This window comes from Algoriella xinjiangensis, assembly GCF_900115015.1.
Taxonomy (GTDB): Bacteria; Bacteroidota; Bacteroidia; order Flavobacteriales; family Weeksellaceae; genus Empedobacter; species Empedobacter xinjiangensis.
In genome coordinates this window covers 173,014-221,633 of record NZ_FOUZ01000006.1, presented here as the reverse complement: position 1 = coordinate 221,633, position 48,620 = coordinate 173,014, and the positions used below count along the sequence as shown (strand labels likewise).

42 protein-coding genes and 1 pseudogene (1 of these 43 running past the window's edge) are annotated in these 48,620 nt (G+C 30.1%); 27 read left to right on the top strand and 16 right to left on the bottom strand.

Translation table 11 applies throughout. From position 1 onward, the window contains the following. The first annotated feature begins 144 nt into the window (after window positions 1-144). Window positions 145-1,014, top strand: coding sequence for a DUF808 domain-containing protein (locus BM072_RS07600; RefSeq protein ID WP_092908062.1), 870 nt, complete (start codon window positions 145-147; stop codon window positions 1,012-1,014). A 61-nt stretch (window positions 1,015-1,075) separates the two neighbouring features. Here the strand turns inward: BM072_RS07600 and porW are convergent, their stop codons facing one another. Further along, window positions 1,076-3,442 (bottom strand): type IX secretion system periplasmic lipoprotein PorW/SprE, encoded by a 2,367-nt coding sequence (gene porW / locus BM072_RS07595; protein WP_092908061.1) that lies wholly within the window; start codon window positions 3,440-3,442, stop codon window positions 1,076-1,078. A 254-nt stretch (window positions 3,443-3,696) separates the two neighbouring features. Between porW and BM072_RS07590 the strand changes: the two genes are divergently transcribed. The 6 genes from BM072_RS07590 (at window position 3,697) to BM072_RS07565 (ending at window position 12,068) form a co-directional block, all read left to right on the top strand. Further along, window positions 3,697-5,202, top strand: coding sequence for a GH3 family acyl-acid amido synthetase (locus BM072_RS07590; protein WP_092908060.1), 1,506 nt, complete (start codon window positions 3,697-3,699; stop codon window positions 5,200-5,202). Then, a complete protein-coding gene (locus tag BM072_RS07585) occupies window positions 5,199-5,747 on the top strand; it encodes an acyl-CoA thioesterase (protein WP_092908059.1) in 549 nt (182 codons plus the stop codon). The genes BM072_RS07590 and BM072_RS07585 overlap by 4 nt, the downstream gene beginning before the upstream one ends. Window positions 5,748-5,971: 224 nt before the next feature. After that, on the top strand, window positions 5,972-8,113 hold the full coding sequence (locus tag BM072_RS07580) for a TonB-dependent receptor plug domain-containing protein (RefSeq protein ID WP_092908058.1): 2,142 nt from the start codon (window positions 5,972-5,974) through the stop codon (window positions 8,111-8,113). Between the two features lie 11 nt (window positions 8,114-8,124). After that, window positions 8,125-9,525 carry an HmuY family protein gene (locus tag BM072_RS07575; RefSeq protein ID WP_092908057.1) on the top strand — a complete coding sequence of 467 codons (1,401 nt, stop codon included), beginning with the start codon at window positions 8,125-8,127 and terminating at the stop codon, window positions 9,523-9,525. Window positions 9,526-9,546: 21 nt separating this feature from the next. Further along, window positions 9,547-10,800: a T9SS type A sorting domain-containing protein gene (locus tag BM072_RS07570; protein ID WP_092908056.1), complete on the top strand. Its 1,254-nt coding sequence runs from the start codon at window positions 9,547-9,549 to the stop codon at window positions 10,798-10,800. A 125-nt stretch (window positions 10,801-10,925) separates the two neighbouring features. Then, entirely contained in the window at window positions 10,926-12,068 is a 1,143-nt protein-coding gene (locus BM072_RS07565) for an amidohydrolase (protein WP_092908055.1), read from the top strand. Window positions 12,069-12,479: 411 nt separating this feature from the next. Here the strand turns inward: BM072_RS07565 and BM072_RS07560 are convergent, their stop codons facing one another. The 3 genes from BM072_RS07560 to BM072_RS07550 form a co-directional block, all read right to left on the bottom strand. Further along, complete coding sequence (locus BM072_RS07560; protein WP_092908054.1) at window positions 12,480-13,079, bottom strand: hypothetical protein; 600 nt, start codon at window positions 13,077-13,079, stop codon at window positions 12,480-12,482. Between the two features lie 184 nt (window positions 13,080-13,263). Beyond that, complete coding sequence (locus BM072_RS07555) at window positions 13,264-14,034, bottom strand: DUF2695 domain-containing protein (protein WP_092908053.1); 771 nt, start codon at window positions 14,032-14,034, stop codon at window positions 13,264-13,266. A gap of 131 nt (window positions 14,035-14,165) precedes the next feature. Further along, the gene (locus BM072_RS07550) at window positions 14,166-14,960 is read right to left on the bottom strand and encodes a hypothetical protein (protein WP_092908052.1); all 795 of its coding nucleotides are present in this window, start codon (window positions 14,958-14,960) and stop codon (window positions 14,166-14,168) included. A gap of 222 nt (window positions 14,961-15,182) precedes the next feature. Between BM072_RS07550 and BM072_RS07545 the strand changes: the two genes are divergently transcribed. The 8 genes from BM072_RS07545 to BM072_RS07510 all read left to right on the top strand — a co-directional run bounded on the left by BM072_RS07545 (window position 15,183) and on the right by BM072_RS07510 (window position 23,026). Then, window positions 15,183-15,455, top strand: coding sequence for a hypothetical protein (locus BM072_RS07545; protein WP_092908051.1), 273 nt, complete (start codon window positions 15,183-15,185; stop codon window positions 15,453-15,455). Between the two features lie 297 nt (window positions 15,456-15,752). Then, window positions 15,753-17,150 carry a tRNA uridine-5-carboxymethylaminomethyl(34) synthesis GTPase MnmE gene (gene mnmE, locus BM072_RS07540; RefSeq protein WP_092908050.1) on the top strand — a complete coding sequence of 466 codons (1,398 nt, stop codon included), beginning with the start codon at window positions 15,753-15,755 and terminating at the stop codon, window positions 17,148-17,150. 268 nt (window positions 17,151-17,418) lie between these two features. After that, window positions 17,419-17,799, top strand: coding sequence for a helix-turn-helix domain-containing protein (locus tag BM072_RS07535; protein ID WP_092908049.1), 381 nt, complete (start codon window positions 17,419-17,421; stop codon window positions 17,797-17,799). Between the two features lie 44 nt (window positions 17,800-17,843). Beyond that, window positions 17,844-18,977: a site-specific integrase gene (locus BM072_RS07530; RefSeq protein ID WP_092908048.1), complete on the top strand. Its 1,134-nt coding sequence runs from the start codon at window positions 17,844-17,846 to the stop codon at window positions 18,975-18,977. 29 nt (window positions 18,978-19,006) lie between these two features. Next, complete coding sequence (locus tag BM072_RS07525; protein ID WP_143080478.1) at window positions 19,007-19,954, top strand: hypothetical protein; 948 nt, start codon at window positions 19,007-19,009, stop codon at window positions 19,952-19,954. Window positions 19,955-20,061: 107 nt separating this feature from the next. Continuing rightward, window positions 20,062-20,412 (top strand): helix-turn-helix domain-containing protein, encoded by a 351-nt coding sequence (locus tag BM072_RS07520; RefSeq protein WP_092908046.1) that lies wholly within the window; start codon window positions 20,062-20,064, stop codon window positions 20,410-20,412. Beyond that, window positions 20,412-22,007 (top strand): DNA primase family protein, encoded by a 1,596-nt coding sequence (locus tag BM072_RS07515; protein ID WP_092908045.1) that lies wholly within the window; start codon window positions 20,412-20,414, stop codon window positions 22,005-22,007. The genes BM072_RS07520 and BM072_RS07515 overlap by 1 nt, the downstream gene beginning before the upstream one ends. Next, window positions 22,007-23,026 (top strand): DUF6371 domain-containing protein, encoded by a 1,020-nt coding sequence (locus BM072_RS07510; RefSeq protein ID WP_092908044.1) that lies wholly within the window; start codon window positions 22,007-22,009, stop codon window positions 23,024-23,026. Before BM072_RS07515 ends, BM072_RS07510 begins: the two co-directional genes overlap by 1 nt. A gap of 75 nt (window positions 23,027-23,101) precedes the next feature. Here the strand turns inward: BM072_RS07510 and BM072_RS07505 are convergent, their stop codons facing one another. From BM072_RS07505 to BM072_RS07475, 6 genes are all read right to left on the bottom strand, one after another. Continuing rightward, complete coding sequence (locus BM072_RS07505) at window positions 23,102-25,936, bottom strand: type I restriction endonuclease subunit R (protein WP_092908043.1); 2,835 nt, start codon at window positions 25,934-25,936, stop codon at window positions 23,102-23,104. A 12-nt stretch (window positions 25,937-25,948) separates the two neighbouring features. Next, window positions 25,949-27,121 (bottom strand): restriction endonuclease subunit S, encoded by a 1,173-nt coding sequence (locus BM072_RS07500; protein ID WP_092908042.1) that lies wholly within the window; start codon window positions 27,119-27,121, stop codon window positions 25,949-25,951. A 3-nt stretch (window positions 27,122-27,124) separates the two neighbouring features. Further along, window positions 27,125-28,711: a type I restriction-modification system subunit M gene (locus tag BM072_RS07495; protein ID WP_092908041.1), complete on the bottom strand. Its 1,587-nt coding sequence runs from the start codon at window positions 28,709-28,711 to the stop codon at window positions 27,125-27,127. A gap of 285 nt (window positions 28,712-28,996) precedes the next feature. Beyond that, window positions 28,997-29,644 (bottom strand): hypothetical protein, encoded by a 648-nt coding sequence (locus BM072_RS07490; protein WP_092908040.1) that lies wholly within the window; start codon window positions 29,642-29,644, stop codon window positions 28,997-28,999. Between the two features lie 72 nt (window positions 29,645-29,716). Further along, complete coding sequence (locus tag BM072_RS07485; protein WP_092908039.1) at window positions 29,717-30,049, bottom strand: hypothetical protein; 333 nt, start codon at window positions 30,047-30,049, stop codon at window positions 29,717-29,719. 838 nt (window positions 30,050-30,887) lie between these two features. After that, complete coding sequence (locus tag BM072_RS07475; protein ID WP_092908037.1) at window positions 30,888-31,715, bottom strand: helix-turn-helix domain-containing protein; 828 nt, start codon at window positions 31,713-31,715, stop codon at window positions 30,888-30,890. 106 nt (window positions 31,716-31,821) lie between these two features. Here BM072_RS07475 and BM072_RS07470 point away from each other — a divergent pair, with 106 nt between their 5' ends. The 3 genes from BM072_RS07470 to BM072_RS07460 all read left to right on the top strand — a co-directional run bounded on the left by BM072_RS07470 (window position 31,822) and on the right by BM072_RS07460 (window position 33,974). Then, window positions 31,822-32,388: a sugar O-acetyltransferase gene (locus BM072_RS07470; protein ID WP_092908036.1), complete on the top strand. Its 567-nt coding sequence runs from the start codon at window positions 31,822-31,824 to the stop codon at window positions 32,386-32,388. 14 nt (window positions 32,389-32,402) lie between these two features. Continuing rightward, window positions 32,403-32,912 (top strand): cupin domain-containing protein, encoded by a 510-nt coding sequence (locus BM072_RS07465; protein ID WP_092908035.1) that lies wholly within the window; start codon window positions 32,403-32,405, stop codon window positions 32,910-32,912. 72 nt (window positions 32,913-32,984) lie between these two features. Further along, the gene (locus BM072_RS07460; RefSeq protein WP_177190276.1) at window positions 32,985-33,974 is read left to right on the top strand and encodes a carboxymuconolactone decarboxylase family protein; all 990 of its coding nucleotides are present in this window, start codon (window positions 32,985-32,987) and stop codon (window positions 33,972-33,974) included. 261 nt (window positions 33,975-34,235) lie between these two features. Here BM072_RS07460 and BM072_RS07455 read toward each other — a convergent pair whose 3' ends face one another. After that, window positions 34,236-35,216 (bottom strand): zinc-dependent alcohol dehydrogenase family protein, encoded by a 981-nt coding sequence (locus BM072_RS07455; RefSeq protein ID WP_092908069.1) that lies wholly within the window; start codon window positions 35,214-35,216, stop codon window positions 34,236-34,238. A 184-nt stretch (window positions 35,217-35,400) separates the two neighbouring features. Then, the gene (locus BM072_RS07450; protein ID WP_092908033.1) at window positions 35,401-36,270 is read right to left on the bottom strand and encodes a helix-turn-helix domain-containing protein; all 870 of its coding nucleotides are present in this window, start codon (window positions 36,268-36,270) and stop codon (window positions 35,401-35,403) included. A gap of 565 nt (window positions 36,271-36,835) precedes the next feature. Between BM072_RS07450 and BM072_RS07445 the strand changes: the two genes are divergently transcribed. From BM072_RS07445 to BM072_RS15585, 7 genes and pseudogenes are all read left to right on the top strand, one after another. Next, complete coding sequence (locus BM072_RS07445) at window positions 36,836-37,930, top strand: hypothetical protein (RefSeq protein WP_092908032.1); 1,095 nt, start codon at window positions 36,836-36,838, stop codon at window positions 37,928-37,930. Window positions 37,931-38,086: 156 nt separating this feature from the next. After that, window positions 38,087-38,674 carry a hypothetical protein gene (locus BM072_RS07440; protein ID WP_092908031.1) on the top strand — a complete coding sequence of 196 codons (588 nt, stop codon included), beginning with the start codon at window positions 38,087-38,089 and terminating at the stop codon, window positions 38,672-38,674. A gap of 259 nt (window positions 38,675-38,933) precedes the next feature. Then, window positions 38,934-39,494, top strand: a pseudogene (locus tag BM072_RS07435) (TraM recognition domain-containing protein); the annotation flags it as partial. Between the two features lie 130 nt (window positions 39,495-39,624). Continuing rightward, the gene (locus BM072_RS07430) at window positions 39,625-40,761 is read left to right on the top strand and encodes a helix-turn-helix domain-containing protein (protein WP_092908029.1); all 1,137 of its coding nucleotides are present in this window, start codon (window positions 39,625-39,627) and stop codon (window positions 40,759-40,761) included. A 203-nt stretch (window positions 40,762-40,964) separates the two neighbouring features. Then, entirely contained in the window at window positions 40,965-42,410 is a 1,446-nt protein-coding gene (locus tag BM072_RS07425) for a serine hydrolase domain-containing protein (RefSeq protein WP_092908028.1), read from the top strand. Window positions 42,411-42,716: 306 nt separating this feature from the next. Beyond that, window positions 42,717-43,559: an alpha/beta hydrolase family protein gene (locus BM072_RS07415; RefSeq protein ID WP_092908026.1), complete on the top strand. Its 843-nt coding sequence runs from the start codon at window positions 42,717-42,719 to the stop codon at window positions 43,557-43,559. An 83-nt stretch (window positions 43,560-43,642) separates the two neighbouring features. Further along, window positions 43,643-43,768 (top strand): hypothetical protein, encoded by a 126-nt coding sequence (locus BM072_RS15585; RefSeq protein ID WP_260562323.1) that lies wholly within the window; start codon window positions 43,643-43,645, stop codon window positions 43,766-43,768. A gap of 163 nt (window positions 43,769-43,931) precedes the next feature. Here the strand turns inward: BM072_RS15585 and BM072_RS07410 are convergent, their stop codons facing one another. The 4 genes from BM072_RS07410 to BM072_RS07395 all read right to left on the bottom strand — a co-directional run bounded on the left by BM072_RS07410 (window position 43,932) and on the right by BM072_RS07395 (window position 47,183). Further along, on the bottom strand, window positions 43,932-44,666 hold the full coding sequence (locus tag BM072_RS07410) for an SIMPL domain-containing protein (protein WP_092908025.1): 735 nt from the start codon (window positions 44,664-44,666) through the stop codon (window positions 43,932-43,934). Between the two features lie 65 nt (window positions 44,667-44,731). Further along, complete coding sequence (locus BM072_RS07405) at window positions 44,732-45,361, bottom strand: thiamine diphosphokinase (RefSeq protein WP_338061009.1); 630 nt, start codon at window positions 45,359-45,361, stop codon at window positions 44,732-44,734. Next, on the bottom strand, window positions 45,354-45,920 hold the full coding sequence (locus BM072_RS07400) for a cob(I)yrinic acid a,c-diamide adenosyltransferase (protein ID WP_092908023.1): 567 nt from the start codon (window positions 45,918-45,920) through the stop codon (window positions 45,354-45,356). The genes BM072_RS07405 and BM072_RS07400 overlap by 8 nt, the downstream gene beginning before the upstream one ends. Before the next feature lie 39 nt (window positions 45,921-45,959). After that, the gene (locus tag BM072_RS07395; protein ID WP_092908022.1) at window positions 45,960-47,183 is read right to left on the bottom strand and encodes an MDR family MFS transporter; all 1,224 of its coding nucleotides are present in this window, start codon (window positions 47,181-47,183) and stop codon (window positions 45,960-45,962) included. A 132-nt stretch (window positions 47,184-47,315) separates the two neighbouring features. On the opposite strand from BM072_RS07395, the gene BM072_RS07390 reads away from it, so the two are divergent. Both BM072_RS07390 and secD read left to right on the top strand, forming a co-directional pair. Then, window positions 47,316-48,164 (top strand): DUF6929 family protein, encoded by an 849-nt coding sequence (locus tag BM072_RS07390; protein WP_092908021.1) that lies wholly within the window; start codon window positions 47,316-47,318, stop codon window positions 48,162-48,164. A gap of 108 nt (window positions 48,165-48,272) precedes the next feature. Then, a protein-coding gene (secD, locus tag BM072_RS07385; protein WP_245752075.1) for a protein translocase subunit SecD crosses the window boundary here: on the top strand, window positions 48,273-48,620 show its start. 2,625 nt of this gene lie beyond the right edge of the window; 348 of the gene's 2,973 nt are visible here — the first part of the coding sequence; it begins with the start codon at window positions 48,273-48,275; its stop codon lies off the right edge, out of view.

The following is a 48,620-nucleotide window of genomic DNA, read 5'->3' as shown; positions in this document are numbered from 1 at the left end:
AGGGTGAGTTTTTGTTTTGCAACTCAAAGATAATTTGAGATACAAAATTCAACCCTCTTTTTTTGAACTTTTTTTAAACGTTTAGGACGCTATTGTTATTCTACCATAAATTTATACTTTTGTGGCATAAACTTAAAATATTATATGGCTTCAGGAATATTTGCAATATTAGACGATATCGCAGCTTTAATGGACGATGTTGCGGTAACAAGTAAGGTCGCAGCGAGTAAAACAGCGGGAATTTTAGGCGATGATTTAGCTGTAAATGCAGAAAAAGCAACTGGATTTTTAGCTTCGCGAGAAATACCAGTTTTATGGGCAATAACAAAAGGTTCTTTTATTAACAAACTAATTATTGTTCCGATTATATTAACACTAAATGCTTATTTCCCAGAAGTAATTAAGTATATCTTGATTTTAGGAGGATTTTATTTAGCTTACGAAGGTGTAGAAAAAATTGTTGAATTTTTATTTCATCGTGCGAAAAAAGGTCATGAAGTAATAGTTGAAGAAAAAGCTGAAGTTGGAAATGTAGAGGAAAAAAGTAAAGTAAAATCTGCAATTATTACGGATTTTATTCTTTCCATAGAAATTGTAATTATTGCTTTAAGTACAGTTTTAGAAGAAGGTTTACCAATGCAAATTATGACAGTTTCTATTATAGCATTAGTTGCAACCATTGGCGTTTACGGTATTGTAGCGTTAATTGTTCGTATGGATGATGCAGGTTATAAATTAATTCGTCAATCAAATGATAAAGGTGTAGTTTCTAAACTTGGACATTTCTTAGTAAATGCTTTGCCTTGGGTTATAAAAGCTTTAGGCGTTATTGGTACAATTGCTTTGTTGTTGGTTTCGGGAGAAATTTTTGCACATTATATTGATTATTTACATGATGTATTAACAAGTTTACCAAATCTTTTGAAGAATGCAATTTTTGGTTTAGTAGGAGGAATATTGGTATTGATTGTAATTACATCTATCAAGAAAATTATCTCGTTAGCTAAAGGATAATTTTTTATAAACGATATAAAAAAAGCGAAACATTTATGTTTCGCTTTTTTTGTTTTTATTATTAACGAGTTGAACTACCAATTCCTCGCACAGGAGTTTTAGTCGGTGCAATTGGCTCTTCATTTACCGCTTGTTGTTCATCAACTATAGCCGTATTGTTTTTTACTTCAGTTTTAGGAGTTTCTACAACAGCTGGCTTCGGTTTTCTTAATTTATCCAACAAACGTTTTGCTTGTTTTGCTTCATCAGTTCCGTCATAAGCTGTCATCACAATTTCTAAAGCTTGCTCAAAATCCGCTTGTGTACTCGTTTGTTTTATTGCATAGGCATTAAGCAAAGCAAATTTAGCAACAATTATTTCGGTCGGAAATTTTACAATTGCTTCTTGTACTTTTTTCTTAACATCTTCGTATTTTTCTTCTTTATACAAATCATACGCAACTTTATAAGCCGTTAACGCATCTTTTGTTTCAGCAGTAATATATTCAACATCTGGATTAAGAATATAACCCGCATAAATTGTATTTGGATACGTTGTTAAGATCTCATTTTTGTATTGATCTTCAAGCTTTTTATCACGATTTTTATAAATTCGATACAATTGATATGTTGCTTGTAACTTAACATCATCAGATTTTGGAGGAGAAGCAACTAAAGCTTTTAACTCTTTTCCAGCCAATTCCGAATTATTAAACGTATCAAAATAACCAACTCCCAATGCTAATTGCGTTGTATCGCGCTCAACTTTAAGATCATTTAGCGCTTTCATTGATGTTGGAATTTGCTCTAAATAAAAATCTAATTCGAAACGACGAGGATTACCAGCATCAACTTTTCCAGATAATTCGGCTTGTTTATCTTCTATAACCGTACTTATTGCGTTAGAATTTCGCCAATTGTCTTTTAAAGCAACTCCACCCCAAATACGTTGAAATTCTGCTTGACCAGAAGATTTTAAACTTTGATTATAGAAATAGAATTTTCCTTTATCAGGATTATCAAAGCTAGATGTAAAACTTGCAGTTTTAGTTTCTAACTGAAAATTTTCCATTTCTTTGCGCTCTTCTTCAATGCGTTTTTCTTCACTTTTCTTTACCTTTTCGATGTAATTTGTGAAAAATTTGCTTTGATCATCTTTAGAAAGTGCTGCGATTTTTAAGATAGAATCATTTTTCTGAACCAAATAATGTTTTTCCATCAGCTTTTTTAAAGCTTCATTACGTGTCAAAATTCTTTTTTGATCTTCCTTTAAATTATAAGTTGTATACGCAGAATCGTAATACGCAGATGCGTAAACATAATCGTTTTGCTTAAATTTTATATCACCATAATTTTCAAACGAACGGGCACGAATGTAAGGATCAGAAACTGGTCCTTTTACACTTAATTTTGCATATTCTACAGCGTCGTCCATGTTGTCTGCACGCAGCGCCATTTCAGAAATACCGTAATATAATTCGTTTTGCTTTGAGGTATAAATACCTTTTTTCGCTATATCAAGTAAGTTTTGTTTGTAGTTACCATAATTATTCACTTTTGGGTCAAAATTAGCTGCAATTGCAAGCTGAGATTTAACTTCGAGATCAAAACCAGGACTCATTTTATACACTTTTGTAAATGCTTCGCCAGCTTCTTGTTGTTTACCAAGTTTAGAAAAAACTTGTCCCATTACATAAAATAAACGAACGCGTTCGTCTTTATTGCTCGAATAATATTCGGCTTTTTGTAAAGGATCTAAAGCTTCTTCGTACTTTTTTTGATCAATTAAAAACTGTGCATACGTACGTGCAACTAAAGTTTTTAACTCTTTGCTTTTGTAAGGATCACTTTCGTATAATTCTTTCAAATGCTCAGCTCCATCAAAATAATTACCACCTTTTATTTCGGCAACAGTTTTATAAACGTCGGCTTCTTGTGCATATGCAGAACCTTTAAAGTTTTTTACAACATAGTTTAATGCATCTAAAGCTTCAAAGTATTTTTTCTGATAAAACAACGATTTACCAATCAAAAGATAAGCACGACCAATCATTTTGTTGTTCTCTTGTCCTTTAATTAACATCGAATGTTTCTCAATAACAGTCGCAGCTTTTGATTCTACGGCAGCAAAACCAACAGGTTTTTCTACTTTATCTGTATTGTTTCGGTTTCCACCACCAATACCAAAGTTAGGCGTATTTGTCCCATTAAGGTTTGTAGAATCAGAGATTGAAAAATACTCTATTCCAACGGGTAAAATTTTAGAATAATTTTCTTCATAACTTTCCTGAAGCTCAGTATTCCTTTTTTCTAACTCTTCTTCAGCATTAAATACTCCATTAAACCACGATGTCATTTTATGAAATTGTCGGTTTTTGAAACTATTTTTTTGTGTGGAACAGCCGATTAATAAACTTGCGGCAAAAAAGCTAAGTACAATCTTTTTCATGTTAGCGAATAAAAACAAATCTACAATAAAACGCTCGATTACAAAAAATCTTGTATGGCTTAAAGATTTTAGATACATTTATAGGAAGGACGAAAGATTTATTTAGAATTTGAATAGATAGATTGTAAAATGATTGCTAACAATTTAGCATTAACGGAATTAAATTTTGACTAAGAAAAATCATTGTAAAACTTTCTATAAAATTGGGATTATTCGTTTAAATTAGACCATTAATAATGTTATAAACATACAATATGAAAGCTTTTTTAGCTAAAATTTTTGCAAAACGTATTGTCAATAAAGAGCAAAAATGGATAGAAAATCCATTGGAAGCGCAAGACAAAATTTTAAAAGAATTGGTTGCTTTTGCAAAAAACACAAAGTTTGGAAAAGATCATCATTTTGATGAAATTAACACTTATCAAGAGTTTAAAAACTTGGTTCCCGTTAACGATTATGAAGGTTTAAAACATTATTTTGATGAAGTTGTAACTGGAAAATCTGATATTCTTTGGCCAGGAAAACCAATTTATTTGGCTAAAACTTCGGGAACAACTTCGGGCGCAAAATATATTCCACTTACCAAAGAGTCAATTCCATATCATATTAATTCTGCCAGAAATGCATTGTTGTATTACATTCACGAAAAGCAAAATGCAGATTTTGTAAATGGTAAAATGATTTTTTTACAAGGAAGCCCAATTTTAGAAGAACAAAATGGGTTAAAAGTTGGTCGCCTTTCTGGTATTAGCGCACATTTTGTGCCTAATTATTTGCAAAAAAATCGCTTACCTTCTCATGAAACAAATATTATTGAAGATTGGGAAACTAAAGTAGATCGTGTTGTTGCAGAAACTGTAAATGCTGATATGACGCTAATTTCGGGTATTCCACCATGGTTGATTATGTATTTTGAACGATTGATAAAAATTTCTGGAAAAGAAAATGTGCAATCAATTTTTAAAAATTTACAACTAATGGTAACGGGAGGTGTAAATTATGAACCTTATCGCGAAAAAGTTAATCAATTAATTGGTCGAAAAATAGATTGTATACAAACTTATCCCGCTTCGGAAGGGTTTATTGCGTATCAAAATTCACAACAATCAGAAGATTTATTGTTGTTATTGAATAATGGTATGTTTTACGAATTTATTCCCGTTGACGAATTTTTTGATGAAAAACCGACGCGTATTTCGATAAAAGATGTTGAATTAGGAAAGGATTATGTGCTGATTCTGAATACAAATGCAGGTTTGTGGGGATATAATATTGGTGATACTGTTCGTTTTACATCCTTAAAACCATTTAAAATTGTTGTTTCGGGTCGAATAAAACATTATACATCTGCTTTTGGAGAACATGTAATTGGTCACGAAGTGGAGCAGGCGTTGCAAAAAACGATAGAAAAATTTCCGGCAAGTGTAAATGAATTTTCTGTTGCGCCACAAGTCAATCCAGCAGAAGGTTTACCTTATCATGAATGGTTGATAGAATTTGATCAAAAACCACAAAATATAGCAGAGTTTAATAAAGAATTAGACGTGCAAATGCGAAAACAAAATACATATTATGACGATTTAATTACGGGAAATATTCTAACTCAATTGCAAATTTCTATTGTAGAGAAAGATGGTTTTCAGTGTTATATGAAATCAATAGGTAAACTTGGAGGACAAAATAAAGTTCCGCGATTATCAAACAACCGCGATATAGCCGACGAATTTTATACCCTAAATTTAATAAACAAACAACAATGATTTATAAAACAGTAAAAAGTTCTTTAGTCACTTTTTCGCAATTAATGTTACCATCGCATTCAAACTTTAGCGGCAAAATACACGGTGGTTTTATCTTATCACTTTTAGATCAAATTGCATTTGCTTGTGCCTCAAAATATTCAGGTAAATACTGTGTAACCGCATCAGTAGATCAAGTGGATTTTTTGACTCCAGTAGAAGTTGGTGAATTGTTAACGTTAAAAGCATCAGTTAATTACGTTGGTAGAACATCTATAGTTGTTGGTATTCGTGTAGAAAGTCAGAACATACAAACGGGCGAAATAAAACATTGTAATTCGTCTTATTTTACAATGATTTGTAAAGAAGAAAATGGCGAAAAATCGGAAGCTCCAAAATTGATTTTAAAGAATTTAGATGAGGTTCGACGTTTCTATAAATCATTGCACCGAATAGAAGAACATCGTAAAGCAAAAGAACAAATAAAAGATCCTGTAGATTATAAATCGCAAGAGTTTTTAGACTTTTTGTTGGTAAATCACCAAGTAAAAATAGAAATTGATTAAATATTTTAATCCAAATCAAAAGCCCAATTCAGTAATGAGTTGGGCTTTTTTTGTGATTTGTATCAGCTTCGTTCGCTTTTTTCTCTACCTATAAAAAAGCGTTGATAATTATCTAATTTAATTTAGAATAAATAAAAATAGATTAAAAAAACGTTTATATTTGTCATTATTAATTATTAGACTAATTCTAAATAATTATTCTACTAAAAGAATATAAACACAAAATGAAGAGATATTTTTTTCTATTAAGTTGTTTTTCGGGCTTACAACTTTTTGCACAAACCAATGATTCTATCAAAGAGAATCAAACCATTGATTTGGAGCAAACGGTTATTTCTGGACAATATAATAGACAATCCGTAAAAAAATCAATCTACGAAGTTCGCGTTATTGATCGCGAAATGATAGAAAGACAAGCAGGAAATACGTTAGCAGATATTTTAAATCAAACGTTGAACATGAATATTATTCCAAATTCGTCGTCGGGAAAATCGTCGGTGCAAATGTTTGGTTTAGATGGTCAATATTTTAAAATTTTGGTTGATAATATTCCGCTAGTAAATGACGAAGGTTTAGGAAATAATACGGATTTAACACAAATAAATCTTGATGATATACAACAAATAGAAATTGTAGAAGGCGCTATGGGAGTAGAGTACGGCGCAAATTCTATTGCTGGAGTTATAAATATTATTACTAAAAAAGGAGGAAAATCAAAATTTGATATTTCTGCATCGTTACAAGAAGAAACGATTGGTGACGAATACAATTGGAAAAATAAAGGAAGACACATACAATCCCTGAAGATCGGACATAATTTTACGGATAATATCTATGCTAATTTAAGTTTTTCACGAAATGATTTTCAGGGATTTTTTAATGATAAAAAAGGAGAAAATTACCCAATTAATGATGGATTAAGAGGATACGAATGGTTGCCAAAAATTCAGAATTCTACCAAAGCATTGGTGCAATATAAAAAAGAGAATTATAGGTTGTTTTATAAGTTTGAATATTTTACGGAAGAAACAAAACGTTACGATTCTAACTTAATTATGAACGCACAGCCAGAAACGGATACAAATAATCCGACGGCAAATGATAATATTTTTACAACAAATCGTATTTACAATCATTTAAATGCTTCTGGTCGTTTTAAAAATACAATTAATTATGATGTTTCTTTTTCGTATCAAGAGCAAAAAAGAAAGGTAAAAGATTACAATTACGAGATTTTAACTGGAAATGAGTTAGACGTTGTAAAACAAGATTACGAAAGTAGAAAAGTATATTATTCGAAAGGTTTGTTTAGCAATTTTATCAATAAAAATGATTTTTTTGATTTTCAATTTGGGTATGAAATCGATCAAACCAAAGGTTTTGCTTCTCCATTATCAGGCGAGTTTTTGCAAAAACCAATTGCGCGTCAATTAGGAACGTATGATGTTTTTGCTTCTTCGGAAATTAATTTGAATGATAAAATTTCGTTTCGTCCAGGTGCGCGCGTTATGTTTTCAGAACAATTTGATACGCAATATGTGCTTAGTTTAAGTGCGAAATATTTGTTTGGGAAAGATTGGGAACTTCGCGGAATTGTAGGTACATCGCCACGTTTGCCAAATTACGACGAAATGTATTCTTACTTTGTAGATGTAAATCACAATGTGCAAGGAAATGATCAACTAAATCCTGAAAAAGGTATTTCTGCATTTTTACACCTTAAACGAAAGTGGAAAATTAACGCGAATTCGTCTATCGAACAAAAACTTTCTGCTTGGAAAATTAATCTGAAAGACAAAATTTCTTTAATCGTTGTAGAGGATATTCCACTAAAATATATGTACAAAAACATTGATACTTACGATGTACAAGGTTTAACTTATCTCAATCTATTTAAAATTGGGCGATTTACGGGAGGTTTTGGCGCTACATTGACGGGGAAAAAGCAAGCAATTAATCAAGAAGATTTTGCTAATGATGTAGAAAATAAATATTTCTATACAGTACAAGCCAATGGGAATGTATCGTATCAGTTGCCAAAAACCGAAACCATTTTTACACTTCTTTATAAATACAATGGAAGTGAGGAGCAATATGTGCAAAAAAACAATCCAGATAATGCGCAAGAACAGATTTTAGTAAAAGGAAAACAACAAGCTTTTAGTTGGTTTGATGCTTCGATAAAACAATCATTTTTTAAAAATAAGTTTGACTTTACAATAGGCGCGCGCAATTTATTTGATGTAAAAAACTTACGAAATACTGCACTTAGCGATAATGCGCATGCTTCGGGTGCTAATAGTATGTTGTATGGTTATGGACGATCATATTTTGTGAAACTAACCTATAATTTATCAATCAATTAAAATTCATTTTTATGAAAATCTATACATTCATTCTTTTTCTATTTTCGACATTATTATTTTGGTCATGCAATGATGAAGATTCTCCGTTAGGACAAACTTTTGTTGCAGCTTTTGATAAACAAAGTATTGATTTTAGTAAGATAGAAGGGGAGGAAACAATCAAATTAATCTTTTCTAAAGTTGCAGAACAAGACGGGCAAATTCATATTAATGTTTTGGCAGATTCGGCAACTTATAACCAAGATTTTTCGACTTTACCAATTGCAACAAACAATGAAATTATTGTTCCGATAAAAAAAGGACAAACGAGTGCAAGTTTTATCTTCAAAAATCTTATTTATCCTTTTGACAGTTCCAATAAAATTGTACAATTCGAGATTTCTAAAATTGATTATCCAGCCGCAGTTATACAAGGTTATAGCAAGGTAAAAATTTCGTTTGAAAGATCTGTAGGTGGAACAATTTTAGCTGAAATTGGAGGTCCAAATGAACCGTTTCAGGTTTTTGTGGATTTAAGTAAAGATGCGCAAACTAAAGCAAAAAGAGATTCTTGGGATTTAGGTTTTTACAACGGAAGTTACTTTCGTGTAGAGTTAAACGGTTCTATTTATATGGCAACAAAAGCGTTGACAGAAACTGATATTACAAAAGTAACAAAAGCTTCGGTTAATAGTTTATTGAATGAGGTTGCTGTCGGAACATTTACAGATTCAAACAAAGATTTTATAGATCATCCAAGTGGTGATATTCTAAAAACTGCAATCGCAGAAATTAAAGAAAATGATGCCGAAAATCCTGTTTATTTAGTAAATCTTGGTTATGAAGTTGGTACAGAAACGCCTGCTGTAGGAAGTGCTGCAATTGCGGGAAACCAAAGAGGTTGGAAAAAAGTAAGATTCCTAAAAAGAGGAGAAGATTACGTTATTCAACATGCTAATTTGGATGATAAAACATATCAAGAAAAAACAATCCAGAAAAATTCTACACACAATTTTACACATTTCAGTTTAGCAAAAAACGAAGTTGTTACGGTTGAACCTCCAAAATTAGATTGGGATTTAAACTTTACAGTTTTTACTAATCTGATTGAAGGAAATGGCTCATATGGTTTCTCTGATTTTGTAGTCAATAATTTAAAAGCTGGTGTAAAAGCATATCGCGTAAACGCAGATAAAGACGTAACATTTGAAAACTTTGATGCAGCTAATATTGATGAAACAAAATTTGAAAATGATCAACGTTCAATAGGCGATTCTTGGCGCCAAGTTACTGCGCCGCAAACACTTTATAATGATCGATTTTATATCATTAGAGATGCGGATAACAATTATTACAAAATAAGAATGTTAGCCTTCAAAAATGCATCAGGATTAAGAGGTTATCCAAAATTCGAATATAAATTAATTAAATAATACTTTTAAAAATCAGTAAATATGAATACTAAATTTACACTTTTAGCAGCTGCATTGTTTATGAATGTTGCCGCGCATGCACAACAAATAAACGGTCAGGTGACGATGGGACCAAACTATGCAAATGATGTTTATTATGGTTTAGATGGACAAACTGCAACAGAAACAAATAGAGCAGATTGGGATATTTCGTTTTACCGCAAATCTAACTTTTCGACAGGTGTTAGAGTAAATGATACAAAAGGAATTCAGGTTTTTGAAGCATCTAATGATTTATCAACTTGGAGTACCATTAATGTTGCAAATGCTTCGTCTTGGACAGAATTGTATAACGATGATACAAATTGGCAAGAAGGTGCATTTAATCAAGGTTCTGCGGCTTATGGTTGGGGAGCTTATGATATTGCGACGCACAATGTAAACGGAACAGTTATTTTTGTTTTAAAATATACATCGGGTGAATATGTAAAATTTAAGATTGATAAATTAGTTGCAACGCAAGGGCAATATAATTTTACGTACTCTAAATATACAAACGGTGCATGGAGTGCAGATAAATCTGTAGCAATTTCGCATTCATCTTCAGAAAATAGATTGTTTAATTACTACAATTTATTAACTGATAAAGTTGCAACGCCAGAACCAGAACAAAGTAAATGGGATCTTAAATTTACAAAATATATTACACCTTTAGATGCGGGTGGAAGCACAGTGATGTATTCTGTAACTGGAGTTTTACAAAGTGATGTGATAAAAGTTGCCAAAACAGAATCTGGAAATCCTACAGATGATGCCGCTTATCTTGCCGCTATAAATACTGCTGGATATGATTGGAAAACATTTAATATGAGTTCGGGCGGATATACAATAAAACCAACTAATTTCTTCATTAAGAATAGCACAACAAGTAAAATTTATAAATTAAACTTTACGTCTTTCGAAGGTTCTGCAACTGGAATTGTAAAATTTAATTACGAAGATGTGACAAAAACATTAGGAACAACGGACTTAAACAAAACAAGTTTCGGAATTTATACGAATACAAACCAACCTAAAACTATAAGTATAGTTTATAATTCGAAAGAAAGTCTATCATCAGATATCTCAGTTCAAATTTTTGCGATGAATGGACAATTGGTTCATCAAGAGAATTATAAACCAACGTCATCATTTACGAATAAAACAATACAGTTATCAAAACTTCCAGCCGGGGTTTATATTGTAAAATTGCAATCAGCTAGTAAAGTTGAGTCGAAAAAAGTCGTTTTACAATAAAGTTTTGAGTTAACTTTATTTTGTCTCTTTGTGAAGGTTGCCTTATTTGGGCAACCTTTTTTATTTAGATTTACATACATATTTTATGTATTATTGATAAGTATTATATTGTATAAAATTTTGGAATGAGAGATATAAATTTTGAAAAATTAGTAGGTTTAAGAAAAGAATTACATCAATATCCAGAACTTTCTGGTTACGAAATTGAAACTTCAAAAAGAATTATTCAGTTTTTAAAACTAAATAATCCGACAAAAATAATCGATTCTATCGGAGGTTCTGGCTTAGCAGCAATTTATGATTTTGGAGAATCAGGTAAAACTATAACTATTCGATGCGAGTTGGATGCCTTACCAATTCAAGAAATTAATCAATTCAGTCATCGTTCTACAACAAATGGTGTTTCGCATAAATGCGGTCACGATGGTCATATGGCTATTTTATCAGGAGTTTCAAGTTGGTTAAAAAATCAAAAATTTCAGAAAGGAAAAGTTGTTTTACTCTTTCAACCAGCAGAAGAAAATGGTGAAGGAGCTTATAAAGTGTTAAATAATCAGCGTTTTATAGAATTAAAAATAGATTATTTTTTCTCATTGCATAATTTGCCAAAAGAGCCAATGCATAGTATTGTAATGAATGATGCAGGATTTTCAGCAGAAGTACAAAGCTTCAGTATTTTATTGAATGGAAAAGAATCGCATGCTGCAGAACCCGAAAATGGAATTAATCCAGCAATGGCAATGGCTAAAATTATCAATGAATTATCCGCAACAGAAATTGCTGATACTTCTCGAAATGATTTTACAATCATGACGCCTGTACATTTTTTGATGGGACAAAAATCGTACGGAATTTCGCCTGCTCTTGCAGAACTACATTATACTTTAAGAACTTGGACAAATGCAAAAATGATTGAACTTCAACAAAAAATTGAAGATGTTGTTGCTGCTGTTTCCAAAGATTATGATTTAGAATATAAAATTAACTGGTTTGAATATTTTCCGGCAACTGTTAATTATCCCGAAACAAATGAATATGTTTATGAGGCAATAAAACAAAATGATTTTCAGTTGGTTAATAAGTCAAATCCAATGAAATTTGGTGAAGATTTTGGTTGGTATTCTAAAACTTATAAAACCACTATGTTTGGTTTAGGTGCTGGTCTAGATACGTCTGCATTGCATAATGCGGATTATGATTTTCCAGATGAAATTATTGAAACTGGAGTAAAAATGTTTACATCAATAATCAGTGGTATTTTAAAATAATAGCACTTATTATTGATAATAAAATAGAGTGAAATTATTTAGATTTAATTTGATCTACAATTGTTTCTATCGGAAATAGTTTATGGAAATAAAACCAACCAAATGGTCCAGTGACAAGAACTTGTAAAGGATAAGCTACAATAAAAAAATGGTAACTGATTTTTTTTAACGGAAATCCATCTTCTTTTTACTTTTTATATTTTCCAAATCATTCATTTCATTTGGTTTTAAAAACTGAACTTTTTAGCCATAATCTAAGCTTATTACAACTTAACTAAGTTTAGATTTTATTATATAAGTCAAAAATAAACCTCGCTTAAAAGGCTTAAGCGAGGTCGTATAGTTTATTGTTTTAATCTATCTTCCGGTTGTGCAACAGTTACCCATGTTAGTGGCTGCCCTTTTTTACTTTTATAATTCATCTTTATGCCAAGTACTCTCATCGGGAAAACCATATTTTTTACTGTCAATTTTCCAATTTTCTCCTTCCTTTTTCAATATAAATTGGTCTTTACTTTTTATTCCGTATTCATAAATTATTTCGATAACAGCACGATTTGCAGATTTCATTATAAAAGAAATTTGAGTGTTAGGATAATTTAGATATTCGTACTTTGTTGGTTTTCCAAATGAACGACTACCTTCCTCTGATTGGTTCAAACTTATCGGATTTGTTATTTCTTTTCTACGCTTTGCATATTCTGCCCAAAGTTCCTTTTCTCCAGGTTGAAGTTGGTTGGGTTCTTTTGGGTTTTTCAAACTCTTACTTCGTTCAAAGATTTCTTGTTCAAGTGAGTTGATTTCTTGTAATTTATTAATTAAAAATTTAAGAATTTCATCTGTCATATGTAGAAATTTTTCCAGTGTTTGACTGGTGTCGATGTTTAGTTTTTCAACGGAATTATTTTTAATTTCATTGCTTTCATTGTTTTCGATTTGAGAAGTTTCATTCGCTACTTCATTTTTTGGTGCGTTTTGTTTCTTTCCAAAAAGTTTGTCTAACATTCCCATCTTTTATCTTTTAATTTAGAATTGTATTTTTCGGTTTCGTAGGGTTGCCACTAACGTTTTGAGTATTGCTGAAGGGCGGGCTTTCGAAGCACTTCAGTTCAGCTAAAGTACAAAAGTTAATAGAAGTACACAAGTTCAAATTATAACTTCTAGTCCACTATTGCAAAACCCTTGTTAGCCGTAGTTATTGTCCATTAACCTGTATGCTGTTTAAAAGTTTTGTAAACTCTTTAAAGTCGCCTTTGTGTCTACTTGAACCTGTCTTCATTCTAAGAAACCATTTGTCTGTTGAGTTGCTTTTGAACCAATAGAAAACGGGTGTCCAATTTTTTGATTTCACAACAACACAAGAATAATTGTCAATTTCAGGTCGTTCAACTATTAGACCTTCAGGATTGTAGCTTAGTTCAGTTTCCTTAATCCACAAGTCTAACCAATATTGGTCATTGTTAAATTGGTCTGTTTGGAATGAAGTTTCTAAACTTACAATACAGTCAGTACCTTTGCCAATTTGAAAAGAGTAAACAGGTTTATCATTATCATCTAAAATTGTTTCCGTCAAATTCCAAGGTGGGGGGACTTTGTCGACAAAAAAATCAAATTCCGTTTTTAGGCTATTAATTTTTTGTTTTTTAATATGTGTCTTACTTGCAGGTTTAGAAATTGGCGGATTTAGATATTCAAAAGCGTCTTCTAAATTCAAAATCTCACAATCACAAGCTTGACCTTGTTCGTTTAGCCAATTAAATAAAACTTGTTTGGCAATATGATGTTTGTCACAAAACTTACTCGCAATTGTAAAATCATTTTGACAATCATTTTCCGATAATTTTTCGTCAAGAAAGTCGAATAGTTTCGGGAAAATATTTTCGTCAACTGGCAAGGTCTTTCTAAACTCGGCTAAATTTCTTGTGGCAAGTTGATTTAATATTTCTTTTCGTTTTACTTTGTCCATAGTAGGGTGTCAAATATAATTACAGCTAACGTTTTGGGGCTTTGCGATGGTGGGGAAATCGGAGAACTGCCGTTGAACTTTGCAGTTTCGCCCCACTATCGCAAAACCCTTGTTATATGCTGTGCTTGTTCTCATTCGGTTGTTGGTAATAATTTGTCTATTAAATATCGTTTCCATTTTTCGCCTGTAAATTCACAGTTTCCGCTATTGATTTTAGCATTTGGAAAGTCCGCAAGAACTGTTGTTAAGTCGTCCCAAACACATTTCAACTCTTCGTCCTTGTTTTCAAAACTCAAACTCAGTTTTCCGTTTTCTATTTTTAAATGCTTAAGAAAAATGCCTTCTTGTGTTGAGTTAATTCTGTCGGCAAGTTGTATGTAATAACCTTGATAGTCTGGATACGGAACTTGTTCTGGTAGTCTTTCGTCACCTGCGTAATAACGAAACAAAATTTCGTGTCCGTATTCACTTAATTTCTCTTTCCAAAATTCAGGTCTTGGAATTTTTGAAAGGTCAGTTGTCAAATACATTTCTGTCTCGCTTGCCCAAGGCTTAAAAGTCATTTTTATTAATTCTTGTTCTTCAATTTCAAAACTGTCCGCTACAAGTCGAAAAGTCGCAGGAGTAGAGAAATCTAAGCAAATACCATTTTCAACTTCACTTGCTTCAATACATTCGATGTAATTGTCGTCACCGACATTTACCACTTCTTTGTCAAAAGTCCATTCATAAATTTTATTTGGAATGACTTTGAAAGGTAAAATGTGTCTTTCAGAATTTGCCTTATAGTTCGCTTTCACATTATAACCAACAATAATTTCAAGTGGATTTTCCTTAATTGCCAATACGTGTCCGTCTTCAAAATAGAAGTTGTCGAACAACCATTTGTCAAGGTCGTTGAATGTTTGTATGGTCGTTTTTAGCATAAAATATAAAGTTATTATATGTGCAATATAATCAATTTCATCAAATTAACGGAAAATACTAAAAAGCTCATTTTTAAACGGTTTTAAAGCTTATTGAGTTACGTATTTTGTATTATTATAAAATATTTATAGTTACATATTATACAAAATACGCATATGTTTAAATAATTTTTAATCCTTATTTTTGCACAGAATAAAATTCCGAACGGTTTTCTCAAAAATATGAACAATACATTTTCTAAGCATCAGCAAATAGGTGAGGTTTCTACTTTTATGGAGTTTGTAAATACAAATTTTAATAGAGCAATGAATGCGATTTGTTGGCATAGAAATTTGGATGGAGATTTTAGCGAAATTGTATCTCAACTTCAGTTAAAAGATAGTGTTACCGAAGTTTCTGTTGATGATGTTTTGGCACTTCATTTATCAGAAAAAGGAGATGTTGCAAGAAAAATAATTTTAAATGATTCATTTTATAATTGTCATGATTTTTAATGTTTTAGTTATCTAATAAACGTCGATGATAATTAATTTGACCCAAATGATAATTTAAATGCAATATCAAATTTCTTGTGGAATTTGTAATATTATTTTCTACAATCCAAATATTTTCTTCATTTTATAAAGTATGAATGCAAGGGTTATTAGTATAAATTATGAGTTTTAATTAAAAACTTTCTTAAGTTATAAATTTAGATGTTCACTTTTTGAATCTTTATTTTAAAGATACAAATTCACAATGAAAACGAATAATAGAACCAAACTTTTCAAATTAATCGATAACTTTGCAATATGCTAAACAACGATACAATTTGTGCATTGGCTACGGCTAATGGAATGGGTGCTATTGCGGTAATTCGTATTTCTGGACCAGAAGCAATTTCTAAAGTAGCCACGATTTATCAATCGAAATTTAATGCTTCAAAATCATTAAATGACGCGGCTTCGCATACTATCCATTTAGGTTATGTGATGGATGGCGAAACGATAATTGATGAAGCTTTGTTTTCTATTTTCAAAAATCCACATTCGTATACTGGAGAAGATGTAATCGAAATTTCGACGCATGGCTCTATTTATATTCAACAAAAAGTACTCGAATTATTAAATAAAGTTGGTATTCGTAATGCAAATCCAGGTGAATATACTTTTCGCGCATTTTGGAATGGTAAAATGGATCTTACACAAGCTGAAGCTGTTGCAGATTTAATTTCATCGGATTCTAAAGCTTCACACGAAATTGCAATCAAGCAAATGCGTGGTGGTTTTTCTAATCAAATCAAAGATTTACGCGAGCAAATGATCAATTTTGCAGCTTTAACAGAATTAGAATTAGATTTTTCTGAAGAAGATGTAGAATTTGCAGATCGTACACAATTTTATGCATTATTGAATGAATTACAATCTATTTTAAAACGTTTAGCTGATTCGTTTGCTTTTGGTAATGTAATTAAAAACGGAGTTCCAGTTGCAATAATTGGTGCACCAAATGCAGGAAAATCAACTTTATTAAATGCATTATTAAATGAAGAACGTGCAATTGTTTCGGATATTGAAGGAACAACACGTGATACGATTGAAGAAACTTTGTATATAGATGGTGTTGGATTCCGTTTTATAGATACGGCTGGAATTCGAGAAGCTGGAGATACAATAGAGCGTATTGGTATTGAAAAAACATACGAAAAAATTGATTTAGCCTCAATTATTATACATTTATATGATGCAAATATTACGGCTGATAATCAAATTTCGCAACAACTAGACGACTTAAACCAACGTGGTAAAATAGTTTTTAATGTTGCCAATAAAATTGATATAAACAACGAAAATAATGTTATTTCGGATGCAATTCGACAAGAATTTAAAGACGTTGTTCATATCGAAATTTCTGCAAAAGATTCTTATAATATTGAAGCTTTAAAAGAGCAATTGATTTATCAAATTAAGCTAAAAGGAACAAATCAAGATGATACAATTGTAACTAATTCTCGTCACGTAGAAGCTTTACAAAATACATTAATCCAAATTGGTAAAATAAAACAAGGAATGGATAATGGTTTGCCTGGCGATTTATTAGCCATGGATATCAGAGAAGCTTTAACATATCTTGGACATATTACAGGTGAAATTGATGTTGATCAAGATATTCTAGGAACAATCTTCGGGAAGTTTTGTATCGGAAAGTAACCTCATCAATACAAACATAGTATAAACATATACAAAACCTCTTAAAACATTGATTTTAGGAGGTTTTTTAATACTCCAAAGATACAAAAGAATAAATATGTTATAGGTTTATTATCGTTATTTGTATCAGAAATTTGTACCTTATTTGTACCTTTGATAAAATCAGCAGAAAAATTTGAGTAAAAATTGACATTTTGGGCGAAATAAAGTCCCTTAAATACTCTTATTTCTACTTAATGGATTTTATATACTTTTAAAAATAGGCTAAATGAGTTCAACAAATATTAAGATTTTAAAACAATGCTTGAATTGTGGAAATATGTTTGAAGCACAAAAAACCACAACTAAATATTGTTCTCATAAATGCAATTCTCAACATTATAAATTAAGAAAGAGGTTAGAGCTAAAAAAAGAGATTGAAGTTGATACAAAAGAGAAAATCAATAAAAATTTCAAGGCTAAAACTACTCAAATTGATTTACTGAATATTAAGGATAAAGACTACCTTTCTGTAAAAGAAGTTGCTTATCTTATGAATTGCAATACAAAGACTGTTTATAGACTAATCAAATGCAAAAAAATTAAATCAACCAATCTAAATGAAAGGTTAACAAGAATTAAAAAATCAGAAGTAGAAAAACTTTTTTAAAAGTTTTATAAAATCGTACATAATCAACATTATCTACATAAACTATGGCTATAAAAGTAACTTTAAGAAAAAGACCATTAAAAAACGGAAAACTTTCTTTGTATTTAGACTTCTATCCTTCTATTATTAGAAATGGAAAGTCAACAAGAAGAGAATTTTTAGGTTTATCTATTTATGAGAATCCAAAAGGACAAATAGAAAAACAATATAATAAAAATATAGAAGCAATTGCAGAAAGTATTGCTTCTAAAAAAGGCATTGAACTCAACCGACCTGAAATTTATAACGATATGGAAAAGGCTCAACTTGAAAAGAAAAATAAAGAGAGCCAAAACTTTATAGATTATATAAAAAAGATAGCTGATAGAAGGCATGGCTCAAACTATCAAAATTGGATTTCTGCTATAATGTATTTAGAGCATTATACAAATAGTAAATTATTATTTAAGGATATAAATTTGACTTTTGCAGAAGATTACAAGCATTTCTTATTGAACACGAATAGTTTAAAGAGAAAAGAAACCAAGCTTTCTCAAAATACTGCTTTATCATATTTCACAAAATTCAAAACAGCTTTAAAACAAGCTTTTGTAGATGAAATATTGAGTACTGATATAAATTCAAGAATTAAGAATATTAAAGAACAAGAAACGAATCGAACATACTTAACGATTGAAGAATTAAATAAATTAGCAAACACAGAATGTAAAAATGATTTGCTAAAAAGAGCTTCTATATTTTCTGCATTAACTGGATTAAGATTTTCAGATGTAAAAAATTTAAGTTGGAAAAATGTCTATAAAACAAATGATGAATACTATATCAACTTTATTCAAAAAAAGACAGAAGGAGTTGAATATTCTCCAATTTCCGAACAAGCTTTTAATCTTTTAGGAGAAAGACAAAAAGATTCAGAGAAAGTATTCAATGGATTAAAATATTCTGCTTACCTCAACAAACAATTAACTGATTGGTTAAAAGATGCTGAAATAACAAAGGATATAACCTTTCATAGTTTTAGGCATACATACGCAACTTTACAATTGGCAAATGGCACTGATTTATTCACCATTTCTAAAATGTTAGGACATAAAAACCTTAAAACAACTCAGATTTATGCTAAAATTGTAAGCGAATCAAAAAAACAAACTACTAATAAAATTATACTGGATTTATGATTATTAATAACATAAAACAAAAAAACTATTTGAAATATAAAATAAGTGTTTATCAAAATTATATGAACTCAATAAGGGAAATATTAATCAATCCTAAATATGAAAATTTTATAATACAAGAGTATGAAAAAGTTAACGATTTAAAACCTGAATTTTATTACTATAAATTAAAATATTTTGACCCTGAAAGTGAAAATGAAGATGAAAATGATATTGAAAATTGCTTTTACAAATATAAAAAAGAAGTTTATAGTAATATTAATAATGATGAAAAAGAATTTTATTTTGTTAAAGACTTTGAATCTATGGATTTTTTGATTGTTATGAATGATATTTTCAAACAATTTTACCAACTACAAAACACAATAATAAATAAAAAATATACTGAAGATAAAGAGATTAAGAAGTTTACTAAATTTCTTAAAGATAAATTACCTAAAATAAACAATAATGAAATTTGTAATGATATATTAAATTTTATTATCAAAGATGATAAAAATTCACATTCACTTATTTGTGTTGGAAATGATAAATATAAGTTCGTAAAAACTGATGAATGGAAATCATTTAAGGAAAACCTAAACATAAAATTGAAAACTCTAATAAATGATGAGGTAATTGAAAAAACAATAAAAGAACAAGCTGAATATCATTTCTCTATTTTTAAATATATCGACCACAAAAAGAAAAATAGAATAATGAATGATGATGATTATTCATTATTAATTGAATGGATAACTTATTATTTTGAGAATGATTATCAAATTCCAAAAATTGATAAACCATTACAAACAAACACTACACAAGGAGTATTAGTCACAACATTAAAAGAATTTTATTATAAAATAAAGTTCACTAAAAGACTTGATTCAACTTATTACAATTTAATAAAAAATATATTTTATGATTTGAAAGGAATGTCTAATGAGAATATAAGAAAAGTTAGCAAACCTAAAGATTACGATAAATATTTGTAATCTAAAAGATTCATATTAAGCAACTTAACAAAGTGCGTAAAAGTGCGTAAAAAAACGTCGCAAATGCGTATTTCAACTTTGTACCATAATCAAATAAAAATAGTATTATGGTAGCAGTAGACTACAACAATATGCCAGAGGCATTAAGTTTTTTAATCAATCAGATTAACAGCTTAAAAGAACAATTAAAAGAATCGGCTCGATTCAATCAACCAACTATTTCAAATGAAGAAGAAATTCTTAGTGTAAAAGAAGTAGCAAAACTTCTTCGCTTATCAGAAGGTACAATTAGAACAAAATCTTGGAAAGGAGAAATTCCTGTTTGCAAACATTTTGGTAAAAATTATTATCTAAAAAGTGAAATCATTGATTTCATCAAAAAAGGTAAAAATTTATCTAATCAAGAAATAGAGGAGCAAGCTAATCAGTATTTATTAACTAAAAAAGGTGCGAACTAATGGAAGTTAATAAAACAAATAATCAGGCAAACTTAGAATCTGAATTAAACTTTGCTCCTTTGGATTTACCTAAAGATACGAATAATATAATAAGCACTATTGTTTCAGGCGTTAATAAGCACAAAATTACTCCAGCAATTGAACATTCTCAGTTGTATGAAGAGATATTGAAAGAGATTAAGCCTATAGATTTTAAAGCAATTGTTTTTCCAAAATTAAAGGATTATGAAGAGCAATTAAAAGGTTTAGAAGTTGATTCTCCAGATTATAAAAAGGTTAAAGAATTAATTAAAAAATGTAAATTACAACCAAAACACTTTGTGATGGTTACTATTGATGAACTAAAAAAACACATCAACAGAAATCATTTCGGACTATCCAAACACAATGGTAATATATATGCTTACAATGGTAATTTTTGGCAAAAAGTTGAAAAAGAAGAGTTTCAAAACTTTCTTAAAAATGTAGCTTTAAAATTTGGAGTTGAAAAATATGATGCAAAGTATCATAGAACAATAGATGAATTACACAAACAATTTTTAGCAGATAGTTATTATAAAGCACCTCAACAAGATGCGAACAAAGTTCTCATTAATTTAAAGAATGGCACTTTTGAATTATCAGGTAAAAAGAAGTTTCTTAGAGATTTCAATCAGAATGATTTTCTTACTTATCAATTGAATTTCAATTATGATAAAGATGCTAAAACTCCTTTGTTTAATAATTATTTGGATAAAGTTTTACCAAATAAAGATGTTCAAAAACTATTAGCTGAATATATTGGAAGTATCTTTTTAAAGAATGGTAATTCGTTATTAAAGATTGAAAAAGTAATGTTGTTATATGGCTCAGGTGCAAATGGAAAATCTGTATTTTATGAAGTGATTACTGCATTGATAGGAAAAGAAAATATTACATCTTATAGCTTACAATCGCTTACAAATGAAACTGGTTATCAAAGAGCAAAATTAGAAAATGTACTATTAAATTACGCACCTGAAATAAGTTCTAAGATGAATCCAACCATTTTTAAACAATTGGCATCAGGAGAAGAAGTTGAAGCTCGATTACCTTATGGAGAACCATTTATTATGAGTAATTATGCTAAATTTTTATTCAATTGTAATGAATTACCTAAAGAAACCGAACAAACTAAAGGCTATTTCAGAAGGTTTATCATTGTTCCTTTTAACGTAACTATTCCCGAAGAAGAACAAGATAAAAGTTTACATACCAAAATCATTGATAATGAATTATCAGGTATTTTAAATTGGGCTTTAGAAGGTTTAGAAAGATTAATTGAACAACAAGGTTTTACGCAAGTAGATGAGGTAAATGAAATGCTTAAGCAATTCAAATTAGAATCTGATTCAGTTGCAATGTTTATTGATGAAGGTTATACTAAATCAACTAAAGGACATTATTTAGTTACAAAATTGTATCAAAATTATAGAGAATATTGTACAAGTAGTGGATTTGTAGCTCTTAATCAGAAAAACTTCAAAAGACGTTTAGAAGCTCAAAACATTGAAATTAAACGCACCTCAGCTGGTATGTATGTTTATGTTGAATCTACAATGATAAATGATTTCTAATGCAACAAGGTTATAGGTTTCAATTTATGAAGGGTAAGAAAGAATCTTGCCCTTCTTGTAACGAAAAGAGAACTTACAGAAGATATGTTGATACAGAAACTGGAGAGGTTTTACCTTTAGAATATGGTCGTTGTGATAGGGAATCTAAATGCGGTTATTATTTGAATCCTTATACAGATAAATACCATTTGAAAGGGAATGATTATAGTTTTAATTACAATTATTACAACATTCAACAAGTAAAACCAATAGTTAATTACTATATACCTCAACACGTTTTAAATGAAACAAAATCGGATTATGATTGTAATACGTTTATTCAAAATTTACTTTGCAACTTATCTTATCCATTTAATTATGATGAGGTTTATCAATTAATCGAATTGTATCAATTAGGCACAATTTCAGAAGGCTATATGAGAGGAGCAATTACTTTTCCATTTATAGATATTAATCAAAAGGTTAATGCAATACAATGTAAGAAATTCAACATTGCGAACAATACAATCAATATAGATTTTATACATACAATTCTGTCGAAAAAATATGATAAAGAAAATATTGATTTACCTCAATGGATTGAAGATTATGAATTAAATGATTCTAAGGTTAGATGCTTGTTTGGAGAACATTTATTAGATAAATATCCTCATAACCCAATTGCATTGGTTGAAGCTCCTAAAACAGCTCTAATTGGCTCTATTTACTTTGGATTACCTGATAACCCTAATAATTATCTTTGGTTAGCAGTTTACAATAAATCAAGTTTGAACTATGCTAAATGTAAAGCTCTAAAAAACAGAAAAGTTGTTTTATTTCCTGATACTTCTAAAGATGGTATTACTTTCAACGAATGGAAAGAAAAGGCTGAGAAAATTCAAGAACAATTACCAAACTCAACTTTTGAAGTTTCTGAAATGTTAGAGCAATTGGCAACTGAAAAGCAAAAAGAAAAAGGAATTGATTTAGCAGATATTTTAACCAACTACGATTGGAAAACATTCCGAAATCTAAATTAATGTAGATAATGTAAAAAATGTATGTTTTTAAAAAACCTCATCAGATTATTTTGATGAGGTTTTTTATTTATTTTTTTATCTCAAAAATCTATCAGCAAAGTAATTTACTTTATATATTAATCGTTCGCCTATTGTTCTACGTTCTCTAAACGATGGTTTTTCTTTCAAGGTTTCAACCAATTCATTGTTTGTGGGAAATCTCCCTGAAAACATATAAGATTCCATTGCTTCTTCTAATCTATTTTCGTTGATATTTTCTTCCTCTACAAGGTATTTGAACTCTTTTACCTTCTCTGTGTTAATGAAATCGCTAAACGCTTCTGTAACGTCTTCATTTTGTTCTAAGATTGGCAGTTGCTCAATTATGAACTTTTCTATTAAATCACGTTTATTTCTTAAAAATGGGTCGTTATCAATCATTGATAAAATTTCTGATTGACGTTTTTTCTTGGTTTCTGTTTCAATTTCTTCTTCTTCCAAATTCGCTAATAAACGTAAAATATAATCCACGTTTACAATGTCCTTATGAATTAACTCTAAATGGAAATCGACTTCGTTTAAAATTGAATCTTTATTGGGTTGGTTTTCTGCTTCTCGTTTTAAATCTTGGTATTTAGAGCTATAATTATTAAAATTTTGTTCATCAATTAGTAATTCATCAAAGTTGAAATCTGCATACGTATCCATACGATTTTTTAACCTCAACAATTCTCTAAACGCTTTTACAAATTGCAGTTTTTGAGTTTCTGAATAAAAATCATCAACACTTAGATAGGTTGGTGCAATTGCTAAAAGGTTTTTTACAGCATCGTTAAACTGTTCAATGTAATCTTCTAAAGGTGGTACAATAATAACTTCTTTTGCATTTCTGTTAGAAAACAATTCAATCGCTTCATCGGTTGCCTTTTTAAGATTTCTAAAAACAACAATTTGTCCGTGTGGTTTATTTTCGCCTTTTAATCTATTGGTACGTGAATACGCTTGTATTAGACCATGATATTTTAAATTCTTATCAACATACAATGTATTTAGGTTGGGCGAATCAAAACCAGTTAAAAACATATTTACAACAAATAAAATATCAATTTCTTTATCTCTTACTCGCTTGGCTACGTTTTTATAATAATCGTTAAATGATTTGCTATCTTTGGTTGAATAGCTTGTACCAAATTCTTTATTGTATTCTTCGATGTATTTATCTAAAACATCTCTTGTATGTATATCAACCTTTGCATTGCTATAATCTATATTTTCTTCAGGAATTTCTCCTGATTTATCTTCATTCGCATCTTCATTGGCTGTATAACTAAAGATAGTTGCAATTTTTAAATCGTGTTTCCCTTCGCTTTTCAGCTTTCTAAAGACATCAAAATACTTGATTAAGGTTTTGGTATTACTTATGCAAAACATTGCTGTAAAACCTTTGTTTTTAGCTTTACTGTCGTGGTTGTTGATGATGTAATTTGCAATTTTTTCAATACGTTCTTCACTCTCAAAAAGTTCTGTAGTATCAATGGCTTCTACTTCAATATCTAAATTGTTTTTAGACGTTTCTTTATATTTGTATCGTCCAACATATTCTATAGAAAATGGCAAAACATTATTATCGTTAATGGCATCTGTAATTACATAATCGTGCAAGCGTTCGCCAAATAAGTCGGTTGTTAGTTTTTTAACTCCGTTTTTAGAATGTGCATTTTCTGTTAAAATTGGTGTTCCTGTAAAACCAAATAGTTGATGGTTTTTAAAGAAACTGACAATTCGTTGATGTGTATCGCCAAATTGTGAACGGTGGCACTCATCAAAAATAAACACAACTTTTTTATCAGCTAAATCGCTCATTACTTTGGTGTGCTTTTCTTTGCTGATAGCTGTATTTAGTTTCTGAATAGTTGTTACAATTAACTTTGTATTTACATCTGCAAATTGTTGTACTAATTTTTTTGTGTTATCTGTAGAATCTACAGAACCAGGACTAAACTCGTTAAATTCTCTTGAAGTTTGATAATCTAAATCGGTTCTATCTACACAAAAAACAACTTTATCTACTTTTGGCAGTTTAGATAAAATTTGACTTGCCTTAAATGATGTTAATGTTTTACCTGAACCTGTTGTATGCCAAATGTAACCGTTGGTTGTACTTGTTTTTACTTTGTCTATTATCTTTTCTACAGCGTAATATTGATACGGACGTAAAACCATTATTTGTTTTAAACCTACATGTAAAACAATGTAACGCGTTATCATTTTACTTACGTGGCATTTATCTAAAAAGTTTTTGGTAAAATCTTCTAAATCAGAAACTCGTTTGTTTTTCTCATCAGTCCAATAAAACGCAAATTTAAAATCTTGTTCTTTGCTGTACGTATAATATTTTGTGTTTGCTCCGTTGCTAATAACATACAATTGAACGTACTGAAACAAGCCTAAACCTGCACCGTAACTATGTTTATGATACCTTAACACTTGGTTAAATGCTTCTTTAATTTCTAAACCACGTTTTTTTAGTTCGATTTGTACCAATGGCAAACCGTTAATTAAAATAGTAACATCGTAACGATTTTCGTACTTGCCATGCATGGTTACTTGATGCGTTACTTGGTATTCGTTTTGACACCAATGCTCTAAGTTTAAGAAATCGACATAAACGGTTTCGTTCGCATGGTTTTTAAACGAAAACTTATCTCGTAAAACCTTTGCTTTATCAAACGGATTTAATGGTTTGGTTAAATGATTTAAGATTTGCTTAAATTCTGAATCGGTATAGGTAGTATGATTAAACTTTTCTAGTTGTTTTTTTAGGTTTGCAACTAAATCATCTTCGTTAGTAATGGTTACACGCTCATAACCATTGCTAACCAATTGTTGAATCATTTTATTTTCGAGTGTTTGTTCTGATTGAATAGTCATAAGCTATAGTTTTTACACAAACATTTGTTGTAACAATCCTTTTTTATAGGTTTCGGTTTTGGTTATTTGGTTTTCTACAGCTTCTATTTGCTTATCTATAGCTGATAAAAAATTGGCGATTTTGGTTTGTTCTTCGATTGATGGAAATGGAATTAAAAACTTCTTTAAATCATTGCCGTTAATAGAGTTAATAGTTGCTCCTAAGTTTTTATTTACATATTCTCTATATGTAGAATGTTGCAGCCATTGAAATATGTATTTATTAGATTTACTTCTGTATATAGTCATAAATGCACCAAATGCAAATCCTTTTTCATTTTTAGTAATCAAAGCATTTTTACCAATTAGATTTTTACTTCCGTTTCGAACACAAATAAGAATATCCTCAGCTTCAACAGGATTATATTTTTTAACATTTACAAATACATTATCTTGAAATGATAATTTATTATCTTGAATATTAGAAGAACGTAATACGAGTAATCCTTCATCAACAACATCTTTAGGGCTATAAGTAAGACCTGATACTATCTCTCCAACCTCTCCCAACGTTTTCTCTTCCCAATCAGGATAATTGTTTCCGTTATCGTCTTTAAAGCGTAGTTGTTGAGCAAACAATTGTTGCATCACACCTTTTTTGTAGGTATTTAGTTTTTCTTTCTTTTGGTTTAAAATATCCAACTGTTTATCTACTGCACCTAAAAAATTAGCAATTTTGGTTTGTTCTTGTAGGGTTGGGATGTTTAATTTAAAATTATTTAACTCTTTGGAATTAATTGCTGTAAATGTACTTCCTTGTGCCAAAGTATTCCATCGTTCTTCTACTTTAATAAAATATTGAAATAAAAAACCTATCGAGTAATTAGCAGTAATAGAAGCAACTCCTCTTCCTATACAATAAATATCTTCGCATAAAGCTACGTAGCCAACAGGTGCTCGAACAGTAAAAATAATATCGTTAATATTAGTTAATTTAGTTGGCTTAGAAGTATGTTGTCTTAATTGAACTTTTCTATCAATTAAATCTGCATTTCCTTGAATCAAGCCAAAACCTAAATTATTATTGTTATAGCTATTCGAGTCAGGAGATTGTCCCATTTGAATTTTAGCTATATTAGATAATATCGTTTCTTCCCATTCTTCCCTAAACTCAGGAAATCTCAATTTTGGTTGTAAATTTTCCATAGTTTAAAAAGGTGTTTTTATATTTAGTTGGTTGCAAAAATCTATTATAGTTTGTTGGTTGGCTTGTAAATCTATATCCAACTGTTTTATATCTTCTGCAATCGCATTTACATCAATCGCTTCTTCTTCTTCAAACGTATCTACATAACGAGGTATGTTTAAGTTGTAATCGTTACTACGTACCTCATCAAGTGTTGCTAAGTACGAAAACTTATCAACCGTTGTTCTGTTTTTAAACGTATCTACAATAGCATTTATATGCTGTGGCAACAAAACATTTTGGTTTCCTTGTTTTTCAAAACCTTTACTTGCATCTATAAACAAAATATTTTCGTTGTCTTTTCGGCATTTTTTTAAAACCAAAATACAAGTGGCTATACCTGTACCAAAAAATATATTGGCTGGCAAACCAATTACAGCATCTATAGCGTTTAATTCTTCGATAAAATGTTTACGGATTTTTTCTTCGGTACTTCCTCTAAACAAAACGCCATGAGGTAAAACGGTTGCCATTGTTCCGTTTTCGGCTAAATGGTGGTACATGTGTTGTACAAAAGCAAAATCGGCTTTTCCTTTGGGTGCTAACGCTCCAAATTGAGAAAAACGTTCATCGTCCATAAACAATGCGTTGGCACTCCAATCGGCAGAAAAGGGTGGATTTGCAACAATGGCTTCAAATTGTTGTTCTTTGTGCTGAGGTCGTTCTAATGTATCATCGTTTTTAATATCAAACTTTAAATACGATACATCGTGCAAAATCATGTTCATTCGAGCCAAGTTGTACGTTGTTCTGTTCATTTCTTGCCCGAAAAACTGCCCAACCTCATCTACTTGTTTGGCTACACGCAAAAGCAAAGAACCTGAACCACACGTTGGGTCGTAAACCGATTTTAGTTTTGTTTTATCGGCAGTTACCAATTGTGCTAATATGGTAGAAACTTGCTGAGGTGTATAAAATTCGCCTGCTTTTTGTCCTGCACCTTCGGCAAACTTACCTATTAAATATTCGTACGCATCGCCTAAAACATCAGATTCTGTATTGGCTAAATCAAAATCAATTTCGTTTAAGGCATTCATTATTTTAGATATGGTTTGATTGCGCTCTAAAGGTGTTTTACCTATTTTTTGCGAGTTTAAATCAATATCATAAAACAAGTTATCAAAATCATCTTGCGATTCTGTTCCAAGTGTAGAACGCTCTATATTACGCAAAACTTTTTCTAAATCTTCTAAGATAAAAACATCAATACTTTCTTGGTTGTCATCTTCTGCTTTTGCGTTTCCTTTTTTAGCTAAAGTCGAAAACAATTCAGAAGGTTTTAAAAAATAACCAACCTTTTCTACTAAAATTGCTTTTAGTTCTTCTAAATCGGCATCGCCTTGCTCTGTACCTTCTTCAATATCAAAATAGGTAATTCCATCAGGTGCTAAAACTTCATTTACTTCTGTTAGTATTTTTTCTGAAAGGTATTTGTAGAAAATAAATCCCAAGATGTAATCTTGAAATTGATTCGCATTCATTTTACCACGTAGTATATTGGCTATATCCCAAAGTTTGCTCTCTAAGATTCGTTTTTGTTCTTCTGACATTGTATTGTTGTTATTATTGCCTAAAGATATTGTTTTTAAGAATGAAATAAAAAGGGAAAAAAGTAATTTTTAACTTATATAAAAAGATTATGATTTATAGCTAGTCTAAATTCATATCATTTTGATATAAACTATTTTATAAAAACCAATTTTTGTTAATAAAAATGTTAAGAAAACAATTGTCAAATTTTTATTGTTCGCTATGATGAAGATTTATATGCAAGACTTTTAGAAATATTAAGAGAAATAGAAAACCTCATCTAAGTGATGAGGTTGTAAGTACAATTATTTTTTTTGATTTTCTTCTATTGATTTTTTTACATTAAAACTAAATATATATTCATTAAGTACTCCTTCGACTTCTAATGGTAATAAAATTTTAACAGTTTTATCATCTATGTTTTCTTTTAAAAAGCTTTCTTTTTCTTCTTCATTATAAAGATATTTTTTAAATAAATTAGAAACTTCCCAAGAACTGCTACTAAAATAAACATTTTTAGCAGGAATAATAATATCTTCTAAATTAGCTTTTTTAATAATAATTGTTGGTGGTTGTGGTTTACTTGCATCAATATATTTTACTCCAGAATGAATAATTCTATTACTTGATGAATTCTCATCAATATATGAAGCTTCGTCCCATAAAATTTTAATAGAGGAATCTGATTTATTTTCTAATTTAAAATTAAAACTTTTAGATGTGTATAACCAAATAATTTTTATTAAATCATCTTCAAAGCTATACTTTGAATTACCATCTTCATCAAAAGATATTATCTTAGATTCTCCATATCTCTCTTTTGAATTTTGTGGTTTTTCAACTTCTTTTAATTTAACATCATTAATTGTAGTGTACAATGTTCCACAACTATTTAATGTTAAAAATGCTATAACAACAGCTAAAAACATTACTTTTCCTGAATACTTTTTCATATGTAAATTTTAATAATCAACAAATTTATTACTTCAAAACTAATTAAAAATACGGGAAACCGTAATTTAAAATTAATTCTTTCTCTTAGCCCCTTCTGTAAAACAGATACTTATTTCATTTTCTGTTTGTAATGGCTCTTCTCCACTTCCTAAATGAATAATATTAATCTTAGGAGATTCAATTGGATTTACTTGATTAATTTCAGTAGATTTTAGCTGAGGTATTACGAATTTAGATAATTGTAGTAATGCGTTGATTCTATCTTTAGGAGAAAGATCTTTTAAATCATCAGAAATGGTTTCAAGATTATCAGTAAGCAATTGATTAAATTTTTCTCTAATATCAGATGTTACTTTGTTCTCAACACCTTTTTTTCTTCCTCCAGTTTTAAATCCGTTAGCCATTATCTAAATATCTCTACTTTAGATAAAGTTACGAAATATTAAATTGCCTATATTTAACAAGAAATACCAGTAAGAATCTACTAAAAATATTTTCTGATATATGTTGATTATTGTTCTGTTTTAATCAATTCTGTACCCTATTTGTACCTTTTAAATTTAAAACCTTATTATTAGATGTTTTTCATTTTTTGTATCGGTAAGTAATTTTTAAAAATATAAAATATTGATTATTAAATAAATAGTCGGTTAATTAGTGATATCATTTATTAGTTTATCGCTTTTTTATTAAGCGTTATTTATCGTTATTTGCCTTTTTATTATTACTAATTTATATACGGTGTTGGATTCTGACTAAAAAGGTAAGAAATTCGTTTACTATGCTACTAAAATGAACAAAGTTGATAAGAATTGACCAGATTTGATAAGGTTATTCTGCAGTACTATTTTTTGTAATAACCGAAATAAAAAGTAAAATGAGTTTAATTAGAATAAAGCGAAAATGTAAAGAATGCAAAGAAGATTTTATAGCTAAAACAATTTCATCGGTTTACTGTTCTCGAAAATGTTATTTGAGAAACTACAAAATGATAAAAAAGAATGAAATCAAAATAATTCAAAAAATCAAAATCGTTCCGCTATTGAAGAAATTTCTACTAGAAGTTATGTTAACGATTAAAGAGGCTACTTTACTCTATCCAATTTTCGAAACAACTTATTCGTAGAGCGATTAAAAAAGATTTAATTAAAGCGATTAGAGTCGGAAATATATAGTGCGACGACACTGCAAACAAAAAAATCAAGACTTAAATTCAGTTTTCACACCTAACAAAAATAAACATCAATTCAACCGATCTCTAAACTCACTCGGAGTTACACCCAAAATAGTTTTCACATATCGTGTAAAAAATGAACGACTGCTAAACTCCATTTCGTCGGCAATTTCGGAAATGTTGAGATTTCTGTTTTGAAGCAAAAGTATAATGCGTTCTTTGGCGTGTCGCTTCACCCAATCTGAAGCAGTCATTCCTGAGTGAATTTTACAAAGATGATTGAGGTATTTTGCCGTAATATTTAATTCGTTGCTGTAAAATTGTACTTCCCGATGCTTTAAACAGTGTTGTTGAAGCAATTGTATAAATTGCTCGTACAAAGTTCCAGTTTGCAAACTATGCTTCCGCTGATCGTATTCATTGGCAAACGTATGCCACATTTCTAAGATAAATACTTGCATCTGCAACTTCAAAATTTCTTCATAAAAACGATGGTCGGCTTCTAAAAAACACTCGTTTAATCGTTTAAAATTCGTTAAGATTTTTTCTTTTATCGGTTTCGATTGAATATCTTTTATCGGATAAACCCGTGAATGCAATTGTGCATTTATGCTCCAACTTTGATCTGGAATATTATCCATCAAAAAGTCTTTTTCTACTAACAAAACAGACGCTTTAAAGTTTTTAGAAAATGCTAATCCCGACAAGTTACTTTCCGCAAACCAAAACAAAAACTGTCCACTTTTACAAACCATCTTTTGGTCGTTAAACATAAAATGAATACTTCCGCTATGGCAATACAAATGCGTATGGTACAGGTTTTTAAAATGATATGGAAAATCAAGTTCATTTTTTATTTCTAAAAATAAAACATCTGGCAATGCACTTTTACTCATCCGTATTTTTTAGCTAAAATAAGTAATATTTGACATTATTAACGCAATTAGTGTCATAAATAAGAATAGAAAATAAATTAATTTTGTTATATAAATAAAACAAAAGATGAGCAATACGGAAAATAACATATTTGAACGACTAAAAAAAGGTGAAACCATTTCATCAAACGACAACGAAGCCTATAAAATGCGTGAAGCTTCGTTTGCTACCAAAAAATTATTGGTGGAAATGAATAATGCTACAAATCCAGCAGAAATTAGAAATTTATTAAGCAAAATTACCGACACAGATATTGACGAAAGTGTAACCGTTTTTACACCATTGTACATCAATTACGGAAAACACACCAAAATCGGCAAAAATGTATTCATCAATTTCGACTGTGTTTTTCTGGATTTAGGCGGAATTACCATTGAAGATAATGTTTTGATAGCGCCAAAAGTGAGTTTACTTTCCGAAAGTCATCCTATTGAACCAACCGAAAGATATTCCTTAAATGTTGCTCCAATTCTCATCAAAAAAAATGCGTGGATTGGTGCCAACGCAACCATTTTACAAGGTGTAACGATAGGTGAAAATGCAGTTGTAGCAGCAGGTTCGGTGGTTTCAAAAGACGTTCCTGATAATACGATTGTAGGTGGAATTCCTGCAAAAATCATTAAAGAAATTTAAAATCAAATCTGACAATGAAAAATATAATTTCACTAACTTTCATTGCCTTTATGGCTATTTCGCAAGTCAATGCACAAAACAAATCTGACAAAAAATTAGCAGTTATGAAAACAAATATTCCAAAAATAAGCGAGTTCCCAACGGGAGAAGAAAACACAGGTTTTGCACACTATTTTACAGGAAAATCGTGGTTAGCTCCTTTAACGAAAGACAAAAATTTGAACGTTCCAATTGCAAATGTAACCTTCGAGCCTGGTTGCCGAAATAATTGGCACAGCCACACTGGTGGACAACTTTTGATTGTTGTTGGCGGCGAAGGTTTATATCAAGAAAGAGGAAAACCTGCAAGACATTTAAAACCTGGCGACATTGTAGAAATTGCTCCAAATATCGAGCATTGGCACGGTGCAACGGCTACAAGTTGGTTCTCGCATTTGGCTACGAACGGAAACCCGAATTCCAACGAAAATAAGTGGCTAGAACCTGTGACAGACGAGATTTATAAAGAAGCAAACAAAAAATAACGCTCAATTATGAACATCAGCAAATACCTAAAATGGACATCACTTTTTCTTCTCATTCTAAGTTTTACAAAAATGAACGCACAAAATAAAACCCCTTTAAATAGTCAGGAACAAAGTTTAGTCAAAATTTCTGCACTTACCGCAACTGGAAATATTGACGAATTGAAAATTCAATTAAACAACGGTTTAGACAATGGTTTAAGCATCAACGAAATTAAAGAAGCATTAACCCAACTCTATGCCTATTGCGGTTTCCCTAGAAGTTTGAATGCAATTTCTACTTTTAAAACGGTTTTAGATGATCGAAAAACCAAAGGAATTACTGATAAAGAAGGGAAAATAATTGTTGTAGAAAACAATCCATCTGACAAATATGAACAAGGTAGAAAAGTTTTGGAAGAGTTAACTAAAACTCCACAAACTAAACCAGCACCAGGTTTTGGAGAATTTGCACCTCGCATTGATGCTTTTTTAAAAGAACATTTGTTCGCGGATATTTTTGCAAGTGATGTGTTGAGTTTTCAGCAAAGAGAATTGGTTACCATTTCTGCATTGGCATCAATGTCTGGCGTTGAAGGTCAGTTGCAATCTCATATTACAATGGGAAAAAATACCGGAATTACAGATAATCAATTGGAAGAAATTTCAAATTTAATAGCGCAATCCGTTAGCGCAACACAAGCCAATACAATAAGAAAATTGATTTCAAAACCACCCATTCCCATCGTAAAACCAGAAATGATGGTTCGTATTTCTGAAATTGAAATTTTACCAGAATATTTAGAAGAATACAATGCAATTTTGAAAGAAGAAGCGGCTGTTTCAGTAAAAATTGAACCAGGAGTCATTGCTATTTTTCCAATGTATCAAAAGGAAAATCCACTTCAAATCAGAATTATAGAAATGTATGCGGATAAAACTGCGTATCAATCTCATTTGCTAACGCCACACTTTCTACATTACAAAACCACGACTTTAAAAATGGTAAAAGACCTAAAATTAATCGATATGGAAAGTTTGGATAAGGAAACAATGTTAGAGATTTTTAAAAAATTAAATTAGCGAGTCATGAAAAAATTAGCAATGATAATCGTCGCGTTACTGCTTTTTTCAGGGCAAATTAATGCTTAAAACAAAAATGAGTAGAATAATAAAACTAATTTATAGCTGAATATATTTGAATGAATAAGATATAAAAACATTAAAAATTATAACATAAAAAAACCTCGCTTTAGCGAGGTTATGAGGAAATGTAATTTTCCTATATAATTAGTGATATAAGTTTGTGTAAATTAAATTATAGCAGTTATTTTAAAAACTAATTTAAAAAATATCCACTACAATTTTTGTATTTGCAGATCCATCACTTACCGCAATGTGTGCCTCTAAAGCATTATCTAAAGTAAATTTTCGAGAATCGACTATTGGTTTTAATTTACCGTCTTCAATATATTGCGTTACTTGTTTTAGAACTTCGCCGTGGTGTTTTCTACCTTCACCAGAAAGCATCGGACGTAAAACAAATACACTATGCAAGTTAGCCGAACGAAGCGAACCAATAGCTAAATTATGTGTCCCGAAGGCAGCGCAACTACTAATATGACCGTAATGACGAACAGCTTTGAAAGAATTGTCCAATGTAGCGCCTCCAACGGTATCATAAATAACATCGAAACCTTTACCATTGGTGAATTCTGCTACATAGTTTTCTACTTCTGAAGTTGTATAATCAATTCCTTTTGCGCCTAAAGTTTCTACTGCTGCAATTTTGGAAGGAGATACTGTAGAAAATACTTCTGCTCCTAATATTTTTGCCAATTGAACTGCCATATGACCAACACCACCCGTACCACCATGAACCAATACTTTATCGCCTTTTTTAATCGTAAAACGATCAACTAAACCTTCCCAGGCTGTTAATATGTTTAGAGGAACTGCCGCAGCTTCTCTCATCGTTAAATTTTTAGGTTTTATCGCTAATAAATCGGCATCTACAGCGGTATATTCGGCTAATGTTCCTTGTAAACCTAATACACCACCAGCCAAACCATAAACTTCATCTCCAACTTTGAAATTGGTCACATTTTCACCTACTTCTTCAACGATTCCGGCAAGGTCGGTTCCTAAAACTGCTGGAAGAACAGGCGTTGCATAAGGTGCATTTTCAGTTCTAATTTTATTGTCGATTGGATTGATGCCGCTTGCTATAATTTTCACCAATACTTCTCCTGCTTTTGGAGATGGTTTATCTATTTGACGGTCTGTGAAGTCCGAATTATAGTTTTCTAAGACTAATGCTCTCATTTTTGTTGACATATTTTTTTGATTTAAATTTGTATTTATAAACCCAATTCTCTATTGGTACTTGTAATAATCCAAGTTTTTTGCTTATTCATACGCTCTTATTTTAATATGACAAAGATGAGGACAAATAGTTGATAGTAATTTTCTTTACAGCTCTTATTTGTATTCTTTTTGGCTCAATTGTTTAAACAAGATTTGTTCTAGAATCTGAAGGTGTTGTTCCGAAATATTCTTTAAAAATTCGTGAGAAGTGAGCTGTATTTTCAAATCCTAAAGTATAGCAAATGTCAGATATTGGGAGCGTACTGTGTTGTAAAAGTTCCATTGCTTTTTCGAGTCTTTTCTTCCGAATCCAATCTGAAGGAGCGATGTTGTAAATTGCTTTGAAATCTCTTTTGAAACTTGCGAGACTTCTGCCAGATAAGTAAGCCAGCTCGGAGAGAGAAATGGGCGAGGTGTAATTTTCTTCCATAATGCTCGATAAATCGAATTTTACAGGTTGTTTCATCTGCAATAATTGATGCAAAAGATGTTTGTCTGTACTCGAAATGTCATACAAAACTTCCAGGATTTTTAATTTCACCAATCCAGCATCAATGTTTTCAATTTCATTGAAATAAGGTTTTAATGACAATAAAAATGCTTGAATTCTTTCCTTCACAGGTTTTACCATAACGGTAACTTTCTCGGTTGTTTTGCAAGATTTTATCTCAGCCATTTTCATAAAGCTAAGAATGCATTCATCTTTTAGGAAAATCATTAAGCTATCATAAATATCTCCATTGAGTGCATCTCCGCTTTTATCGTATTCAATTAAACTCGCCTTTGGAAATAAAATCATTTCATTTTTCCTCACGGTGAATTTTGAATTCCCGTGCGTTAATGTGTTTTCGCCTTGAAGTACAAAAAGTAATAAATGATCTTCTAGTAACATACTGCCTTTGCTTCGAGTGGTACGAATGCAAGTTTCTACCACAGAGGATCCATCAACTTGTAATACTCTTTGGTTAAAAGGCGGTTTGGTTAAATCGGCTGGAACTTTAATTGACTTCATATCGGCAAAGGTAATCTAATCTTTTAAAATCGAGTTTACTTTTTGGCTCATAAGAGTATACTAAATGGTTCTATTTGAAAGTTTAGAATTGAAAAAATAACGATATCTAAATCACTAGAAAATTGTAAATATTTCATTTTGATAATTGTTGATCAAGTATTGTAGCTACATCTTTAAAATAGAAATTTAAAAAGTAAAAGATAAAATTTCATTCGGTAATTTGGAGTTTCTTTAAGGAGAATTTAAAATAAGAATTGAATAAGAAAACTTCATTCTTAATGCTACTCACTTTTATGACTCTATTTATTTGTTGTGTATCGTCTTAAGTTCTGGAAACACTACGGTTGCTTTTGAAATAGAATAGCAAAACCGAACTCATAAAACTATTAGGAATAATTATTTAGTTAAGCTTAAAGGGTTTGGTAAAAGACAAGTAGAAAGTTTTTAATTTTCGTTTTGTACTTTGGTAGAAATTTGTACTTTAGCTGAACTGAAGTGCTTCAGAATCCACACTTCAGCAATACTGAAAACGTTAGCGGATATATTTCCAAACCAGAATTCAAGAATGACACCAGAATTAAAAAATATTGAAAAGCAAATAAAAAAAAATCACAAGTTTGCTTTTACACCAAAGTATAAATCTGAATTTCAGACTCAACTTTCAGAAAAAGCATTTTTTGCGATAACAAATCAAACATTTGAAAAATTAGATTGGGACATAATTTATGTAGATGAACATTCTATTGAAGCTAAAAGAAAAGCTAAAAGCTTAGGAATGAGTCAATATACAGAATCGATTATTGTTTCTTTTAATTATGGTAAAGTAACAGTAAAAAGCGAATCTCTAGGAAATGAATTTTGGGATAATGGACGAAATTCAAAAAGAGTTCATCTTTTTATTCACGTTTTTCAAGATATCGAAAAAAATTACAATCGAGAAGAATTAAAAAAACTCGAAAAGGAACAAGAAGCAAAAGAGAATTGGGATGATTATCAAATTCCCCTTGAACTTCCAAATCCTAACTCTATACGTAGAGCAAATATTGTTTTTCCAATTGTATTAGCAGTCATTACAGCTCTAATATTAGCATTCTTAATTGCAAAAATATCTATAACAGGAAAATATATAATATTCCTTTTTGAATTTATTGTTGGTTTAGCTTTAGCATATTCATTAAAATTAGGAATTAAATTAGGGAATTATACAAATTTTAATAAATTGAGAATTATACTAATTGTATCAATTGTTATCGTTTTTATAGGAAATCAGCTATTTCAATACAATATAATTTTATCTGAAAACAATTTAGATAGAATTGGATTTTTTGAATTTTTAAAACTTAGACTTGAACAAGGTTTGATTATTAAAAGTTTAAATGTTGGTACAATTGGTTTAATAATTTGTTGGCTTCTTCAATTAGGCTTAACCTTTGTATTTGGATATTTAAACTTAATTCGATTTTTAATTTCTTATGTAGTTAAAAGAATTCCAACAGAAGTTATTGACTTTGCATTTTATCATTTTGTTAAAGGTAAAGATGAATTTCAAGTTAGAGCTGAACTTTCTTCTTTAGGTTGGAGTAATGAAAAAAATCAAAACGAAGTCTTTGAAGCTTTAGATGGAATTCAAGGAAACAATGAGATGAACAGAACAACATAAAATACTTCCAAGGTATTGCTAAAAGACGTGCGGAAATTTTTTATTTTCCGCTTCGTACTTTTGTAGAAATTTGTATTTTAGTTGAACGTTTCGACTTTGAAATGCGCGTTTTCGCAAAGCACCGAAACCCTAGCCAACATTTTGTAAAAATTGAGTATGAAAAGTAAAATCCTGATTTTTTTATTAATTTTTATTTTTGTCGTTAATTGTAAACAAAAACGAATAGAAACAGAAAATCCTCAAATTTCGGAAGCAAATAATTCAATTAAAAATACCAAGATTGATTATGGAAAAAATTTCTTTGACTTTGATGAAGTTGATTATTATTCAATTGTCATTAATGAAGATGACGCAACGAAATTACTTGATAATCATATCTCAAAACTTGATGAAAAAAGATATAATCTCATTATGAATCCTCAATTCCCAGGACTGTTAAGTGAAATTAAACTTATTGGAAATTTTCAAGAATTAGGATTCAAAAAATCAACAATAAGACCTGACAAATTCTCTAAATTGAATAAGATATTTATAGAAAAAAGTGAGCAAGACGGAATTTCTGCTGCCTGTATTCCAATATTTAGAGATATATTAATTTTTAAGAAGGAAAATAAAATTACGGGTTTCACAAAAATCTGTTTTGACTGCCATCAATATCATATTATTGGTACGAATGCGGATACTAAAAATTTTGGAGAAGGTCAAGATTACGAAAAATTAGGGGAAATCTTATATGATAAATAAAATAGACTTTATCTTTTATCTAACAAGAATAAATGATAAGTGGTATTTGTCTGCAATTGATAGAAATGAAGTTTTGTACTGCATAAGTAATAACAACTTGAAAATAGAAGAAAAAGAGATGGTCAGTATAATATTGACCATCTCTTTTTATTTGCCTTATTTAGCCAACCAATGCGAACAGCTGGACTATTTTCAAAGGTTATTTACACTAAACTTTTTGCTATTTTATTGCTCGGATTAAGATATATGCTATTTTAAGCATTTAATTGCAACTGCTAGTAGTAATAAAGTAGCTGTTTGTTTGGGATTTCAAGACTATTCTCAACTTATTCGTGATTATGGAGATAAAGAAGCAAAGGTTATTCAAAATACCGTTGGTAATATTTTTAGTGGACAAGTAGTTGGTGAAACGGCTAAAAGCCTTTCCGAACGATTTGGAAAAGTTCTGCAAAAACGTAAAAGTTTAACCATTAACAGAAATGATAAATCAACTTCTATTTCTACTCAATTAGACAGTTTAATTCCAGCTTCTAAAATTTCAACACTAACCCAAGGGATTTTTGTAGGTGCTGTTTCTGACAATTTTGAAGAGCGTATTGAACAGAAAATATTTCATGCAGAAATTGTTGTTGACCATGTAAAAGTAACTTCAGAAACTAAAAAATATAAAAAAATTCCTCAAATCAGATCATTTAACGATGAAAATGGTATTGATCAAATGAAACAACAAATTGAATCGAATTATAGACAGATTAAATTGGATGTTTTAAGTATTATTGAAACTGAACTTGAAAGAATTGGGGATTCTAATGAAGTTTAGTAAAGAATAATTATATTTTAATTTATATCGAAAAATTATAAAATTTGGATTTAAAATTTATAAACTAATGTGAACTAAATATTAGTCGAAGAATTTATAAAAAATACTAAATTTGGCTTTGTTAAAATATATGGACAAAACCAACATATTATATTTAGAATCTTTATTCGGCATTTTCCTCGTCGTATTTCTTGCATTTTTTTTATTTATTGTAAAGACTAAAAACAAACTTGCAAATTGGCTTCTTGCCTTTTTTCTTTTTACAAATGCTGTTGATGCTTTGAAATTTTTGATCCATGATTTTCCGGTCAATTACATGAACCTCGAAGCATTTCGTTGGAGTTTTAATTATTTGGTTCCGGCTGCCTTTTATCTTTATGTACTGTCGGTCTGTTATTCCAATTTCCGATTAAAACCTAAACATTTATGGCATACCATTCCGTTTGTTGCTTTCAATTTATATATGGCATATGGGATATATTTTGAAGATCGAGCTTCTAAAATATACTTCATCAATACTTTGAGTGAATCTCACATTATGCAGTTTTTTCATATTCTTTTTGAAGTACTATTTCAAGTCTATTTTATTGCTTCATTTTTGGTGATTAGAAAATCTAAAACCGTCTATCTTGAGAATTATACGAATCCAAACATCTCCATACTTAATGCTCTTTACAAAATAACAATACTATATTATGTGTTACATTTTATCGTTTTAATTCGGTGGTTGGTTACTTTCACCTTTGGTTCTGGAGAATTAAGACAATGGATAGTTACGCTTGATGCTTTTGCTTTTTTATTTTGTACATGTTGGTATTTATTTGTTGCGCTAAACAAACCTGAATTTTTTAGAGGAGTTAGTTCGCAATTGAAACCAATAACTGAAAGTGTACCGAAACAAAAAATGTTTACCGAAATTGATGAAGAAAAAAATATGCAAATCGAATCTTTAAAAAATTTTATGGTTAAAAATGAACCTTATCTCGATTCTTCATTAACAATTCAGGATTTGGCAGAACAAGTAAATATGCCTGTTAAAGATTTATCGACTTTGATTAATTTGTATATGAACAAACACTTTTTTGATTTCATTAATCAGTATCGGATTGAAAAAGCCAAAGATATATTGAAAGATTCCTCTAAAAAAGAACTCACTATTTTAGAAGTTCTTTATGAAGTCGGTTTCAATTCCAAATCATCATTCAGTACTTCATTTAAAAAATATACAGGACAAACACCTACTGAATTTAGAAAAAGTTCTTATTAAAGGTTGATTTTATTGAAAAATACGTTCGACTTTTTTTAATCGGTCGCGTATTAAGATGTTCTGACGCATATTTGCATCAAATTAATTATTCTCCAGATACTCTGAAATATTCAAAAATATTGTGTGAGAATCTTATAAATAAGATGCAAAAAAACTCTTGATAGAGTTGTTTAAAAACAACAGATAAATTCAAAATTGAAACTATGAAAAACATTATTTTTTTACTGTTAAACATTATTTTTTTTAACCAAATTATTTCTGCTCAGCAACTAAATAATATAAAGGAAACAAAAAATATTCAGCAAGTCTCTCATAAAAAAAATCAAAACTATACCGATCAAATAGATGCTTTAATGTCAAAATCTTATGAAAGAGGTCTTTTCAATGGAAATGTTTTGGTTGCTAAAAATGGTGAAATCATTTATAAAAAATCATTTGGTTTCACAGATGAAACAAAACAAACTAAATTAACTGATAAGTCAATATTTAATATTGGTTCTATTGCAAAGGAATTTAATGCCGTTTCTATTATGATTTTGGCGGAAGATGGACTTCTTAATCTTGATGATCCTATTTCTAAATATAATTTGGATTTACCAAAATGGGCAGAAAAAGTGACTGTTAGACATCTTCTAAATTATGCCAGCGGCATTCCTAGAATTGAAAACGGTCTCATAGTTCCCAAAAATGATGAAGAAGCATGGAAAGTTTTAAAGAAAACAGATACTTTACTGTTTGAACCTGGTACTGGTTATAGGTATGACAATGGCAATGTTTTTTTGCAAAGAAGAATCATAGAAAAAGTCAGTGGAATGTCTTATCAAGAATTTGTTACTAAGAACATTGTTAAACCACTGAAAATGAATAATTCGGTATCTGATCCTAAATTTGCGTATAAAAACAGAACCTCTTGTTATGATATGGACAATGTCAGATGTCCGGAAATTGAATTTATAAGTGGTTGGCTTTGGGTAGATATCAATGATTTTTACAAATGGCTGGATGCAATGAAGCATAACCGTTTAATATCCAAAGAATCTTTTCAAACGCTGTTAAATAATCCATACGCAAAAGACGAAGGCGGTTCTCTTGGTACCTATTTAGAAAATGAAGATTTGCAACGCCACAATGGTATTTCCTATAAATTTGAATCTATTTTTTTAAGTGATTTCAAAAATGATATTACCATCATTCTGATGTCTAATAATCGAAATATAGTTTGGAATTTGGGCCATACAATTCATGATTTAATGCTAGATAAAAATTATGAAATCCCTAAAAAATCTATTTATCAGAGCATAAGAAAAGTAGCTCAAAGTGATATGAATAAAGCGATTGAAACATATTTTTTGCTGAAACAAAATTCTAAGAATGAATATAGCTTTGAAAATCCAAGCGAACTGAATACCTTAGGATATGAATTACTAAGATTGGGAAAAATAAATGAATCAATTGAAATATTCAAATTAGCTGTAAAAGAATTTCCTAAAAACCCGAATGTAATGGATAGTTTAGGAGAAGCTTATTTCACCAACAAACAATATGATTTGGCACTAGAATGCTATAAAAAAGCAATCAACCAAGGTGGAACCAACGGCAATTCTGAGAAAATGATCGAGAAAATAGAGTACGAAATCATCAAAAAATAATCTATCGGATTTTTATAAACCTATAAACTAAGCTATGTAAATTTATTACTTGGCTTTTTATTAGTTCAGATAAAAATAATCCTAAGTAGTTACTTGATGCGATTAATTTTCCATCCGCATAAGTTATGAGTTTGTATTTGGAAATCATTTTATCTTTATTTGCAAATAATTTCGATCGATCTGAAATTACTATATCTGTTGAAGTAAAGACAAAATTATTCATTTCAAGGGTTTTTAAGATGTATTTTATGCAAATAGTTTCATTAAAAAATAACAAATGAATTTAGAAATATTATAAAATAAAAAATGAATACGATAAAAGAGCGAAATATCATTATCGATAATCCAGAAACAAAATCTTTTTTAGCAGATTGTTTTTATCCAGATATGGAAGGGCAATTTCCTTTGCTAATTTTTGCACATGGTTACAAAGGTTATAAAGATTGGGGAACGTTTGATTTGATGGCAGATGAATTTGCTAAAGCAGGATTTGTATTTGTTAAATTTAATTTTTCGCATAACGGAACAACAATCGAAAATCCAAAAGATTTTGACGATTTAGAAGCTTTCGGAAATAATACATATTCTAAAGAAATGTCTGATTATCAAAAAGTAATTGATCATTTTGAGAAACATCCAAAAGTTGATGCTTCAAAAATAATTTTAATTGGGCATAGTAGAGGAGGAGGAGATACAATTTTGCAGGCATATAAAGACAATCGTGTAAAAGCGTTAATAACACTTGCAAGTATTGATAGTTTTGCAGCTCGTTTTCCTAAAAATGATCGGTTAGAAGATTATAAACAAAAAGGAGTTTTTTACGTAGAAAATGCACGTACAAAACAACAAATGCCACATTATTATTCGTTTTATGAAGATTTCAAAAAGAACAAAGAAACTTTGAATATACAATTTGCTGCACAACATCTTAAAAAATCGTATTTAATTGTTCATGGTACAAATGATGAAGCCGTAAAAAGTAAAACGGCAGATTTGTTACATAGTTGGGCAAAAAATTCTGAATTATTAATTATCCAAGATGCAAACCATACTTTTGGAGGAAAAGAGCCTTGGAATGAACCTATTTTACCAATACATTTGCAAGAAGTAACAGAATATTGTACTAAATTTTTAAAAAATATAGGATAAAATTTCTATTTAACATCTGTTAAGAAAATTATGGCATAGAATTAGTATTAGACAAAATATCTAATAAATAGGAAATAAATAATATGTCTACATCTAGAAAAAATCATGTTTCTAAGAGCGGAATAAGTCTTGGAGGTTTAAGAATAAAATTAGTTGATATTCTAATCGCCGCTTCTATATTTGTGTTGCTTGTAGTTGCAATGATGTAATAGTAATAGTTAACAAAAAACAAAAGAAAGCACTTTTCATTATTTTGAAAAGTGCTTTCTTTTTATATCCTCATGCTAAAATTAAGCTTTCTAAAGATAATCAAATAATTTAGATAAACGCTATTATTCTATATTTTTATGAATATTTATTTAAGAAAGACGTTTAATTTGAACTATAACTTGTTTTAACTGTAATATTTGCAGTTTTTTGACGAGAAGTTGTATTTAAAGCTCCACCAGACGAATATTCTTCGTTATCATTTTTACCAGTAATCTGAAAAATTCCTAAATCTGCTTTTTGTAGTTTTCCTAAATTTCCACCAGATTTTGTTGCAATATTTTCTGCGCGTTGTTTTGCGTTTTCAGAAGCTTGCGCAATTAATTCTAATTTTAAATCTTCTAATTTAGAGTAATAATAATTTGGATTTGAAGAACTTAATTCAATTCCTTGGCTAATTAAATTTGAAATTTCGCGCGATGCTTTCTCAATTTTATCCAATTCTTTTGATTCAATTGTAGCATCTTGCGACAAATTATAACCCGTAAATTGGCTGATAGAAGCTCCGTTGCTATCAGTGCCGTACTGAAAATCTTTTGAGATATTAACAGCTTCAAAAACAATTTCATTTGGTTTAATTCCTTGCGAAATCAAGAAATTTTTAACCACAATTTGATCTGCTTTTAATTGATCGGAAGCAACTCTTAAGTCAAAATCTTTTCGACTAAAAGTAGCACGCCATTTTACAAGATCTGCATTAAAATCTTTTAACGCATTACCTGTAACATTGATAGATTCGGAAGTTTTAAATTTATATTTGTAGGCATTTCCTAAGATAAAAGCTCCAATAACAAGACCTATTGCTAAAATAGAGGCAACAATGACAGAAAATTTATTCATAATAGTTTGGTTTTAAGTAAAAATACAAAAATTATGAATATTTTAAATCACTATTTATGGCTAAATTAAGCCAATAAAACTGGAAATTCTTGGTCGATAATAAAAATAACTAAATCACCACTTTCAAACTCAATTGTTACTTTATCATCAATTGATTTATTTCGAGTTCCGATGCGAGAAAGTAGGTTTAAATCTTCTTTATTTAGTGGAAATTCTAATCCTTTTGTTGTGATGTTTTTACATTCTGGAAAAGGAATTAAAGAAATTGTTCGTCCAAAATAACCTTCTAATTCGGTATATTTTTCTGCAAAAAAATAAGAACTATAATTATCGTAAAAAACAATGTTCAGTTCATTCTTGAAACGAAAAGCAGCATTAAGATTACCTAAAAAATGATCTTGTTGACGACCACTTGCACCAAAAACATCAATATTTGTAAATCCTTTTTCTTGTATTATAGTTAGTATTTTTACAAAATCAGTGTCATTTTGATCTGGAGTTGTAATAATTTCGATATCTGTCGGAAAATCTTTTAACTCAATCGAATCAAAATCTCCAGAAATAACATCGGGTTTTATATTTAAATTTTTTAAATAGCGAAATGCTCCATCTGTACAAAAAATCATTTCATAATTTGATGTATCAGGTAGAATTGTTGGCACTTCGCCATTCAAAAATAAGAGTACTTTATTCACCAGGAATCCATTTTACTTCTTCGTGGTTATTATCTGAGGCAATTTTGCGACCTAAAACAAATAAATAATCAGAAAGACGGTTTAAGTATTTTTGTAATTCAGGACGAATTTCTTCTACGTCAGCTAAGCCAACTGTTAAACGTTCTGCACGACGGCAAATGCAACGCGCAACGTGTGCGTGAGATGCAGCTTGATTTCCGCCTGGTAAAATGAAATGAGTTAATTGCTCTAATTGACTTTCCATATCATCAATCCAAGTTTCTAACTGTATAATATCTTCTTCTGTTACGGTTCTCGGAATGCGAGGTTTACCATTTGCCAAATATAATTTGTCTACTGGTGTAGCCAATTCTGCTCCAAGGTTGAATAAATCTTTTTGAATGATGATAATTTCTTCTTCAAAAATTGGATCTATTTCATAAGAACGAATCAAACCTAAATATGAGTTTAATTCGTCAACAGTTCCGTAAGATTCTATTTTTAAACTATGTTTAGAAACTCTGGTTCCGCCGTAAAGTCCGGTTGTTCCTTTGTCTCCTGTTTTAGTATATACTTTCATGTTTTTTTTGTTCTATTTAGATTACCGAAGATAGACAAATTATTGCATATTTTTAGGTAAAAGTGGTTTTGTAAAAAAGTAATAGCCAACTGCAACAGCAACAAGTAACACGGCTGTTATTAACCATAATGTGTCAAAACCGTAGGTTGTAGCAACATGCGTTCCCAAAAACGGTGAAACAATAAATGCAATGGCAGTCGATATTCCGTTAAGTCCCATATAAGCACCACGGTTGTTTTTTTGTGCACGAAAAGCGGTTACGGTAGACATGAGTGGAAGTACCAACATTTCGCCAATAGACATTAATCCAATTGCGAAATACAACATTCCTAATGTATGATTGACTGTGAATAATACAAAACTGATAGAAGTGATAAATGATCCGAAAACTAATAATTGTGTTACTGTAAATCTTTTTTCGGTTGTATGAATAAGTAACATTTCGAAAACAACAATTAAAATTCCACTAAAACCCATTAACAGACCAATTTCCGTTTGCGAAAGATGAATAACATCTTTGTAAAATAATGGAACAGTGTTTAGAATTTGGAAAAACGCCATCGAAAAGAACACACACACCAAATTGAATAGTAAAAATTTGACATCGGTATACGCATTTCGCTCTTTTACAACTTCTTCTTTTGGTAGATTTTCTTCTACTGGAGCAGCGTTTCGTTCTTTTCTTCCTTTAAAAAAAGCAACAAAAACAATTCCGGCAATTAGCGCTGCTGCTGCATTACAATAAAATAATAAATCGTAAGAATAATTAGATAAAAATCCGCCCATAGATGGTCCTATTGAAAAACCTAAATTTACCGCCATTCTGTTTAAAGAAAATGCACGTGTAATATTTTGTTTTTTTGCATAACGAGTTATTGCAACTGAGTTTGCTGGACGAAACATTTCGCTAATTGTACTCAGAACAAGCATAATTGCGGCAAAAGATTCGACCGATTTAAAATATGGTAACAACAAAAATAATGGTGCACTCAAAAATAAACTTAAAGCTTGCACTTTAAAATTTCCAATTTTGTCGGTAATCCATCCGCCAAGCCAAGAACCAATTACGGCTCCAATTCCGTAAAAGCTTAAAACAATACCAGATTGTTGCAAACTAAAGTTTAGTTCGGAGATTAAATAAATTCCTAAAAATGGCAAAACCATTGAACCCATACGATTCAACAACATTACAATAGCCAACATCCACGATTCTTTGGAAAGACCGCTGTAGGCTTCAATATAAATTTTTAGAATTTTCTTCATCTTCGTTGTATTTACCAATATTTACCAAACTTTGCAAAGTTAAGGTCTTTTTTTGCAAAAAATCGGTTATTTATCAAGGTTTCTGATAATCTTTGATTACTTTTGGAATCGTTAAAAAATAAACTGAAAACTATGCTGTTTTATAACTTCATTTTAAAGGTTTTAATCATAATCAACGGACTTGGTGCTGCATCTGGTTTGGTTGTGGACAAAAATCATGTTTATGCAATTGCCGATGACGACGCACATTTGTATATTTATGACAAGAAAAAAGAGCGCGTAGAAAAAGTTGATTTAAATCCAGAAGTAAAGTCGAAGGATGTTAATAAAAAAGACAAACCAGATTTTGAATCGATTACAAAATACGACGATCATTTATACATTTTGGGTTCTGGTTCTAAAGAAAATCGTTTTGATTTGATTTCGTATAACATCAAAACCAAAGAAGTACAAAATAGTAATTATAAGTATTTGTTTGATGAATTTTTAGCAGTTTCTAAACTTTCAAAAAAAGATTTTAATATAGAAGGACTTTTAACAGACGGACATTGTACTTATTTTTTTAACCGAGGAAATGGACCTGCTGGCGTAAATGGAGTTTATAAAGTTGCTGGAAAATTAAATGATTTGAAAGGAAAAGAAATCGAATTTTTTACGATAGATTTGCCACAATTGAATAATGAAACAACTACTTTTTCGGATGTTATTTTGGTTGATGGTAAAGTTTTGTTTACTGCAACTGTAGAATCTAAGAGTACAACACAATATAATGGCGAAATAAAAGGTTCTATAATTGGAGAATTGGATTTGAATACAATGAAAGTAACGCGTTGGAAACAAATTTCGGCTGATAGAAAAGTAGAAGGATTGGCGTTATACAAACAATCTCGACGAAAGTATACCTTGTATTTATGCGAAGATAATGATGACGACTCTAAAAAAGCAAACATCTTTATTTATAAATATGAATTAAAAGATTAGAAACATGTTTTCTAAAAATAGAATATAAAATAAGCGTTCAAATAAAATTAAATCAACATATTAACTAGTACGACGGTTTTTTTTAGAATATAATATTGTTAAAAAATTGTGAAAACATTTTCAAGATTATTATATTTGGCCGTTAAAATTTATTTATTAAACACAATTATGCGAGGAAGATGGCTCATTGCAACATTTGCAATTATTTTAAGTCTTTTGTGTATCAGACAGCTAAGCTATACTTGGTACGCAACAAAGGTGGAGCATGAGGCGGCGCGATTAGCGACTACGCCTGAAGACGAACCAAGAGTTTTAGATAGTTTAGCTCAACATCCGCTAGATTTAGGTATTATAAAGTATGATTATGCTCATGCAAAAAATAACGAAATCAATTTAGGGTTAGACCTTAAAGGTGGTATTAACGTAGTTTTACAAGTATCTGAGAGAGACTTAATC

What these genes read in the sequence shown, in the direction of transcription:
- BM072_RS07600 (WP_092908062.1), top strand. Translation starts at nt 145, where the DNA reads ATGGCTTCAGGAATATTTGCAATATTAGACGATATCGCAGCTTTAATG.
- porW (WP_092908061.1), bottom strand. Translation starts at nt 3,442, where the DNA reads ATGAAAAAGATTGTACTTAGCTTTTTTGCCGCAAGTTTATTAATCGGC.
- BM072_RS07590 (WP_092908060.1), top strand. Translation starts at nt 3,697, where the DNA reads ATGAAAGCTTTTTTAGCTAAAATTTTTGCAAAACGTATTGTCAATAAA.
- BM072_RS07585 (WP_092908059.1), top strand. Translation starts at nt 5,199, where the DNA reads ATGATTTATAAAACAGTAAAAAGTTCTTTAGTCACTTTTTCGCAATTA.
- BM072_RS07580 (WP_092908058.1), top strand. Translation starts at nt 5,972, where the DNA reads ATGAAGAGATATTTTTTTCTATTAAGTTGTTTTTCGGGCTTACAACTT.
- BM072_RS07575 (WP_092908057.1), top strand. Translation starts at nt 8,125, where the DNA reads ATGAAAATCTATACATTCATTCTTTTTCTATTTTCGACATTATTATTT.
- BM072_RS07570 (WP_092908056.1), top strand. Translation starts at nt 9,547, where the DNA reads ATGAATACTAAATTTACACTTTTAGCAGCTGCATTGTTTATGAATGTT.
- BM072_RS07565 (WP_092908055.1), top strand. Translation starts at nt 10,926, where the DNA reads ATGAGAGATATAAATTTTGAAAAATTAGTAGGTTTAAGAAAAGAATTA.
- BM072_RS07560 (WP_092908054.1), bottom strand. Translation starts at nt 13,079, where the DNA reads ATGGGAATGTTAGACAAACTTTTTGGAAAGAAACAAAACGCACCAAAA.
- BM072_RS07555 (WP_092908053.1), bottom strand. Translation starts at nt 14,034, where the DNA reads ATGGACAAAGTAAAACGAAAAGAAATATTAAATCAACTTGCCACAAGA.
- BM072_RS07550 (WP_092908052.1), bottom strand. Translation starts at nt 14,960, where the DNA reads ATGCTAAAAACGACCATACAAACATTCAACGACCTTGACAAATGGTTG.
- BM072_RS07545 (WP_092908051.1), top strand. Translation starts at nt 15,183, where the DNA reads ATGAACAATACATTTTCTAAGCATCAGCAAATAGGTGAGGTTTCTACT.
- mnmE (WP_092908050.1), top strand. Translation starts at nt 15,753, where the DNA reads ATGCTAAACAACGATACAATTTGTGCATTGGCTACGGCTAATGGAATG.
- BM072_RS07535 (WP_092908049.1), top strand. Translation starts at nt 17,419, where the DNA reads ATGAGTTCAACAAATATTAAGATTTTAAAACAATGCTTGAATTGTGGA.
- BM072_RS07530 (WP_092908048.1), top strand. Translation starts at nt 17,844, where the DNA reads ATGGCTATAAAAGTAACTTTAAGAAAAAGACCATTAAAAAACGGAAAA.
- BM072_RS07520 (WP_092908046.1), top strand. Translation starts at nt 20,062, where the DNA reads ATGGTAGCAGTAGACTACAACAATATGCCAGAGGCATTAAGTTTTTTA.
- BM072_RS07515 (WP_092908045.1), top strand. Translation starts at nt 20,412, where the DNA reads ATGGAAGTTAATAAAACAAATAATCAGGCAAACTTAGAATCTGAATTA.
- BM072_RS07510 (WP_092908044.1), top strand. Translation starts at nt 22,007, where the DNA reads ATGCAACAAGGTTATAGGTTTCAATTTATGAAGGGTAAGAAAGAATCT.
- BM072_RS07505 (WP_092908043.1), bottom strand. Translation starts at nt 25,936, where the DNA reads ATGACTATTCAATCAGAACAAACACTCGAAAATAAAATGATTCAACAA.
- BM072_RS07500 (WP_092908042.1), bottom strand. Translation starts at nt 27,121, where the DNA reads ATGGAAAATTTACAACCAAAATTGAGATTTCCTGAGTTTAGGGAAGAA.
- BM072_RS07495 (WP_092908041.1), bottom strand. Translation starts at nt 28,711, where the DNA reads ATGTCAGAAGAACAAAAACGAATCTTAGAGAGCAAACTTTGGGATATA.
- BM072_RS07490 (WP_092908040.1), bottom strand. Translation starts at nt 29,644, where the DNA reads ATGAAAAAGTATTCAGGAAAAGTAATGTTTTTAGCTGTTGTTATAGCA.
- BM072_RS07485 (WP_092908039.1), bottom strand. Translation starts at nt 30,049, where the DNA reads ATGGCTAACGGATTTAAAACTGGAGGAAGAAAAAAAGGTGTTGAGAAC.
- BM072_RS07475 (WP_092908037.1), bottom strand. Translation starts at nt 31,715, where the DNA reads ATGAGTAAAAGTGCATTGCCAGATGTTTTATTTTTAGAAATAAAAAAT.
- BM072_RS07470 (WP_092908036.1), top strand. Translation starts at nt 31,822, where the DNA reads ATGAGCAATACGGAAAATAACATATTTGAACGACTAAAAAAAGGTGAA.
- BM072_RS07465 (WP_092908035.1), top strand. Translation starts at nt 32,403, where the DNA reads ATGAAAAATATAATTTCACTAACTTTCATTGCCTTTATGGCTATTTCG.
- BM072_RS07460 (WP_177190276.1), top strand. Translation starts at nt 32,985, where the DNA reads ATGAACGCACAAAATAAAACCCCTTTAAATAGTCAGGAACAAAGTTTA.
- BM072_RS07455 (WP_092908069.1), bottom strand. Translation starts at nt 35,216, where the DNA reads ATGAGAGCATTAGTCTTAGAAAACTATAATTCGGACTTCACAGACCGT.
- BM072_RS07450 (WP_092908033.1), bottom strand. Translation starts at nt 36,270, where the DNA reads ATGAAGTCAATTAAAGTTCCAGCCGATTTAACCAAACCGCCTTTTAAC.
- BM072_RS07445 (WP_092908032.1), top strand. Translation starts at nt 36,836, where the DNA reads ATGACACCAGAATTAAAAAATATTGAAAAGCAAATAAAAAAAAATCAC.
- BM072_RS07440 (WP_092908031.1), top strand. Translation starts at nt 38,087, where the DNA reads ATGAAAAGTAAAATCCTGATTTTTTTATTAATTTTTATTTTTGTCGTT.
- BM072_RS07430 (WP_092908029.1), top strand. Translation starts at nt 39,625, where the DNA reads ATGGACAAAACCAACATATTATATTTAGAATCTTTATTCGGCATTTTC.
- BM072_RS07425 (WP_092908028.1), top strand. Translation starts at nt 40,965, where the DNA reads ATGAAAAACATTATTTTTTTACTGTTAAACATTATTTTTTTTAACCAA.
- BM072_RS07415 (WP_092908026.1), top strand. Translation starts at nt 42,717, where the DNA reads ATGAATACGATAAAAGAGCGAAATATCATTATCGATAATCCAGAAACA.
- BM072_RS15585 (WP_260562323.1), top strand. Translation starts at nt 43,643, where the DNA reads ATGTCTACATCTAGAAAAAATCATGTTTCTAAGAGCGGAATAAGTCTT.
- BM072_RS07410 (WP_092908025.1), bottom strand. Translation starts at nt 44,666, where the DNA reads ATGAATAAATTTTCTGTCATTGTTGCCTCTATTTTAGCAATAGGTCTT.
- BM072_RS07400 (WP_092908023.1), bottom strand. Translation starts at nt 45,920, where the DNA reads ATGAAAGTATATACTAAAACAGGAGACAAAGGAACAACCGGACTTTAC.
- BM072_RS07395 (WP_092908022.1), bottom strand. Translation starts at nt 47,183, where the DNA reads ATGAAGAAAATTCTAAAAATTTATATTGAAGCCTACAGCGGTCTTTCC.
- BM072_RS07390 (WP_092908021.1), top strand. Translation starts at nt 47,316, where the DNA reads ATGCTGTTTTATAACTTCATTTTAAAGGTTTTAATCATAATCAACGGA.